General features: G+C 64.0%; 58 protein-coding genes and 1 riboswitch (3 of these 59 only partly in view). Of the genes, 32 read left to right on the forward strand and 26 right to left on the reverse strand.

The annotated features are described in order from the left end of the window. The 4 genes from ASILVAE211_RS18640 to ASILVAE211_RS18655 all read left to right on the forward strand — a co-directional run. Window positions 1–135, forward strand: partial view of a TetR/AcrR family transcriptional regulator gene (locus ASILVAE211_RS18640; RefSeq protein WP_227322868.1) — the final stretch only. 504 nt of this gene lie to the left of the window's left edge; the window shows 135 of its 639 coding nt (coding positions 505–639); its start codon lies beyond the left edge, outside the window; the stop codon is at window positions 133–135. Window positions 136–140: 5 nt separating this feature from the next. Continuing rightward, complete coding sequence (locus ASILVAE211_RS18645; RefSeq protein WP_227322869.1) at window positions 141–1556, forward strand: dipeptidase; 1416 nt, start codon at window positions 141–143, stop codon at window positions 1554–1556. A 111-nt stretch (window positions 1557–1667) separates the two neighbouring features. After that, entirely contained in the window at window positions 1668–2042 is a 375-nt protein-coding gene (locus tag ASILVAE211_RS18650) for an RT0821/Lpp0805 family surface protein (protein WP_227322870.1), read from the forward strand. A 131-nt stretch (window positions 2043–2173) separates the two neighbouring features. Then, window positions 2174–2941 carry an SDR family NAD(P)-dependent oxidoreductase gene (locus tag ASILVAE211_RS18655; protein ID WP_227322871.1) on the forward strand — a complete coding sequence of 256 codons (768 nt, stop codon included), beginning with the start codon at window positions 2174–2176 and terminating at the stop codon, window positions 2939–2941. Window positions 2942–2960: 19 nt separating this feature from the next. Here ASILVAE211_RS18655 and ASILVAE211_RS18660 read toward each other — a convergent pair whose 3' ends face one another. The 6 genes from ASILVAE211_RS18660 to purB all read right to left on the reverse strand — a co-directional run bounded on the left by ASILVAE211_RS18660 (window position 2961) and on the right by purB (window position 8571). After that, window positions 2961–3710, reverse strand: a complete 750-nt coding sequence (locus ASILVAE211_RS18660) for a hypothetical protein (RefSeq protein WP_227322872.1) — start codon at window positions 3708–3710, stop codon at window positions 2961–2963. 189 nt (window positions 3711–3899) lie between these two features. Next, window positions 3900–4586, reverse strand: a complete 687-nt coding sequence (locus tag ASILVAE211_RS18665) for a hypothetical protein (protein WP_227322873.1) — start codon at window positions 4584–4586, stop codon at window positions 3900–3902. A 52-nt stretch (window positions 4587–4638) separates the two neighbouring features. Further along, window positions 4639–4872: a hypothetical protein gene (locus tag ASILVAE211_RS18670; RefSeq protein WP_227322874.1), complete on the reverse strand. Its 234-nt coding sequence runs from the start codon at window positions 4870–4872 to the stop codon at window positions 4639–4641. Between the two features lie 202 nt (window positions 4873–5074). Continuing rightward, complete coding sequence (locus ASILVAE211_RS18675) at window positions 5075–5404, reverse strand: helix-turn-helix domain-containing protein (RefSeq protein WP_264478972.1); 330 nt, start codon at window positions 5402–5404, stop codon at window positions 5075–5077. Between the two features lie 226 nt (window positions 5405–5630). After that, window positions 5631–7115, reverse strand: a complete 1485-nt coding sequence (locus ASILVAE211_RS18680) for an exopolysaccharide biosynthesis polyprenyl glycosylphosphotransferase (protein ID WP_227322876.1) — start codon at window positions 7113–7115, stop codon at window positions 5631–5633. A gap of 106 nt (window positions 7116–7221) precedes the next feature. After that, on the reverse strand, window positions 7222–8571 hold the full coding sequence (gene purB, locus ASILVAE211_RS18685; RefSeq protein WP_227322877.1) for an adenylosuccinate lyase: 1350 nt from the start codon (window positions 8569–8571) through the stop codon (window positions 7222–7224). 89 nt (window positions 8572–8660) lie between these two features. On the opposite strand from purB, the gene ASILVAE211_RS18690 reads away from it, so the two are divergent. From ASILVAE211_RS18690 to ASILVAE211_RS18700, 3 genes are all read left to right on the forward strand, one after another. Next, a complete protein-coding gene (locus ASILVAE211_RS18690; RefSeq protein ID WP_227322878.1) occupies window positions 8661–9293 on the forward strand; it encodes a TerC family protein in 633 nt (210 codons plus the stop codon). Window positions 9294–9356: 63 nt separating this feature from the next. Further along, the gene (locus tag ASILVAE211_RS18695) at window positions 9357–9662 is read left to right on the forward strand and encodes a ribbon-helix-helix domain-containing protein (protein WP_227322879.1); all 306 of its coding nucleotides are present in this window, start codon (window positions 9357–9359) and stop codon (window positions 9660–9662) included. Then, a complete protein-coding gene (locus ASILVAE211_RS18700; protein WP_227322880.1) occupies window positions 9652–9954 on the forward strand; it encodes a type II toxin-antitoxin system RelE/ParE family toxin in 303 nt (100 codons plus the stop codon). Before ASILVAE211_RS18695 ends, ASILVAE211_RS18700 begins: the two co-directional genes overlap by 11 nt. 136 nt (window positions 9955–10090) lie before the next feature. On the opposite strand, the gene ASILVAE211_RS18705 is transcribed toward ASILVAE211_RS18700, so the two are convergent. From ASILVAE211_RS18705 to ASILVAE211_RS18740, 8 genes are all read right to left on the reverse strand, one after another. Further along, a complete protein-coding gene (locus ASILVAE211_RS18705; protein ID WP_227322881.1) occupies window positions 10091–11068 on the reverse strand; it encodes a malate dehydrogenase in 978 nt (325 codons plus the stop codon). A gap of 141 nt (window positions 11069–11209) precedes the next feature. Beyond that, complete coding sequence (arsC, locus tag ASILVAE211_RS18710; RefSeq protein ID WP_227322882.1) at window positions 11210–11566, reverse strand: arsenate reductase (glutaredoxin); 357 nt, start codon at window positions 11564–11566, stop codon at window positions 11210–11212. 18 nt (window positions 11567–11584) lie between these two features. Next, the gene (locus ASILVAE211_RS18715; protein WP_227322883.1) at window positions 11585–12559 is read right to left on the reverse strand and encodes a sensor histidine kinase; all 975 of its coding nucleotides are present in this window, start codon (window positions 12557–12559) and stop codon (window positions 11585–11587) included. Window positions 12560–12657: 98 nt separating this feature from the next. Next, window positions 12658–13437 carry an ABC transporter ATP-binding protein gene (locus ASILVAE211_RS18720; protein WP_227322884.1) on the reverse strand — a complete coding sequence of 260 codons (780 nt, stop codon included), beginning with the start codon at window positions 13435–13437 and terminating at the stop codon, window positions 12658–12660. Beyond that, window positions 13434–14219, reverse strand: coding sequence for an MlaE family ABC transporter permease (locus ASILVAE211_RS18725; RefSeq protein WP_227322885.1), 786 nt, complete (start codon window positions 14217–14219; stop codon window positions 13434–13436). The genes ASILVAE211_RS18720 and ASILVAE211_RS18725 overlap by 4 nt, the downstream gene beginning before the upstream one ends. Window positions 14220–14279: 60 nt before the next feature. After that, a complete protein-coding gene (locus ASILVAE211_RS18730) occupies window positions 14280–15572 on the reverse strand; it encodes a flavin monoamine oxidase family protein (RefSeq protein ID WP_227322886.1) in 1293 nt (430 codons plus the stop codon). Between the two features lie 16 nt (window positions 15573–15588). Continuing rightward, entirely contained in the window at window positions 15589–17085 is a 1497-nt protein-coding gene (locus ASILVAE211_RS18735; RefSeq protein WP_227322887.1) for a replicative DNA helicase, read from the reverse strand. A 246-nt stretch (window positions 17086–17331) separates the two neighbouring features. Further along, window positions 17332–18162, reverse strand: coding sequence for a tyrosine-type recombinase/integrase (locus ASILVAE211_RS18740; protein WP_227322888.1), 831 nt, complete (start codon window positions 18160–18162; stop codon window positions 17332–17334). Between the two features lie 405 nt (window positions 18163–18567). Here ASILVAE211_RS18740 and ASILVAE211_RS18745 point away from each other — a divergent pair, with 405 nt between their 5' ends. Next, the gene (locus tag ASILVAE211_RS18745; protein WP_227322889.1) at window positions 18568–19818 is read left to right on the forward strand and encodes a porin family protein; all 1251 of its coding nucleotides are present in this window, start codon (window positions 18568–18570) and stop codon (window positions 19816–19818) included. 323 nt (window positions 19819–20141) lie between these two features. On the opposite strand, the gene ASILVAE211_RS18750 is transcribed toward ASILVAE211_RS18745, so the two are convergent. Next, window positions 20142–21983 (reverse strand): Hint domain-containing protein, encoded by a 1842-nt coding sequence (locus tag ASILVAE211_RS18750; RefSeq protein WP_227322890.1) that lies wholly within the window; start codon window positions 21981–21983, stop codon window positions 20142–20144. Between the two features lie 790 nt (window positions 21984–22773). Then, a riboswitch (TPP riboswitch) is annotated at window positions 22774–22895 on the forward strand. A gap of 76 nt (window positions 22896–22971) precedes the next feature. On the opposite strand from ASILVAE211_RS18750, the gene ASILVAE211_RS18755 reads away from it, so the two are divergent. The 6 genes from ASILVAE211_RS18755 (at window position 22972) to ASILVAE211_RS18780 (ending at window position 26619) form a co-directional block, all read left to right on the forward strand. Beyond that, the gene (locus ASILVAE211_RS18755; protein ID WP_227322891.1) at window positions 22972–23979 is read left to right on the forward strand and encodes an FAD-dependent oxidoreductase; all 1008 of its coding nucleotides are present in this window, start codon (window positions 22972–22974) and stop codon (window positions 23977–23979) included. Next, window positions 23960–24157 (forward strand): sulfur carrier protein ThiS, encoded by a 198-nt coding sequence (thiS, locus tag ASILVAE211_RS18760; RefSeq protein ID WP_227322892.1) that lies wholly within the window; start codon window positions 23960–23962, stop codon window positions 24155–24157. The genes ASILVAE211_RS18755 and thiS overlap by 20 nt, the downstream gene beginning before the upstream one ends. A 4-nt stretch (window positions 24158–24161) precedes the next feature. Beyond that, window positions 24162–24929, forward strand: a complete 768-nt coding sequence (locus ASILVAE211_RS18765; protein ID WP_227322893.1) for a thiazole synthase — start codon at window positions 24162–24164, stop codon at window positions 24927–24929. Next, complete coding sequence (locus ASILVAE211_RS18770) at window positions 24926–25546, forward strand: thiamine phosphate synthase (protein ID WP_227322894.1); 621 nt, start codon at window positions 24926–24928, stop codon at window positions 25544–25546. Before ASILVAE211_RS18765 ends, ASILVAE211_RS18770 begins: the two co-directional genes overlap by 4 nt. 97 nt (window positions 25547–25643) lie before the next feature. Continuing rightward, a complete protein-coding gene (locus tag ASILVAE211_RS18775) occupies window positions 25644–25901 on the forward strand; it encodes a DUF1127 domain-containing protein (protein WP_227322895.1) in 258 nt (85 codons plus the stop codon). Between the two features lie 127 nt (window positions 25902–26028). Next, window positions 26029–26619: a mismatch-specific DNA-glycosylase gene (locus tag ASILVAE211_RS18780; RefSeq protein ID WP_227322896.1), complete on the forward strand. Its 591-nt coding sequence runs from the start codon at window positions 26029–26031 to the stop codon at window positions 26617–26619. Here ASILVAE211_RS18780 and msrB read toward each other — a convergent pair. Then, a complete protein-coding gene (msrB, locus tag ASILVAE211_RS18785; RefSeq protein ID WP_227322925.1) occupies window positions 26585–26992 on the reverse strand; it encodes a peptide-methionine (R)-S-oxide reductase MsrB in 408 nt (135 codons plus the stop codon). The two genes, ASILVAE211_RS18780 and msrB, sit on opposite strands and share 35 nt — an antisense overlap. A gap of 152 nt (window positions 26993–27144) precedes the next feature. Between msrB and ASILVAE211_RS18790 the strand changes: the two genes are divergently transcribed. The 8 genes from ASILVAE211_RS18790 (at window position 27145) to ASILVAE211_RS18825 (ending at window position 33045) form a co-directional block, all read left to right on the forward strand. Next, window positions 27145–27741: an anthranilate synthase component II gene (locus ASILVAE211_RS18790; protein WP_227322897.1), complete on the forward strand. Its 597-nt coding sequence runs from the start codon at window positions 27145–27147 to the stop codon at window positions 27739–27741. Between the two features lie 36 nt (window positions 27742–27777). After that, window positions 27778–28815 (forward strand): anthranilate phosphoribosyltransferase, encoded by a 1038-nt coding sequence (gene trpD / locus ASILVAE211_RS18795; RefSeq protein WP_227322898.1) that lies wholly within the window; start codon window positions 27778–27780, stop codon window positions 28813–28815. A gap of 7 nt (window positions 28816–28822) precedes the next feature. Next, window positions 28823–29650, forward strand: a complete 828-nt coding sequence (trpC, locus tag ASILVAE211_RS18800) for an indole-3-glycerol phosphate synthase TrpC (protein WP_227322899.1) — start codon at window positions 28823–28825, stop codon at window positions 29648–29650. Window positions 29651–29670: 20 nt separating this feature from the next. Further along, on the forward strand, window positions 29671–30162 hold the full coding sequence (moaC, locus tag ASILVAE211_RS18805; protein WP_227322900.1) for a cyclic pyranopterin monophosphate synthase MoaC: 492 nt from the start codon (window positions 29671–29673) through the stop codon (window positions 30160–30162). Continuing rightward, window positions 30159–31364: a molybdopterin molybdotransferase MoeA gene (locus tag ASILVAE211_RS18810; RefSeq protein WP_227322901.1), complete on the forward strand. Its 1206-nt coding sequence runs from the start codon at window positions 30159–30161 to the stop codon at window positions 31362–31364. The genes moaC and ASILVAE211_RS18810 overlap by 4 nt, the downstream gene beginning before the upstream one ends. A 91-nt stretch (window positions 31365–31455) precedes the next feature. Next, entirely contained in the window at window positions 31456–31647 is a 192-nt protein-coding gene (locus ASILVAE211_RS18815) for a YqaE/Pmp3 family membrane protein (RefSeq protein WP_227322902.1), read from the forward strand. Between the two features lie 224 nt (window positions 31648–31871). Beyond that, window positions 31872–32669, forward strand: a complete 798-nt coding sequence (locus ASILVAE211_RS18820; RefSeq protein ID WP_227322903.1) for a FadR/GntR family transcriptional regulator — start codon at window positions 31872–31874, stop codon at window positions 32667–32669. 79 nt (window positions 32670–32748) lie between these two features. Then, a complete protein-coding gene (locus ASILVAE211_RS18825; protein ID WP_227322904.1) occupies window positions 32749–33045 on the forward strand; it encodes a putative quinol monooxygenase in 297 nt (98 codons plus the stop codon). 150 nt (window positions 33046–33195) lie between these two features. On the opposite strand, the gene ASILVAE211_RS18830 is transcribed toward ASILVAE211_RS18825, so the two are convergent. The 5 genes from ASILVAE211_RS18830 to ASILVAE211_RS18850 form a co-directional block, all read right to left on the reverse strand. After that, window positions 33196–35640, reverse strand: coding sequence for a putative bifunctional diguanylate cyclase/phosphodiesterase (locus tag ASILVAE211_RS18830; RefSeq protein ID WP_227322905.1), 2445 nt, complete (start codon window positions 35638–35640; stop codon window positions 33196–33198). Between the two features lie 289 nt (window positions 35641–35929). Beyond that, entirely contained in the window at window positions 35930–37240 is a 1311-nt protein-coding gene (glcF, locus tag ASILVAE211_RS18835) for a glycolate oxidase subunit GlcF (RefSeq protein WP_227322906.1), read from the reverse strand. A gap of 6 nt (window positions 37241–37246) precedes the next feature. Beyond that, window positions 37247–38464 (reverse strand): FAD-binding protein, encoded by a 1218-nt coding sequence (locus ASILVAE211_RS18840; RefSeq protein WP_227322907.1) that lies wholly within the window; start codon window positions 38462–38464, stop codon window positions 37247–37249. A gap of 2 nt (window positions 38465–38466) precedes the next feature. Continuing rightward, a complete protein-coding gene (locus ASILVAE211_RS18845) occupies window positions 38467–39891 on the reverse strand; it encodes an FAD-linked oxidase C-terminal domain-containing protein (protein ID WP_227322908.1) in 1425 nt (474 codons plus the stop codon). Window positions 39892–40030: 139 nt separating this feature from the next. Continuing rightward, a complete protein-coding gene (locus tag ASILVAE211_RS18850) occupies window positions 40031–40207 on the reverse strand; it encodes a DUF3309 domain-containing protein (RefSeq protein ID WP_227322909.1) in 177 nt (58 codons plus the stop codon). Between the two features lie 354 nt (window positions 40208–40561). Between ASILVAE211_RS18850 and ASILVAE211_RS18855 the strand changes: the two genes are divergently transcribed. After that, a complete protein-coding gene (locus ASILVAE211_RS18855; protein WP_227322910.1) occupies window positions 40562–42358 on the forward strand; it encodes a Hint domain-containing protein in 1797 nt (598 codons plus the stop codon). Between the two features lie 18 nt (window positions 42359–42376). Here ASILVAE211_RS18855 and ASILVAE211_RS18860 read toward each other — a convergent pair whose 3' ends face one another. Next, window positions 42377–43087, reverse strand: a complete 711-nt coding sequence (locus tag ASILVAE211_RS18860; RefSeq protein ID WP_227322911.1) for a class I SAM-dependent methyltransferase — start codon at window positions 43085–43087, stop codon at window positions 42377–42379. A 98-nt stretch (window positions 43088–43185) separates the two neighbouring features. Here ASILVAE211_RS18860 and gloB point away from each other — a divergent pair, with 98 nt between their 5' ends. The 3 genes from gloB to ASILVAE211_RS18875 are packed head-to-tail and all read left to right on the forward strand — an operon-like array spanning window position 43186 to window position 45029. Then, entirely contained in the window at window positions 43186–43917 is a 732-nt protein-coding gene (gene gloB / locus ASILVAE211_RS18865; RefSeq protein ID WP_227322912.1) for a hydroxyacylglutathione hydrolase, read from the forward strand. Window positions 43918–43965: 48 nt separating this feature from the next. Continuing rightward, entirely contained in the window at window positions 43966–44568 is a 603-nt protein-coding gene (locus ASILVAE211_RS18870; RefSeq protein ID WP_227322913.1) for a glutathione S-transferase N-terminal domain-containing protein, read from the forward strand. Window positions 44569–44582: 14 nt separating this feature from the next. Further along, window positions 44583–45029, forward strand: coding sequence for a cupin domain-containing protein (locus ASILVAE211_RS18875; RefSeq protein ID WP_319799599.1), 447 nt, complete (start codon window positions 44583–44585; stop codon window positions 45027–45029). On the opposite strand, the gene ASILVAE211_RS18880 is transcribed toward ASILVAE211_RS18875, so the two are convergent. The 3 genes from ASILVAE211_RS18880 to ASILVAE211_RS18890 all read right to left on the reverse strand — a co-directional run bounded on the left by ASILVAE211_RS18880 (window position 45026) and on the right by ASILVAE211_RS18890 (window position 48145). Further along, window positions 45026–46210 (reverse strand): MFS transporter, encoded by a 1185-nt coding sequence (locus ASILVAE211_RS18880; protein WP_227322914.1) that lies wholly within the window; start codon window positions 46208–46210, stop codon window positions 45026–45028. The genes ASILVAE211_RS18875 and ASILVAE211_RS18880 overlap by 4 nt on opposite strands. A gap of 85 nt (window positions 46211–46295) precedes the next feature. Then, window positions 46296–47030: an SDR family oxidoreductase gene (locus tag ASILVAE211_RS18885; RefSeq protein ID WP_227322915.1), complete on the reverse strand. Its 735-nt coding sequence runs from the start codon at window positions 47028–47030 to the stop codon at window positions 46296–46298. A gap of 197 nt (window positions 47031–47227) precedes the next feature. Next, complete coding sequence (locus tag ASILVAE211_RS18890; protein WP_227322916.1) at window positions 47228–48145, reverse strand: alpha/beta hydrolase fold domain-containing protein; 918 nt, start codon at window positions 48143–48145, stop codon at window positions 47228–47230. A 132-nt stretch (window positions 48146–48277) separates the two neighbouring features. Between ASILVAE211_RS18890 and ASILVAE211_RS18895 the strand changes: the two genes are divergently transcribed. From ASILVAE211_RS18895 to ASILVAE211_RS18920, 6 genes are all read left to right on the forward strand, one after another. Next, window positions 48278–49204, forward strand: a complete 927-nt coding sequence (locus tag ASILVAE211_RS18895) for a LysR family transcriptional regulator (protein ID WP_227322917.1) — start codon at window positions 48278–48280, stop codon at window positions 49202–49204. A 94-nt stretch (window positions 49205–49298) separates the two neighbouring features. Beyond that, the gene (locus ASILVAE211_RS18900) at window positions 49299–50021 is read left to right on the forward strand and encodes a class I SAM-dependent methyltransferase (protein WP_227322918.1); all 723 of its coding nucleotides are present in this window, start codon (window positions 49299–49301) and stop codon (window positions 50019–50021) included. Between the two features lie 120 nt (window positions 50022–50141). Further along, window positions 50142–51287 carry a glycosyltransferase gene (locus ASILVAE211_RS18905; RefSeq protein WP_227322919.1) on the forward strand — a complete coding sequence of 382 codons (1146 nt, stop codon included), beginning with the start codon at window positions 50142–50144 and terminating at the stop codon, window positions 51285–51287. Between the two features lie 3 nt (window positions 51288–51290). Further along, window positions 51291–51983, forward strand: a complete 693-nt coding sequence (locus tag ASILVAE211_RS18910) for a DJ-1/PfpI family protein (RefSeq protein WP_227322920.1) — start codon at window positions 51291–51293, stop codon at window positions 51981–51983. Window positions 51984–52052: 69 nt separating this feature from the next. Next, window positions 52053–53540, forward strand: a complete 1488-nt coding sequence (locus tag ASILVAE211_RS18915) for a glycosyltransferase family 39 protein (protein WP_227322921.1) — start codon at window positions 52053–52055, stop codon at window positions 53538–53540. Beyond that, window positions 53537–54521: the 5' portion of a threonine ammonia-lyase gene (locus tag ASILVAE211_RS18920; protein ID WP_227322922.1), read on the forward strand. Its footprint extends 8 nt past the window's final position; only the first 985 of its 993 coding nucleotides appear in the window; it begins with the start codon at window positions 53537–53539; the stop codon falls past the right edge of the window. Before ASILVAE211_RS18915 ends, ASILVAE211_RS18920 begins: the two co-directional genes overlap by 4 nt. Continuing rightward, window positions 54511–54521, reverse strand: partial view of a putative bifunctional diguanylate cyclase/phosphodiesterase gene (locus tag ASILVAE211_RS18925; protein ID WP_227322923.1) — the end only. The gene runs 1885 nt beyond the window's last position; 11 of the gene's 1896 nt are visible here — the last part of the coding sequence; its start codon lies off the right edge, out of view — the gene reads right to left on this strand; it ends in the stop codon at window positions 54511–54513. The two genes, ASILVAE211_RS18920 and ASILVAE211_RS18925, sit on opposite strands and share 19 nt — an antisense overlap.

Raw genomic sequence — 54521 nt, forward strand, 5'->3', positions numbered from 1 at the left:
TGCCAGACCAAGCTCGTCATGCGCTCGCGCCTGCGGCTGATCGAGACGGCCGACCCGGCCGAGGTGGACCGTGTCGTCGAAGGTGCTATTGGCGTTTTCCTGAAAGCCTATGCGGCGCCCGAACGGAAGGAATGACGGTGATGACAGCGACCTATAACGCGACGTCGGAAGTTCTGGCGGCCATCGACCGCAGCCAGGACGAGGCCCGGCACAAACTGTTCGATTTCCTGTCCATCCCCAGCGTCAGCGCTCAACCCGAGCACGCCGAGGATTGCGCGGCTGCCGCGCGCTGGCTGGCGCATGAATTCGCCTCCGTCGGCTTCACCACCGAATTGCGGCAGACGCCGGGCCACCCGATCGTCATCGGCCATTATGCCGGCCCCGAGGGGGCCGACGCGGCTGCCCTGCCCCATTTCCTGTTCTACGGCCATTACGACGTGCAGCCGGCCGATCCGCTGGAGCTGTGGGACAGCCCGCCTTTCGAGCCGCAGATGAAGCCGGGTCCGCATGGCCCCCGCGTCGTGGCGCGTGGCGCGGTGGACGATAAGGGGCAGGTCGCCTCCTTTCTCTGGGCCTGCCGCGCCTGGCATAAAACTACCGGCAGCCTGCCGATCCGCATCACCCTGCTGCTGGAAGGCGAGGAAGAAGTGGGCTCCGCCAATCTGGAAGCCTTCATCGCGGCCAATAAATCTCTGCTGAAGGCCGATGTGGCGCTGATCAGCGATACCGGCATGTGGGATCGTACGACCCCGGCGCTGACCACGCGGCTGCGCGGCCTCGTCTATACGCAGATCGATCTCGTGGGCCCGGACAAGGATCTGCATTCGGGCATGTATGGCGGGGCGGCGTTGAACCCCATCAATGCGCTGACCCGGATTCTGGGTGCGCTGCATGACGATAAGGGCCGCGTCCAGATTCCGGGATTTTATCAGGGCGTGGACGACCTGCCGCCGGCGCTCGCGAAGCAATGGGGCGGCTTGGGTTTTGACGAAGGCGCGATGCTGTCCTCCATCGGCCTGACGGCAGCCTCCGGCGAGACCGGACGCACGGCGCTGGAACGGATGTGGTCGCGCCCGACCGCCGATCTCAACGGCATCTGGGGCGGCTATACGGGCGTCGGCGCGAAAACCGTCATCGCCTCCCACGCCCATGCCAAGCTCTCCTTCCGCTTGGTGGGCCGCCAGGATCCGGCCGCGATCATGGCCGGGCTGAAGCAGTTTCTGGACGCGCGGACGCCGCCCGGCGCGCAGATCACCGTGCAGGATTTCGGCGGCAATCCGGCGGTTGAAGTTTCCACAGACGGTCCCTTCATCGCGGCGGCGGAAGAGGCGCTGACCGATGAATACGGCAAGGCGCCGGTCCTGATGGGCTGTGGCGGGTCCATTCCCGTGGTCGGCACGCTGAAGACCCAGCTTGGCCTCGACACCATCCTGATGGGCTTCGGCCTGGATGACGATCAGGTGCATAGTCCGAACGAGAAGTTCGAATGGTCCTGCTATCTGGGCGGCGCCCGCAGCCATGCCCGGCTTCTGGCCAAGCTGGCGGAGCTTGGCTGAGACCGCGTAATAAACTTGGCCTAGAAACTTGGGGCGAGCGGTTGCCCAGACCGCCGTGGCACGATAAGCCGGAATGAGTGCGGTTTCATTCCGGCCATCTAGGAGTATGCGATGCTGCGTCACACCTTCCCGATCATGATGGCCTGTCTGGGTCTTGGCGTGGCGCTGGCCCCGGCCCTCGTCCGCCCGGCAATGGCGCAGCAGGCCATGCAAAGCTACCTGCCCCGCCGCCTTGCCGGCAGCGATGTCGATATCCTGCGCCATGAAGCAGCCAAGCTGGGACCGCAGGGACCGAAAAAGGAAAGCTGGAAGAATCCGAAGACCGGCAATTCCGGCACGGTGACTTTCCGCAAGCAGTATGAGCAGGCCGGCATGACCTGCCGCAGCTTCGGCTATACCTTCCACACCGGCACCTCGTCCGATGGCCTGCCCTATAAGCTCAACTGGTGCGAAAAGAGCCCGGGCAACTGGGCTATCGCAAGCTGATATCCCTGCCAGAGCAAAGTTGCCGATGATTTGGCGGCTTTGCTCTGGTCAGATTGCGCTGTCGCGCTATCCTTCCCCATCCGCTGAGCAAGACCAAGAATGCGCGGGAACTTGAGGGAAGGTAAAACGGCATGACCTATACAATCGATCTGACCGGGCGTGTGGCCCTGGTGACCGGCGGCACCCGCGGCATTGGCCTGGCGGCTGCCCAGCGGCTGGGCGAGGCCGGGGCCAGCATCGTCATCACCGGGCGGGATGAGGCGGCAGCCAGTGCCGCTCTGGCCGGTTTTGAGGCATCCGGCATCGCGGCGCGGTTCCAGAAGCTCGATGTGACCTCGGAGGCCGAGATCGTCCAGGTGATCGGCGCCATCGCGGCCGAGACGGGGATCGATATCCTGGTCAATAGCGCGGGCGTTGCTTCCCATTGCAACTTTACGGAAACCGATGCCGCGCATTGGGACTATATCATGAACACCAATCTGCGCGGCACATACCTTTGCTGCCGGGAGGCGCTGCGCGCCATGGCCACGCGCGGCAAAGGCGGCAGCATCGTCAATATCGGCTCTATCTCCGGCATCGTTTCCAACGTGCCGCAGAATCAGGCCGTGTATAATGCGTCCAAGGCCGCCGTGCATATGCTGACCAAGTCGCTCGCCTCCGAATTCGCGGATCGGCATATTCGCGTCAATGCCATCGCCCCCGGCTATGTCCGCACCGACATGACGCAGGGCGGATTGGACAATCCGGAATGGTCGAAAATCTGGCTGGACATGACGCCGATGCGCCGCCCCGGCGAGGCCGATGAAATTGCGCAGGCAACGTTGTTTCTGGCGTCCGACGCTTCCAGCTATATCACCGGCGAAGTGATGACCATCGACGGCGGCTATACGCTGCGGTGATGGCCTGCGGCTGACAGCTTCAGAGCCGCACCCGAATGCGCTTCGGCATATTGAGAGCCTCCCCGGCTCTTGGTATCGCCGCCGCCATAGCCATCTTGACCATAGGTGGCGTAGTACCCGTGACGGAAAATTTCCCTGACGCTCCATAGACGACGTAGAAAGAATCATTGTACGTCGCATTGCAAACGGCCAGACTCGGGAAACTGGCGGGCGTTATGACAACGCCGGTCGCCGCGTTTCCTATGGCGACGTTGAAAATGACGGATGGCGAAATATCGATGTTTGTATTGGGCGAGGCCTCGATGAAGCTCGTCAGGGCAACGCCGCCGGCATAGGTTCTCAGCGCGGTTCCGGCATTAAACCGCATGGCGCTGCTGTCATAATCTGCGGTCGTGATGCGAAATGCGCCTGCCGGAACCGCCAAGCCTGACGAGGGCGGCAAGAGTGCCAATGGTTTGAGTTGCATCACTGTCACATCCGAAGATTTTCCATCGCCAGTCGACAGGTTGATGGCCTGGCTGGATGACATATAGCCGGACTGCTGGCCGGCAACGGGCGGCCGATAGGCCTGCTGAACGCCCGCGCGGTATTCGAAATCGAGTTCGAAAGTCAGGATCGTGCCGGTCTGCTTGTAATTGCCGAGGGACGCGGCGCCCAGGCTGGTGCAATAGATGTCATGCATCCCGACAACGCTGATCGGCGACATAAAATACAAAAACGTCTGCGTTTGGGTGCTGTTGTTTTGAACATTGATCGTGATGATTGCCATGCTTACTTCAGCTTATCTTGGGCAAAAATGACCCGAACTGTCAGAGAGATAGCCAGATAGGCTCGGTTTTCGCCCTGCCGCTCCCAGCCGCTATTTCCATGTCTCGTAAGGTATGTCGGCGTAAGACATGGAAATAGCTTTCGCTCAGGCTGACCCGCTTATTGGCGTTTGGACGTCAGGTGCGGCAGATCAAGAAATCTGCCATTTCCCCGAGGCGTCATAGGTAACGTTAAAGCTGACTTTACCGGATGTCGCGTCGCACAAGGCGGCCGTGACTGAACTCGTGGTGAAGTTCATCACGGTGCCGCTGACGAAGTCGCCAACGGCCACGTAGTATTTCAGAATCGGTTGGGCATCGATATTGGCGGCAGGACTGGCAAGAACGAAGTTCGACAGCACGTAACTGCCGTTGGCGAGCTGGACCGCTGAGCCGGCCAAGTAATTATTAGCGCCGGCATTATAGCTGGGCGTGGTGATACGGAAGGCCCCGGCCTGCACGCCGGGTGTGAATTTCGGCGCGCTCAGCCCCAGGCCGCTGGTATCCGAAATCGCCAGCAGCGTCGAATTGTTGGTCGGCGAGCCATCGGAGGTCGTCAGATCAATCGGACGAGTCGCCGTGCCGTAACCGGATGCCTGGCCCACGGGCGGCACGTTGTTGTCGGACTGCTGCACGCCTGCGACGAATTGCAGATTCGAACGAAAGGTCAAAGAACCGCCGCCGCTTGTCGGATCATCGTAAGGCGAGAGCGGCGCACCGAAAAGACTGTTGGAATAGACCTTGGTGCCGCCGGTATATTTCGCGGGCTCCTGGAAGAAATAGAATCCGTGGCTTTGCGTGCTTTTGTTGACTAGATTGATTGTGATCAGAGTCGGCATGGCATTTTCTCCACATTGATTTGGTATTGAGATCAGTCGGCAGCGAGCGGTGTCAGTCGAGCTTTGTCACCGTAATGGGGGTGCCGGTCTTGGTGCGCGCCGCATGTTCGAGCGTGTTGACATTCATGTCGGGGGCGTCGATTTTGGGAAGGACTTTGACTTTTTTGACTTCATACTGCTCGTAAGTAAACTTTGTCTCGGCATAGTCCGCATCATGCACAATTGTGCTGGCCTTACCTTCCGTCAGCTTGGCCTCATCATTGCGCTCAAAGATGTATTCGGTCATGGGATGTCCTTTGCGATTTAATTTTCGGAAGAAGCAGAAGAAAAGCCGGCCGACTTTGGCGTCTAGCTCCAATACTTTTCTTCAGAAACAATGATAATTTATCGATGTAAGTTCGCAACGTACAATCCCTTGCGCACAACGCAAGTTCGCGGGCCAAAGCGTGCGCGGCTCGAATGCTAATATGCACCGCTATGGCGGAAAACTATTTGGGCGCAGTGGTCGCTAAAACCTCAACGATCGCGCCGATCAGAAATCGCATTGAATTTGCAATGGAAATTGGCAGCAATTCGATGGAAGGGCCGGCGTCATCCGCAATTTTTTCGGAATCCGTGGCGTGATGCTGGTCCATATGACCGCGCCCGAGAATCAGCCAATCGAGCGAGATATCAAGGGCTTCGCAGAGTTTGGTCGCATGGTCCAGCGAAAGCCCCGCCCCTTGCTGCCAGCGGCTGACAGCACTTTCATTGACGCCAAGATGGGATGCGAGGACGATTTGCTTACGGATGCCTCTGGCAATCATGGCGCTTTGCAAGCGCTCCCCCCGTGTTGACATGTCGCGCCTGTTCAGAAGGTGTTAACGTTTCAGAGCCGAGACTCGCTCTGACGTCAACACTCTCCAAACTCATAAATATTTTTATATCAAAACGATTGGCGCCATGCCCCTGGGCCTGTTGGCGCGAGAATTCACCCGCAATAGAATCTGAAACGATGCCTGAGCGGGTTGCAGGAGCGTTCCGTGTTGCTATGCCCGTATTGGCCTAGCAGCCCTCCCCCCTCACCACCGCGCGGATCGTCATTACCAATATCCGCAGGTCGAACCACAGCGACCAATGGGCGATATAGTGCAGGTCGTGCGCCACCCTCTGGCGCAGCTTCTCCACCGTATCCGTCTCGCCGCGCCAGCCGCGCACCTGGGCCCAACCGGTCATCCCCGGCTTGACGCGATGGCGCGCGGCATAGCCGGCGGCGGCCTCACCAAACGGCAGGCCTCCGGCCTCCGTCCCCAGCGCATGCGGTCGGGGGCCGACCAGCGACATGCTGCCTTCCACGACATTGAAGAACTGCGGGAGTTCGTCGAGGCTGGTGCGACGGAGAAATCGCCCCAGCGGCGTGACCCGGCCATCATCCGTCACCGCCTGATGCCGGCCTGTGGCATCCGCGCTTTCGACCCGCATGGTGCGGAATTTCCGCACCGGGACGATGCGCCGATTAAGGCCAAGGCGCGGCTGCACGAAAAAGACCGGCCCCGGCGAGGACAGCCGCAGCGCCAGCGCGATCGCCAGCATGACCGGCAGGGCCAGGATCAAACATGGCAACCCAATGAAAAGATCTTCGGCCCGTTTGATAGCGGCCTGCAAACCTGCCATGGGCCTGTCACGCAATGGCAAAAACGGAAATCCGCCCAGCATCGCAAGCCGCGCACCCGCCATGTAGAAACGCGCGGTATCCGGCGGCGCCAGCCAGATATCGGCGGCGATGCCGGCCATGAAACGGTCGATGGCGGCGATGTGGCGGCCGGCCGCCTGTGGCAGGGCGATCAACAGCAGATCGGCCTCCCCCCGCTCCAGCAGGTCACGCGCATCACGCAGGCGTGCCAAAGCCGGTGCCGCGATTGCGTCAGCGCCCGGGCTGCCATCGCCGCCGCGCGACGGCACGGTCAGGCAGCCGCGCAAGTGCAGCAATCCGCCCGCCGCGATGATGGGCGCCAGGCGGCTTAATCCCGCAGCGTCGGCGACCAGAACCGCGCGCCGCAAGGGCATCGGCGGCGCGCCCTGGCGCAGCATGGCGTCCAGGTGCGGCCGGGTCAGCAGGCTCAAGACCGGCGCCGCGATGCTCCAGCTGAATAGCCAGTTCCAATTGCTGATGAGCAGGCCTTGCGGCGCGGCGAATGCCGGCACCGGCCAAAGTGCCGCGACGCCGTCCCAGACGAGCAGCGCCAACAGCATCAGCGCAAAGGATTGGGCAAGCGTGAACAGCAGCACCATGCGCCGATCCTCGGCACTGGCACGATACAGCCCCTGAACCTGCAACAGCGCGAGCGTCAGCGCGGCCGTACCGAGAATGACCAGCGCCGCGCGCGGCGTCTGTCCGGCATGGGAGTCCGGATTCAGATGACGGCAGGTAAAACCCGTGGCGATGATGCAAACAGCATCCCAGGCTGCCAGAAGACTTCTACGGCGCTGGGCGAAGAGGTGCTGCGGATTGGCCCCGGTGACAGCGAATGTGCGGCCGGATAGCTCCATGTCGCGCGCCTCTGCCTTTAGTCCGGTGCCACACCTCTTCGCTGCATTCCTTCTATATTCGTTTTGTTAACGAATCAAGTTTTGGGCCGATCTTGCCGCCAGGGCTTCAAGCAGCCGGCCCCGTCTCACCAAAGACGCGCATATAGAGCGCATCGAGCGCTTTCAGATGGATGCGGGAATCCATGGCGTTATCCAGCACCTCTGCCGGCACCACGCCCGCGACTTCCGGATCGGCGTCCAGATTCTCGCGGAAGGTTTTACCCTCCGGCGTGCCAAGCTTGGTCCAGGTCTCCATCGCATTGCGCTGCACGATGCGATACGCGTCCTCACGCAGAATGCCGGAACGGGCCAGCGCCAGCAGCACTTCGCCGCTATGCACGACGCCGCCCAGGGATTCGAGATTGGCGGCCATGCGCTCGGGATAGACCAGCAGCTTGTCCATCATCCCGGCCAGGCGCTGCAATGCGAAGTTGAGCGCGATGGAGGCGTCGGGCGCGAACACGCGCTCGACGGCCGAGTGGCTGATGTCGCGCTCATGCCAGAGCGTCACATTTTCCAGGGCCGGCACCACGGCGGCGCGCACGATGCGGGCGAGACCCGACAGGTTTTCGCTCAGCACCGGGTTGCGCTTATGCGGCATGGCGGACGATCCCTTCTGCCCGGCATGGAAGAACTCTTCCGCCTCGCGCACTTCCGACCGCTGGAGATGACGCACTTCGGTGGCCAAGCGTTCGACGCCTGCGGCGACCACGGCCAACGCCGAGAACCAGGCGGCGTGACGGTCACGCGGAATGACCTGGGTGGAAACGGGTTCGGAGGCGAGGCCCAGCTTCTCGGCGACGTAATCCTCAACCCGCGTGTCGAGATGAGCGTAGGTGCCGACGGCGCCCGAAATGGCACAGGTCGCGATTTCGGCGCGGGCGGCCACCAGACGCGCGCGGTTGCGGGCGAATTCCGCGTAATGCCCGGCCATCTTCAGGCCGAAGCTGGTGGGTTCGGCATGGATGCCGTGGCTGCGGCCGATGGTCAGCGTGTATTTATGGGCGAAAGCCTGCTTCTTCAGCGCGGCCAGAACCGCATCGACGTCGGCGATCAAAATATCGGTCGCCTGGGTCAGCTGCACGGCCAGGCAGGTGTCCAGCACGTCCGAGCTGGTCATGCCGAGATGGACGAAGCGGCTGTCCTGTCCGACGCCTTCCGCCAGCCAGGTGAGGAAGGCGATGACATCGTGGCGCGTCACGGCCTCGATCTCGTCGATCTTGGTGACGTCGGCTTCCGTCATGGCCGCCAGCATCGGCGCGCCGCGCTCGCGGATGGTTTTCGCGGCCTCGGCCGGCACGGCGCCGACCATGGCCATGCCTTCGGCGGCCAAAGCCTCGATCTCGAACCAGATGCGGTAGCGGTTGATGGGAGCCCAGATGGCCGCCATTTCAGGGCGGGAATAACGCGGAACCATGTGACGTCTCCAAAAAACTGCGCGGTCGCGCCGCCCTAACCCTCATGCGCCCCGTTGACAAGCAGGCTGCCGTATTCAGATGAAGGGAAATGATCGAAGCAACCCTGCTCTCCCAAATTGCCGCCCTCGCCCAGGTTCTGATGATCGACCTTGTGCTGGCGGGCGACAATGCCGTCGTCATCGGCCTGGCCGTGGCGGGCCTGGCCCCCGCGCAAAAGCGCATGGCCGTGCTGGCGGGTATCGGCTTCGCTGTCGTTATCCGCATCGCCATGGCCATGGTGGCTTTGAAGTTGCTGGCGATTGTGGGCCTGACGCTGGCCGGCGGCATTCTGCTGCTGTGGGTCTGCTGGAAAATGTTCCGCGAACTCCGCCATCGCGCGCATCATGCCGAGGGGGACGCGGCGCCCGTCACCAAGACGCCCTTGCAGGCAGCGCTACAGATCGCGCTGGCCGATATTTCCATGAGCCTGGACAATGTTCTGGCCGTTGCGGGGGCTGCGCATGAGCATCCCTGGATCCTGGCGCTCGGCCTGCTGCTGTCCGTGGTGCTGATGGGCATCGCCGCCAGCCTCATCGCCACACAGCTGGAAAAGCGGCGCTGGATCGCCTGGGTCGGCCTCGCCGTCGTGCTGTTCGTGGCCGTGAAGATGATCTGGGAGGGCACGCATAAGGTGATGGAGCATTTCGGATACGTGCTGCCGTTGCCGGGGCTGGCAGGGTAACGCCAGAGCTTTGTGAACGATTTCGGTATGACTTCGCCTTGCTTCACCTTATAATTTTGACCCATGGACAACCGTTCAGACGCAAAGATCGAGACGAGAACCGTAAGCCTCCCAGCGGAACAGTCCCGCTATATCGATCACACGGTCGCTTCGGGCCGATATGCTTCTGTGAGTGATGTCGTGGAAGCAGGCTTGATTGCGCTTCAGGAGCGAGAGGTGGCCGTCGATCTTTGGCTCAGAGAGGATGTGCTGCCGGTCTACGACGCCATGCAGGCCGATCCAGGGCTTGGCATGACAGCCGACGCGGTCATCAGGCAGTTGCAAGCCCATCATGCTGCACGGATCAATAAAGCAAGCCGTGGCGACTGAGGTCGTCTTCGCCCCCGAGGCTTTGCGCGATCTGATAGGCTTATACGACTATGTCTCCGACAAAGCGGGCGCACAGATCGCACTGAATTTTGCCGACACTATCCGAAGATACTGCCTCACTTTCGGAACATTTCCGCAGCGTGGCATGAGGCGCGACGATCTGCGTCCGGGCTTGCGGGTCGTCGGATTTCGCCGCCGGATCACGATCGCATTTCATGTTGCGCCTGACCGCGTCGTCATCGACCGCATTCTTTACGCCGGGCGTGATACGGACAGACTGGCTGGCCTATAGGGGGTAACGCTCCTGCCCCGCCCAATTTCGTCATCCCGGTCTTGAGCCGGGATCTTCTTTATGGGCTTCTCCAAAAAAGATCCCCGTGACAAGCACGGGGATGACGAAAAAGAGACGGGGCGTTTCGTGGAAAAGACTAGGCCCCCAAAGCGGCCGAAATCTCGTCCTGCAGTTCCTTGACGGTGACGGCGATCTTCTCAGCCGAGAAGGCGTCGATCTCCAGGCCCGTCACCCGCGTGTACTGGCCATTGGCGCAGGTCACCGGCACGCCGCCGATGATGCCTTCGGGAATGCCGTAAGACCCGTCGGACGGGATCGCCATCGAGACCCAGCCGCCATTCGTCCCTTGCACCCAGTCGCGCATATGGTCGATCGCGGCATTGGCGGCGGAGGCGGCCGAAGACGCGCCACGCGCCTCGATGATAGCCGCGCCGCGCTTGCCGACGGTCGGGATATAGGTATCGCGATACCAGTCCTGATCACCCACCATATCGGCGAGAGATTGGCCGTTGGCGGTGGCGAAGCGCCAGTCGGCCAGCATCGTGGGCGAATGATTGCCCCAGATGATCATCTTCTCAATGCTGGACACCGGCACGCCCGCCTTGGCCGCGAGCAGCGACAGGGCGCGGTTATGATCCAGGCGCACCATGGCGGTGACATTGGCCTTGGGGAAGTCGGGCGCGAAAGCCGAGAGAATGCCGGCATTGGTATTGGCCGGGTTGCCGACCACGATCACTTTCGCGTCGCGCTTGGCGTTCTCGTTCAGAGCCTTGCCCTGAACCTTGAAGATCTCGGCATTGGCCGTGAGCAGATCGGCGCGTTCCATGCCCTTCGAGCGCGGGCGCGAGCCGACCAGGAAGGCGGCATCGGCATCACGGAAGGCGACCGCCGGGTCATCGGTGATGACGACGTCTTCCAGCAGTGGGAAAGCGCAATCCTCAAGCTCCATCACCACGCCGCGCACGGCGGCCTGGGCCTGCGGCAGATCGAGAAGCTGAAGGATAATCGGCTGGTCCGGGCCGAAGACATCGCCCTGGGCAAGGCGGAAGAGGAGCGCGTAACAGATCTGACCGGCAGCACCGGTGACGGTAACGCGTTTCGCGGGACGAGACATGTGAGCGTCCTATGTTCTTCACAGAGACAGGCTGTATGCGCTGTCTGCGCCCGCTTTCCAATCCGCCTAACCGGTCAATGGCATCGCGAAATTCGGACCCAGGCTCCCGTAAAAGGGGCAGGCCGACAGGCCAGCGCAGGCCTAAAGCAGGTCTTCCACGGTCTCGGCCGGGCGGCAGAGTTTCGCGCCGCGCGGCGTCACCACGATAGGACGCTCCACCAGCACCGGATGCGCGACCATGGCGTCCAGAATGGCGTCGTCGGTCGTATCTGCCGCCAGAAGACCGAGTTCCTCGGCCGGCGTGCCGCGTTTGCGCAGGATATCCCGCGGGCGCGCCTTCATGCTGGCCAATAGGAATAAGAGCTGCGGCCTGGTCCAGCCGGTCTTGAGATAGAGCACGATTTCGGGCGCCATGCCCGCCGCCTCGATCATCCCCAGCACGCGCCGCGACGTGCCGCAGGCAGGGTTATGAAAGATCGTTACCTTGCTCTTGGTCATCCCTGCGCCTTCATGCTGTCAGGCCGAGAAGCGGACGATACATTGCACGCCCGCGCTGTCGTAGGTGATCTCGGCTTGGCCTTCCTCACGCCGGAACGCCGAGCCGATCAGACGCGTGCCGAAGCCCTGCGCTTTGGGCGGCGCCACAGGCGGCCCGCCGATTTCCCGCCATTCCAGATGCACCATGCGGCCGCGGCGGCGCCAGCCGATCTCCACCCTGCCCTCCGGCACGGACAGCGCACCGTATTTTACGGCATTGGTCGCCAATTCATGGATGACGAGGGCCAGCGGCGTCGCCGTGCGCGGGGTGACAGGCACCGGCGGTCCGCTGATTTGGCAATTATGATGTCCGAAAGGCGTCAGCACGCGCGCCACCAGCATGTCGAGATTGGCGGGCGTCAATGCCTCGTCATTCGACACATCGAGCGCCAAAGCCAGACCCAGCGCTTCCAGCCGGTCGTGGAACTGGTCCTGATAATCAGACAAGCCTTTCGACCGGCGCGCCGTCTGGAGTGAAATCGCCTGTACCAGGCCCATCAGGTTGCGGATGCGATGCCGCATCTCATGCGTCAGCAATCGCGCCTGTTCCTCGGCAGCGCGATGCGCCTCGAGCAATTTCTTGAACAGACTACAGATGACGAGAATGACGAGGCCGGAAATCAGATAGCCGACGAGGACATGCAGGTCCGGCGCGTTGATGACGAAGCCGTCACGCGGAATGAGCCAGAAATAATCGCCGATCAGCGCGCTGAGGATAAGACAGGTCAAACCGGGGGTGATGCCACCCCAGAAACTGGCGACCATCAGCGCGGGAAAGAAGGTGAAGAACGTGCCACGCGTGCCCAGGGTCGCGACAAAGCACAGCCGCAGCAGGACCGCTGCGACCAAACAGCCCCCCGCCAGGGCCTGTCCCTGCCAGAAGGTCAGCCGAGCCTGCGGAGCAAGCTTCAACCACCACCTGCCGGCGGGCTTCTGCCGGGAGCCTGCGCTCATTGTACCCTTTTGCGGACCGATAACCGGTATCGCGATTACGTGAACTCACACCGTCTGTGGCGGTTCGCGGCGCAAAGTTCAACCCGCGACCGGAATTATTATCGTCTCAGTTCCATCTGGATGGGGCCTTCGCGCCGTCCATGGGTGAACTGATCGACAACCGGATTGCCGGAATCGAGGATGGCCGCGGCCGGCCCTTCCCAGATGATCCGCCCCTTGTGCAGCATGGCCGCGCGATCGCCGATGCGCTGCGAACTTGCCATGTCATGGGTGATGGCAATGGCCGTGCTGCCCAGGCGCTTGACGCAATCGACGATCAACCCGTCGATGACGGCCCCCATGATCGGGTCCAGGCCCGTCGTCGGCTCATCGAAGAACATGATCGCCGGTTCGGACGCGATGGCGCGTGCAAGCGCAACGCGCTTCTGCATGCCCCCCGATAGTTCCGAAGGTGACAGGTCGCCCACCGACGGGGCCAGGCCCACCTGCCCCAGCACCGCATCCGCCTTGTGATGCGCCGCACTGCGGCTGGCCTGATGCCGCGCCACAAGTCCGAATGCGACATTGTCGCGCACCGTCATGCTGTCGAACAGCGCGCCGTTCTGGAACAGCATGCCGATCTCGGCGCGTGCCGCCTGCCGCGCGCGACCGCGCAGTTTGAGGATGTCCTGCCCGTCGATTTCGATGCTGCCCGCGTCCGGCTCGACCAGGCCGAGGATGCATTTCAGCAGCACCGATTTGCCGGTGCCGGATCCGCCGATGACGACCATGGAGGTGCCGGCCGCGACATCGAGATCGACACCGTCGAGCACCTGTTTCGAACCGAAAGCCTTGCGCAGCCCGCGAATGCGGATTTTGGGAGTATCGGCCAAGCTCATCGGGTGAAGAAGACCTCGGTCATGCCGTAGTCCAGCGCCAGAACCAGAACGGAGGCCATGACGACGGCGGAAGTGGTGGCCGAGCCCACGCCCTCGGCGCCGCCCCGGCTGCGATAGCCATGGAAACAACCCGACAGCGCGATGACGAAGCCGAAGACGACGGCCTTGGCCAGGCCAAGGGTGACGTCGCCGGTATGAAGGGCCGCGATACTGTCCTGAATATAGGACTGGCCGTTAAAGCCAAGCTTGACGGTACAGACGATGAACCCGCCCAGCACGCCCAGGATATCGGCGATGATGACCAGGATGGGCATGGCGACGATGCCCGCCAGCAGGCGCGGCGCCACCAGATATTTCATCGGCTTGGTGGAGAGGGTCTGCAAGGCGTCGATCTGGTCGGTCACCCGCATGGTGCCGAGTTCGGCCGCCATGGCCGCGCCCGCGCGCCCGGCCATCATCAGCGCGGCCAGAACGGGGCCGAGTTCGCGCGTCACGGACAGTGCCACGATGGTCGCCGTCTGGCTCTGCGCGGCATAGCGCGCGAAGCCGGTATAGGATTGCAGGGCGATCACCATACCGGCGAAAATCGCCGTCAGCGCCACCACCGGCAGCGACAGGAAGCCCATGCCGAAGATCGCCCGCCCGAAAAGGCGGGGATAATAGGGCGGCAGGAAAATATGGATCAGCCCTTCGATAGCGAAGATGGCCAAGGCCCCGGCGGAGCGGCAGCAGGCGATCGCGCCTCGGCCGATCGTCGCCACCACGTTCAGAATCGCATTCATGCTATCCAGATAGACGCGATGGAGGCGTCTGCCCAGGGAGGTCAGGGTAACGCATGCATTTCATTCTGAGGTCATGTCGCCGTCGCGACCGTTTAGGATGATGGACGCCGCACGGCGGCCGTCGAGAATCGCCCCGCCGACCGTGCCGGCCATGCCGTCCGTGCGGCAGGCTTCGCCCGCGAAAATCAGGCGCCCGCCGGCCAAAGGCTCGGCCAAGGCGGCCCGCGCCGTGGTCGCACCAGGCCTCGCATAGGTATAGGCGCCGAGATGATGCGGGTCCGTGCCCCAACCGGTCGCGATGCCGCCCTGGGCGAATATCCGGTCAGCATCGCTGCCCAGCATGTCGCGCCAGACGGCCCTGGCGAAATCCAGCGCCGCCGCCGGGTCATACGCCAAATCCCAGGCGGTCTGGCCACCCATGAAGCCGATGACATGGTCGGTATCGCGCGGCCAGGCGATGAAACTGAGGAAGGGATCGCCGGGTTTTTCGATACAGCGGAACAGCTGCGTCGGCCCGGCCATGCCCAGCCGATCGCCGTCGGTCGCGCGCAGGATGACCTTGCTCAGCAACCCCATGGGCAGATCGGCAATGGCCTGGGCCGTGCGCGGCGGCAAGGCCGGCGCGAAACCGATATGCCCCGCCGCCAGCACGCCGACCGAGACGGTGACGATGACAGCCCCGGCGGTGACGACACCCTGTGGCGTTTCGATCCGCACGCCGGGACCGTCCCAGTCGATACGAGTCGCCGGGCAGTTCAGCCGAATGTCGCCCGCGCTGACCAGCAGCATGTCCAGCAGCAACTGCCCCAGACCGTCCGGCGCCATCAGATTGGTGCCGCTGATCTGGTTAAGGCAGAAATCGGCCAGGCTCAGCGCCGTCGCGTCGGCTGCCTCGATCAGGCTCGCCTCCCAGGTCTCGATGGTCGGCGCAAAGGGATTGTCCCAGCGGAACGGCCCGATCGCCTCGGCCAGGGAGACGTCAGGCGTTTTAGGATGAGCGAAAACACGCGCGAACCAGGCCGATTCGGCAGCCTCGTAAGCCGCATGATCGTCCGGGCTTGCTTCGCGGCCACCAAGGAACATGCGGCTGGGATTGCCGAAGGCCTCGCGCAGCGGCACGCCGCGCGCCTGGGCCAAATGCACCAGCGGGTTTTCTTCGGCCATATGCAGCCAGGCCGCGCCCTCATCCAGCCAGGCGCCGCCCAGAACATCGGGACGCGAGGTCCGCGCCCGCCCGCCTGTCCGGTGCGAGGCTTCCAGCACGAGCGTGGTCTTGCCGGCGGCGCGCAGGCTGGCGGCGGCCGAGAGGCCCGCCGAACCGGCCCCGATGATCAGAACATCTACAAAGGTCATGCCGCCCAGACTGGCATCAACGGCTGTCGTCGTGAACCTGGTCCAGATCGCCGAAGCGCGTGAACTCGCCCTCGAAGAAGAGGTCAACCTTGCCGGTCGGCCCATGGCGCTGCTTGGCGATATAGAGCTCGGCCCGGTTATGGACGCGCTCCATATCCTGCTGCCATTTCTCGAGCGCGGTCTGGAATTTGTCTTCCGAATCGAAGCCCATCTGCTGCGGGGCGCGCTGCGCCAGATAATATTCGTCGCGATAGATGAACATCACCATATCGGCGTCCTGCTCGATGGACCCCGATTCGCGCAGATCGGAGAGCTGCGGCCGCTTGTCTTCGCGGCTTTCGACGGCACGGCTGAGCTGGGACAGCGCGATGACCGGTACCGCCAGTTCCTTCGCCAGCGCCTTCAGCCCCTGGGTGATCATGCTGATTTCCAGCACGCGGCTTTCCGGCCGCGTGCCGGCGGCCGGGCGCATCAGTTGCAGGTAATCGACGATGACCAGCGCCAAGCCCTTGCTGCGCTTGAGGCGTCGGCAGCGCGTGCGCAGCGCGGACAGCGTGATCGCGGGCGTGTCGTCGATTTCCAGCGGCATTTGCGCCATTTCGCGGGAAACTTGAACAAAACGGTCGAAATCCTTCGGGCCGATATCGCCGCGACGGATACGGTCGCCGCTGACCCGCGCCTCCTCCGCCAGCAGACGGGTGGCCAGCTGCTCGGAACTCATTTCCAGCGAAAACACGGCGACGGCGCCTTGCAGGGCTTTATCGCCACCGCCCTCTTTCCGCGACTCGGCCAGCGACGCCTTGGCGGCGCCGGAGGCGACCTTGGTGACGAGCGCGGTTTTGCCCATGCCGGGACGGCCGGCCAGAATGACGAGATCGGACGGGTGCAGACCGCCGGTTTTGGCATCGAGGTCGCGCAAACCGGTGGAGAGGCCGGAAACCGAGCCGGAGCGCTGAAAGGCGCGTTCGGCTGTTTCGATCGACAAGGCGAGCGCCTTCTCGATGGTGATGAAGCCGCCTTCCGAGCCGCCACGGGTGGCGAGGTCGAACAACTGCTGCTCGGCCGCCTCCATCTGCTGGCGGCCATCAAGCTCGGCCTCAGACCCGAAGGCGCGGTTGACCAGCGTTTCGCCGACATCGATGAGCTGACGGCGCAGCCAGGCGTCATGAACCGTCTTGCCGTAATCCCCGGCATTGATGATGCCGATCATGGCCGTCAGCAACTGGGCCAGATAGGGCGTGCCACCGACTTCGTTCAGCACGCCGGAATGCTCGAATTCGGCCTTGAGCGTCACGGCATCGGCGAGTTGCCCCGATTCGATGCGGCGGGACATGGCCTGGAAAATGCGGCCATGGATGGGGTCCGCGAAATGCTCGGGCGCCAGAAACTCGGAAACGCGCTCATAGGCCTTGTTATTGGCCAGAAGCGCGCCGAGCAGCGCTTGCTCGGCCTGAAGGTTGCTGGGCGGCAGGCGAACCGACAGACCGGTCGACGGTTGGGTGATATGATCCATCCCCCCATCCTAACCCGGTCGGGCAGGCCAGCGCATCACCCGCGTCTGTGGAGAATGGGGATAAGGTGAAATATCCGGCGGCAGGCCCCTGCCCCATCTCCCCCGGCAGAGCCAGAGACAAAACCCAAGACAAGCCCCGGCAAGATCTATCGATATATCAGTGACAACCAGGAATGGTGCAGCGAAAGCACAATAAAACCCCGGCTGCGCCAGTGTCGTTCCGCCTTTGACTGGACGGATCGGGGACTAGACGGGCCGGGCGCGAATCTGGAACAGGCCGCCGCCGTCCGGGGCCTTCGCGTCATAGCCGCAAAACCCGGCACGGCCGGCGATGATCAGCGCGATCTCGCTTTCCGCCAGCGGCTGGTCGCTGATCCGCCCGCCGTCGGCCTGCCGGAACAGGCTGCCGTTTGGCGTGGGACATGCGTCCATCCAGCGGCGCAGATGGGACACGGGATTGAGCAGTTGATCATCCATGATGGTGATGGCGGAAGAGCCCCGCGCCGTATGGGACCGGAAGCGGCCGAGGTGAATTTGCGCGCTGGACCGGTCAAAGCGCACCTGGGCGTAGGACAGGCGGGCCAGTTCGATCAGCCGAAAGGCACCGGACACATGGAGTGAAATCAAGGCCCGGTCGCGCAGTTCCAACGGCGTGTCCTCGCCGATCGCCTCCACAATTTCCTGCCAGATCTGGATGCTCGGCCGCTGCACCGTGCGGCGCACCGTGGGGACTTTGGGTCGCGCTATCATGGCGCGGATAACTGAAGCTTCCTCATGCGTCATGGGCGACGGCAGCTGGTTGCTCCGGTGCATATAGCTGATGGCGGCGATCCGCCGATTGAGCGTCGCGATGCCGGCGCCGGTACCCTTTTCGCTTTCCAGGAAGCTGGCGACCGCCTGGGGATGCGCTGGCAACTCGCTGACGTCGTGCTCGGCGCACCATTGCGAAAAGCGCATCCAGTCATGCTGGTAGGCCTGTTCCGTCGCGGCGCCGATCGCCGGAGCGCCCTCCGCGCGGTGCGGCCTGTGCGGCGGTTCGAAGAAGTCATTGCGCGTGAAGCCGTTCAACTCGTCCACCCCAAGCAATCACTGTCAATGCCATCAACGAAATCCACAGATTCACCCTGTGAGAGCCTAAACTGCGGATTTTCGTTGATTATTCATTTCGAATTGGCAATTCGAGACGACCCCGTGCCAATCCGAGCCACTATCGTGGTAAAAAAGGCACGCACTAGATGTGCCTGCGGTATATGCTTCCTGCCTGAGAATGCATGGATGTGTCGAGTAGCCGTTTGCAAATTTGTACCTTTGAAGGTGTGGCGTAATTGTCACGACGGCTGGCGTGTCTTATTGGCAACATCAGCCGTCCACGATATTTCAGTTATACAGTTTCTGTTGAAGCAACTCTGATATGTAATACACATTCCAGTGCGCCGCTAAGCACCTCGCACCTTGGGCGTCTTGCATTGGGATGATGACACTATGAAAAAATTGTTGATGGCGTCGTGCGCCATCGGTATCGGATCGCTGCTCACGGGCGGCGCTGCCTTTGCGCAGACAGCGGCGCCGGGTTCGGTCACCGTTCATCTGAACGGCCGCGTCAACTGGTATGCCGGCGTTGAAAGCTCCTCGCTCGACAACGTCAACGGCACGAAGACGGCGACCGACAGCTTCTACGGCTATCTGCGTCTGTATCCGGGCTTCGATGGCGTCGCCGCCAACGGCCTGCATTATGGTGCGTCCGCCCAGATCCGTACCAGCTTCGCGCAGTCGGCCAGTGCCTCGACCCTGTATGTCTTCCAGGCCTATGGCTATCTCGGCCTGCCGCAGCTTGGTCAGATCAGCTTCGGCCAGCAGAACGGCCCGACCGTCCTGTTCGAGACCGGCGTCTCCGACGCCTTCAACGACGGCGGCTGGTGGGGCGATCTGCCCGTCATCGTTCCGGGCAATGCCGAACCCGTCTATCCCTGGACCGACACCGGGCCGAACCAGACCAGCGACAAGTTCGTCTACCTGTCCCCGACCATTGGCGGCCTCCAGATGGCCTTCGGCTTCACGCCGAACCAGACGGCCTCCAACTATGCCCCGGCCGTTACCTCCAATGCTCCGGGCACTGTCGTGACCGGCGGCACGCCGAAGAACGTGACCGACCTCGGTGGCCAGTACACCAACACCATCGGCCCCGTCGCCCTGCAGGTTGGCGCTGACTGGCAGCATGCCGGCCAGGTCGGCAACACCGCCGTCGCCGGTGACGGCCCGAGCGGCTACAAGGCCATGGACATCTTCTCTGGCGGTGCGCAGGCGACGATCGCCGGCATCACGCTGAGCGGCAACGTCGTCTATGGTAACTTCAACGAAGTCAGCGGCTACACCTTCCAGCTCGAGCCCAATGGCGGCAAGGCTGCGCTGGGCTGGATCACGGGTCTGCAGTACACCCTCGGTTCCTGGACCGTTGGCGGCCAGTATTTCGTGTTCGACACGACCGGTGACATTCCGGGCGGCGGCGACAGCGCCTTCATCAACTCCGATGGCCTGACGCTGGGTCAGCAGCACAATGCCGGTGTCGCCGTCGGCGCCACCTACACCCTGGTTCCGGGCGTCAGCCTGTTCCTGGACTACGACTACGGCGTTCGCCACCAGGGCGGCCTCGACTTCTCGACCGACGAAGCCGGTGCCGACCACAACAACACGCAGGCGCAGCTCTTCGGCGTCGGCACGCAGATCCAGTGGTAATAGCGACCACCTTCCGCGCGGTGTAAAAGCCGCGCGGACCGGATTGCAAAAGAGCGCTGGTGACTTCGGTCACCAGCGCTCTTTCTTTATGGCCAGCCCTCTTTTTTATGGATCGTCTTCAGGGTCTGTCAGCTTTTGATTGAAACAGCGTCATACCCGCGAAAGCGGGCATCTTCTGCGGCGGCCCTGGCGAGGTGGAGATGCCCGCTTTCGCGGGCATGACGGTTCAAGGTGATTCTGACCGAGCGTGACAAACTCCAGCGGTGCAGACGACGGGCGATAGGCCGGATCGCGTCAGCGACCCGGCCTAAGCCGTGACACTCTCAGGCCGTGCGGCGACGGCGCGACGCAGGGCGATGGGTCAGAAGCCGCGCCCGCACGCGGTCAACGGCAGGGCCGCTGACCGTGATCGGCGCATAGGTCAGTGCCTCGCCCATGAAAGCGATGTCGCGCGACGCGGCGCCCCAGCCGGGATGCAGGTCGATCACCGGACCTTCACCAAAGAAGGCATCGTCGCTGCCGCTGAGATAGCTCTCCGCCGGCAGGCCTTCAGCCAGAAGAATGTCGTGGTCGGCGAGCGCGACATGGAAATAGGTGACGGACGCCACCCGCTCCTGCCGGACCGCATCTCCGTTGATAAGGTATTTGACGGGGATCAGCCTGTCCTCGGCATAGACCGCATGATCCGGCGACAGAACCAGGTCGCGCGACGGCAGGCCGCCGCCGAAAGCACCGGCGCGGACCCGCACGGGCAGAACCATCTCCGGCATGGGATGCCGGCCGCAATCGATGCGACGCGAGCCGATCCAGGTGACGGGTCGAGCCTCGCCGTCGAGCGTGAGGACAAGATCGCCGACCGTCAGGCTTTCCACCGCCACGTCGCCCTGCGGGGTCCGCAGACGCGTGCCGCCGGCAAAGCAGGCAACCGAATTGGGATCGACTTCGACGATCAGCGGATGGTCGGTGATGGAAAGATCGACCGAGCTGACATTGGTATATTCCGCAATCGGCGTCGTACCTTCCAGCGGATCATAGACATCGACCGTCTGATAGGTGGCACCCAGATTGACCGTGACGGTCGTTGCCGCGACGGAGAGTTCCGTCTGGGTCGTGTAATCCCAGATGGCAGGCTCGGCCCAGACCACGATATCCGTGTCGCCGTTGGACTTCTGCAATTCCAGCGTATTGCCGTCGGACGGCAGATTGGTCAGCGTGTAGTCCAGCAGCGTCGGCGTGAAGGTGGAGGCGTCGCTGCCCGTATCGGCCAGGATCGTCGTCAGGTTGTGGATGGCGACGGCAGCCTCTTTCGGGGCGCCGGAAGAATCGAACAGCCCATAGCCGTCATTGGACGAACTGGTTGTGGGATAAGCGTCGAGCAGCTGGTACAGATAGGTCTCGCTGATGCCGTCCTTCGACGCATCCATAAGAAGGTCCAGCGTATATTTGGCCTGCACGTCCTCATTGACGCCGTTGACGGTGTTGAGATCGGTGCTGTAGCCGGTCTCCGTAAAAACGGCCGGGCCGACGTCTCCCAATTCGTTCAGGAGAGAGGCCGCAGGCGACAGATACCCAGCGGGCGCGTTACCGTAGGTCGGATAGGGATGCGCGGTGTCGTTATCCGCCAAACCCGACGTGGTAAAGGGGTTCGGGCCGTTCGCTATGCCACCAGCCCCCCAGCCGGTGAAATAATCGACGGCCACATTGGCCAGGGTCGAATCCCCTTTGACATCGGCATAGATGTCTTCTTGCAACGTGATCGCCGCCGTCAGGCCGGTCAGCACGTCACCGCTTGCGGTGATGTAGGTCAGGGGGAAGTTGTTGAGCTCATTGGTGCCTTCGACGGCGACGACACTGCCGGGATAGGCGGATTCCAGCGTATCGATGAGGCTCAGCTCATAGGTCAGGTCAGCCTGCGTCACCGTGCCGCCGGCGAAGGGCTCGATGGTGAACTGGATGCCGGCCGCGGCCAAGGCTTCATAGGCTGTGATAGAGGCAGACCCGCCTATGCCACCGCTGATCGCATCGCGGACATTGCTGATTCCGAGATACTGGAGATCGGACAAAACCTGTTCGTAGTTGTCGTACAATCCATCGGTATATTCGAGGCGTGTATTGACGCCAATGGAACCGATGAAGTCCGCAGCGCGTTCAACGGTCGAGCTCATAATTTCTCCAGACCAATACTCATTTATACGAAAACGTTACCTGGAATAGCTTAGGAATGACCGGCAATACAATCAGAAGATGCGCTGATTTGTTTGGCCCTCATCAAGCCGCATGGCGCCACCCATCAAACGTAGTAGATCCGACGCGTTCGCGTCGGTTTTAAAAAAAGCAATGACGCCATTGTGATAGTCTTTGTCATGCCATTATGGGTGCCGAAGGCTTCCTCGGCTGCGGCTGGAGACGCCAAAGCGCCAGAAACCTCGGCGAAAAATCCATGAATGTGCAAAACTGCACATAAAATCACACGGAATTTGAATTTTGACGACCCGCCCAGGCAAAAGCGACCATCGCCCGGACAACAGCGTTCCATCGCCCGAAATACCATCCGGCGCGACAAGTTTACGCCGCATGCAGTTAAGCCCGATCAGTTTTCGAGCAAAGTTTCCTTATCAACCTTATGTCGCGCCTGACCCGAGATCTGCATAAAACAACCGGTCCGTGACGCTTTCATGACGGTTCAGATGAAGAAAATCCCCTGATCTCAGAACAAAATTTATGGATTATCCTAAATTGTCGCGTTTCTGCCGCGCGATAATTTATTGCCCTTGCAACAACCTTCATCTTCTCCAACAATATTTTGTTGCTAATTAGATACTTTAAATTGATATACCTCTTTAGAGTTACGTTTTCCAATCAATGGCGCCTTGCCCATCTTTTGGCTGATCTGGCGCGCGGTCCGGCACAAAAATCAGCCTCCTTTTGACGAACGCGCCTCGTCGGTTTAAGGATCGGAGCACCAAGGGGAGCCCCAAAGCGAGGGGCTGAGAGGTCATTCCGGTGCGAGCCGGCCATGGCGACCCTTCGAACCTGATCCAGGTCATGCTGGCGAAGGGATGGACCGTTTCCGGCGATTCTGGCCCCCGATGGGGATAAGCGCCGGGCCAAACCCACCCTCCTCCCGTCTGGTCTGATCGATGACGACGGGGGTTGAGCGTGCGAATAACCGTCATAGGCGCCGGCATTGCCGGCCTGACCACGGCCTGGGCCCTGGCGGAAGCGGGCGCCGAGGTCCGTGTTATCGAAGCCAGTGCGATTTTGGCAGCATCCGCCTGCTCGCGCTTCGCCGGCGGCATGCTGGCGCCATGGTGCGAGGCGGAATCGGCTGAGCCGCTGGTCGTCGCCCTCGGTCAGGAGGCCTTGCGCCATTGGCCAAGGGTATTTCCGGACACCCGCCAGCGCGGCAGCCTCGTCCTTGCTTTGGGGCGCGACGCGCCGGACCTCGCCCGCTTTGGCCGCCGCACGGAAGGCCACCAGACGCTGGACAATGACGGCATCGCGGCGCTGGAGCCTGATCTGGACGGGCGTTTTCGCGCAGGCCTCTTCTACCCAGAGGAAGCGCATCTCGATCCCCGCGCGGTGCTGCCGGCCCTGGCCGCTGCGCTGGCGGCGCGGGGCGTGACCTTCGCCTTCGGCCAGACGGCCGATCCCGATGACCCATCCTTGGGCGTGGTCGCCGATTGCCGGGGACTGGCGGCCCAGGACAGGCTGGCCAATCTGCGCGGCGTCAAAGGCGAAATGCTGATCCTGCGCTGCCCCGCCCTGTCTCTCAGCCGTCCCATCAGGCTGCTGCATCCGCGGTTTCCGCTCTATATCGTGCCGCGCGGCGACGGCGTCTTCATGCTGGGCGCGACCATGCTGGAAAGCGGCGAGCGTCATCGCGTGACGGCACGCTCGGTCGTGGAACTGCTCAACGCCGCCTATGCGCTGCATCCCGCCTTTGGCGAGGCCGAGATTCTGGAAATGGGGGCCGATGCCCGGCCGGCTTTCGCGGACAATCTGCCGCGCCTGCGGCCCTTCGGCAAAGGCAGCCTGCGCGTCAACGGACTGTACCGGCACGGCTTTCTGCTGTCGCCCGCGCTTGCCAAACGCGCCGCCGATTATCTGCTGCATGGCGTCAAATCACAGGAGGTGATGGATGAAAATCCTGGTCAATAACGAGGAAAAATCCGTCCTGAGCGGCAATCTTGCCGAGGCGCTGACCGAACTCGGCTATGACGGCGCGCTGATCGCGACCGCCGTCAACGGCGACTTCACGCCGCGCGGCATGCGCGCGCAGCTTATGCTGCGGGAGGGCGACAGTCTGGAACTGCTCGCCCCCATGCGGGGAGGCTGAGGCCATGCAAGTCTATGGCGTTTCTCTGTCATCGCGCTTGCTGCTGGGCACATCGCAATATCCCTCGCCCGCCATCATGACGGCGGCCGTGCAGGCGTCCGGCGCGGAAATCGTCACCGTTTCGCTGCGCCGTGAATCGGGTGCTGAACGCGCAGGCCAAAGCTTCTGGTCCATCATCCGCGCCCTCGGCCTGCGGGTGCTGCCCAATACCGCCGGCTGTCATTCGGTGAAAGAGGCCGTGACGACGGCGCAGATGGCGCGGGAGGTGTTCGAGACCAACTGGATCAAGCTGGAAGTCATCGGCCATCACGACAGTCTGCAACCGGATGTTTTCGGCCTGGTGGAAGCCGCCCGCATCCTCGCGGCCGATGGTTTCGACGTCTTTCCCTATACGACCGAAGACCTGATCGTCGGCGAAAAACTGCTCGATGCCGGCTGCCGGGTTCTGATGCCCTGGGGTGCGCCGATCGGGTCGGGTCGTGGATTGAACAACCTGCACGGGCTGCGCGCCATGCGCGCGCATTTCCCCGATACGCCGCTTGTCATCGATGCCGGCATCGGCCTGCCCTCCCATGCGGCGCAGGCGATGGAACTGGGTTTCGATGCCGTGCTCCTCAATACCGCCGTCGCGAAGGCGGGCGATCCGGCTTTGATGGCAGCCGCCTTCGCTGGCGCCATCACGGCGGGCCGGCAGGCCTATGCGGCGGACCCGATGCCGCCGCGCGACATGGCACAGCCCTCCACCCCCGTTCTGGGATTGGCTTTCCGATGATCCTTGACCCTTTCTATCTCATTGTCGACGACGTTTCCTGGCTGCCGCGCTTTCTGCCGCTCGGTCTGCGCTTCGTCCAGTTGCGTATCAAGGATAAGCCGGAGGCGGCATTGCGTGCGCAAATCGGCACAGCGCGCGATCTTTGCGCGGCAACGGGCGCCGTGCTGGTCGTCAATGACTATTGGCGGATCGCCATCGATGCCAAATGCGACTTCATCCATCTTGGCCAGGAAGACCTGGAAAGGGCGGACCTGGCCGCCATCCGCCGCCATGGGCTGAAGCTCGGGGTCAGCACGCATGATGCGGCGGAGCTCGACCATGCCCTGTCGGTCTCGCCCGACTATGTGGCCCTCGGCCCCGTCTTCCCGACGATCCTGAAGCAGATGCCCTGGGCGCCGCAGGGCCTGCCGCGCGTCACCGACTGGAAGGCCCGCGTGGGCAGCCTGCCCTTGGTCGGCATCGGCGGGCTGACGCCCGAGCGCGGCCGCGCGGTGCTGGAAGCCGGTGCCGATAGCGTCGCCGTGGTGACGGACGTGCTGCGCCACGCCGATCCGCAGACGCGCGCCGCGGAGTGGCTCAGCGCCACCGACCCCTGGCGCCGGACTGTTACCGACTGACATTTGTTGTGTAGGGCGACATATGCAAATTATTCCTAGACACGGAGTGGGAATTGGTGCATATGTCGCCTCACAGAACAAATGAGAGGCCACCCCGATGTCGACCCTGACCCAAACCGCTGACGAGGTTTTTGTCTCCGCAGCTCCCGCTCAGGCGATTGACTTTCTCGGGCTGACGATGATCCCGGCAGCCCTGAAGCGCCTCGTCGCTTTCGTGCAGGCCGAACGGCAGGCCGCCCAGGAGCGCCGCCGCATCACCCGCGAGCTGAACACCTATACGGCCCGCGAATTGGCGGAAATGGGCCTCAGCCGCCTCGACATCCCGGCCGTCGCCGCCGGCACCTACGGCGCCTGAGACTTTTCCCGGCGTCATGCCCGCGAAAGCGGGCATCTACTTATCGCAGCTTCTGGCAAAGAAGATTCCCGCTTTCGCGGGAATGACGCTGCTTCAATCAGAACCTGACGGCGTTTAGACTGAGGGGATGGACGCTCCATCCCCCAACAGTCTGGCCCCCAAGAGTCTGGCCCCCAACAGTTTGGCCCCTGACATTCTGCCCGATCTTCTGGAAACGGGCCTCGACCTCGTCATCTGCGGCACGGCGGCCGGTCGCGCGTCGGCCGCACGGGGCGCCTATTACGCCGGTCCGGGCAATCGCTTCTGGCCCGTTCTGGCCGAAACCGGGCTGACGCCGCACCGCTTCCAGCCCCATGATTTTCCGCATCTTTTGTCGCTGGGTATCGGCCTGACCGATATCTGCAAGACGGTTTCAGGCCAGGATGACAGCCTGCCGCGCCACGGTTTCGACCGTGACCGGCTGCGAGCGGCGATGGCGCTATATCGCCCGCAGCTGCTCGCCTTCAACAGCAAGCGCGCGGCCGCCGAATTTTACGCAGTCCCGACCGGACGGCTGACCTATGGGCCGCAGCCGGCGACGGCAGCCATGCCCGAAATCTGGGTTCTGCCCTCGACCTCGGGCCTCGCCTGCCGCGCCTGGGACGCGACGCCCTGGCAGGCCATGGCGTCGCGCGTTCTGGCAATCAGGCAGGCACGAAATTCAGCACCAGCCCATTGATGCAGTAGCGCAGATGCGTCGGCGGCGGGCCGTCCGGGAAGACATGGCCCAGATGGCCGCCGCAATTGGCGCAATGCACTTCCGTCCGCAGCATGCCATGCGTACGATCTTCGGTCGTCTCCACGGCTCCCGGCAGCGGCGTGTCGAAGCTCGGCCAGCCGGTGCCGCTCTCGAACTTGGTGTCACCCCGGAAAACCGGATTGTCGCAGCCCACGCATTCGAAGGTGCCGGGGCGCTTTTCGCGCAGCAGCGCGCAGGAGCCGGGACGTTCCGTCGCGTGGCCGCGCAGGATGGCGAATTGATCCGGCGTCAGCTTCGCCCGCCATTCGGCCTCGGTCAGCGTGACCGGGAATGTCTGTTCGCCCGTCTGCATGTCCATGATATCTGTCCTTTAAGATCCGCCCGATAAGGTCAGGCCGGCGGGTCGCTTGTCGCTATCGGTAGCGCGGCGCGATACCGGGCCGCAACCCAGCCGTTCCGGGCTTCCGATTGACCCTGGCAGCCCGTCCTGCGCAGAATATTGGCATGATCCTGCTCATAGACAACTACGACAGTTTTACGTTCAATCTCGTGCAGTTCTTCGGCGATCTCGGCGCCGAATGCGAGGTCTGGCGTAACGATGCGCTGTCCGTGGATGACGTGATGCAGAAGCAGCCTGAGGCAATCGTGCTGTCGCCCGGCCCTTGCACCCCGAACGAGGCCGGTATCTGCCTCGATGTCATCCAGGCGGCGGCCGGCAAGATTCCGCTGTTTGGCGTCTGCCTCGGCCATCAGGCCATCGGTCAGTCCTTCGGCGGCCAGGTGCTGCGCGCGCCGACCCCCATGCATGGCAAGATCAGCCCGGTGACGCATGGCAATAGCGACATTTTCGAAGGCCTGCCCTCGCCCTTCAATGCCACCCGCTATCACAGCCTGATCGTCGAGCGTGAAACGCTGCCTGAGGTTCTGGTGCCAACGGCCTTCACGGAAGACGGGCTGATCATGGGTCTGCGCCATCGCAGCCTGCCCATCTTCGGCGTGCAGTTCCACCCTGAGAGCATCGCCAGCGAACACGGCCACAAGATCCTGTCGAACTTCCTGGATATCGCCCGCGGCCGGAATAAACCGGCCCGGGCCGCCTGACCGCGACAGGCCAGCTGCGATGATGAGTGCAAGCGCATGAGCGGCGCGATCCGCCCCCTTTTGGCGCGTCTGGCGCGGGGCGAGACCCTGACGGAAGCCGAGGCCGAGGGCGCGTTTTCGGCCATCATGACCGGTGACGCGACCCACGCGCAAATTGCGGGGCTTCTGATGGCCATGCGCGTGCGTGGCGAGACGGTGGCCGAAATGGTCGGTGCCGTGCGCGCGCTCCGCGCCCGCATGGTGGCGATTGCCTCGCCGCCCGGCGCCATCGATGTCTGCGGCACCGGCGGCGATGAACAGGGCACGCTGAATATCTCGACCGCCGTCACCTTCGTGGTGGCCGGTGCCGGCGTGCCGGTGGCCAAGCACGGCAACCGGGCGCTGTCCTCCAAATCCGGCGCGGCCGATGTGCTGGAGCATCTGGGCATCGGCGTCGCCATGCCGCCCGCCGCCCTGGAAGACCTTCTGGCCCGCACCGGCTGCGTGTTTCTGTTCGCGCCCGCGCATCACCCGGCTTTGCGCCATGCCGCGCCCGTCCGCGCCGAACTCGGCACGCGCACGCTGTTCAACCTGCTCGGCCCCCTCGCCAATCCGGCCCGCGTGCCGCGCCAGTTCACCGGCGTCTATGCCAGCCACTGGACGCGGCCCGTGGCGGAAGCGCTGCTGCATCTGGGCACCGAGGCCGCCTGGATCGTCCATGGCCAGGGCCTGGACGAGCTGACGCTGGCCGGCCCCAATCACGTCTCCATCCTGAAGGACGGCCGGGTTGAGGATGTCATCCTTCATGCTGGCGATGTCGGCCTGCCCCAGGCGCCGCTGTCGGCGCTGCGTGGCGGCGATGCCGCCGCCAATGCCGGCGCCTTGCAGCGCCTGATGGAAGGCGAACCCGGCCCCTATCGCGATACGGTCATTCTCAACGCCGGCGGCGCGCTGGTGGTTGCCGGCCATGCCGGCAGCCTCGCCGAAGGCGTCATGGCTGCCACCGCGTCAATCGATGAGCGCCGCGCGCTCGGCGCGCTTGACACGCTGCGCCGGGAAAGCCAGCTCCATTCCCAAGCCCATTCCAAGCACTGACGGACGCATGACTTCAAACATCCACGACGTTCTGATCCAGATCTGCAATGACACGCGCGCCGAGACCGCCCGCCGCAAGGCGGTGGAGCCGGTGGACGCCCTGAAGCAGCGGATCGCGACCCAGACGCCGCCGCGCGGTTTCGGCCGCCGGCTGATGGATCACGTCAATCTGCATCGCGTGGCGCTGATCGCGGAAGTGAAGAAGGCCTCGCCCTCCGGCGGGCTGATCCGCCCCGATTTCGATCCACCGGCCCTGGCCCGCGCCTATCAGGACGGTGGTGCCACCTGCCTCTCGGTTCTGACCGACGCGAAATATTTCCAGGGTGACGCCGAAGACCTGATGGCCGTGCGCGAGGCCGTGCCGATGCCGGTGCTGCGCAAGGATTTCATCCTCGAGCCCTGGCAGGTCTATGAAAGCCGCGCGATGGGCGCGGACTGCATTCTGCTGATCCTGGCGGCGCTGTCGGACGAGGAAGCGCGTGAGCTGGAAGCGCTGGCCCGTGCGCTCGACATGGACGTGCTGGCGGAAGTGCATGACGAGGCCGAGCTGGTTCGCGCGCTTGGTCTGCAAACGCCGCTGATCGGCATCAATAACCGCAATCTGAAAACCCTGAAGACCGATCTTCAGACGGCCGTCACGCTGGCGCCGCAGGTGCCGCCCGACCGGTTCCTGATTGCCGAGAGCGGCATCCAGACGCCGGCCGACGTCAAACGCCTCGTCGATGCCGGGCTGCAATGCTATCTGGTCGGCGAAAGCCTGATGCGCCAGGACGATGTGGCCCAGGCCGTGCGTGACCTGATCGGCGCGCAGCGCACGGAAGACGCCGCCGCCTGAACCGCGAAGGACGCCGGGCGATGACGCAAAAGACGGGCGACCGGCTGACCCATTTCGATGCCTCCGGCCAGGCCGCGATGGTCGATGTCTCCGCCAAGCCGGAAACGGCGCGGACGGCGACCGCGCGGGCGCGGATCAGCATGCTGCCCGCGACCTTAGCCCTGATCCAGAGCGGCGAGGCCAAAAAGGGCGATGTGCTGGGCGTCGCGCGTCTGGCCGGCATCATGGCCGCGAAACGCACGGCGGACCTCATTCCGCTCTGCCACCCCCTGCCCATCAGCGCCGTCGCCGTTATCTTCGACAGCGACGCCGCTTCCTCCGCCATCGAGATTATCGCCACCGTCCGCACTACGGGCCGCACCGGGGTGGAGATGGAGGCGCTGACGGCGGCCTCCGTGGCCGCGCTGACCATCTATGACATGTGCAAGGCCGTCGATCGCGGCATGGTCGTGGACGGGCTGCGTGTGACCGAGAAATCCGGCGGCGCATCCGGGGATTACGCCGCGCCATGATTTCCGTCACCGAAGCGCGGAGCCGCATTCTGGCCGGGCTTGTGCCGACGCCCGCCGAAACGGTGTCGCTGATGGAGGCGCATGGCCGTATTCTGGCCGCCCCCCTCACCGCCCGCCTGTCCAATCCGCCGGCCGATGTCTCGGCCATGGACGGCTATGCCGTGCGGGCGGCGGATGCCGCTGCCGGCGCGCGCCTGCGTGTCATCGGGGCGGCGCCGGCCGGGCATCCCTTCGCGGATCGACTGGAACTCGGCGAGGCCGTGCGCCTGTTCACCGGCAGTGTGGTGCCGGATGGCGCGGACAGCATCCTGATCCAGGAGAACGCGACCGCCGAAGGCGATTGGGTGACGGTCAATGAGGCAACGGCCAAAGGCCGCCATATCCGCTATCAGGGCGCTGATTTCGCGCAAGGAGAGACGGTTGCTCAGGCCGGCCAGCGCCTGCATCCGCGCCTGATCGGGCTGGCTGCCGGTGCCGGCCACCCTTGGGTCGCGGTGCATCGCCGCCCGCGTGTGGTGATCCTCTGCACCGGTGACGAGATCGCCTTGCCCGGTGAGCCGCTGCCGCCGGGCGGCGTCGTTTCCTCCAACGGTCCCGCCCTCGCCGCCCTCGTGCGCGCGGCGGGCGGCGTGCCTGTGCTGCTGCCGACCGTGCCGGACCAGCTTCCCGCCATTGCTGCCGCCGCCATCGCTGCGCGGGGCGCGGACATGCTGGTCACGACCGGGGGCGCCAGCGTCGGGGCGCATGATCTGGTCCAGGAAGGCTTGGCCACGGCTGGGCTGGTGCTGGATTTCTGGCGTATCGCCATGCGGCCGGGCAAGCCGCTGATGCATGGACGGCTGGGTGATGTGCCGATGCTGGGCCTGCCCGGCAATCCCGTCTCGGCCCTCGTGTGCAGCATCCTGTTCCTGGTGCCCGCGCTGGAAAAGCTTCAGGGTCTGCCCGGAGATGCGCCGCTGGCGGAAAATGTGCGTCTGGGGGCCGATCTGCCGGCCAATGATATTCGCGAAGATTACGTGCGCGCGTCTCTGCTGGTGCGGGAAGACGGCGATTGGGCCGCCTATCCCTACAAGACGCAGGATTCGGGTCAGATCAGCCGGCTGGCGGCGGCCGACGCCCTATTGGTGCGCCCGCCTTTCGCCCCCGCCTTGCCGGCGGGCGCCATGGCGCCCGCCATTCGCCTCGGGCCACTCGGATTCTGATTTCCAGTCTTAGGATGACAGCGGGGATTTTACCCTTATCTTGAGCCACAGAGCGGCGCTGTCGCCGCGCTCTTTTTTGGATGAGGGTTCCATGCGTCTTCTTCTGGCGCTGCTGCTGCCGGCGGTTTCTTTTTTCTTCATCGGTCGTCCCTGGTCGGGACTTCTGTGTCTGCTGTTGCATCTGACGATCATCGGCTGGATTCCTGCCGCAATCTGGGCCGTCTACGCGCTCAATCAGTATGAGACCGATAAGAAGATCCGTGTTGCCGGCTGGGGGCGCTGACACCCGCAATCGGAAAGCGGAAAAATTCGTCGATGCCATTTATGTGATTAATAATTACAGCCACATTATCGTATCGTTTTTCAAATGGATGGACGATTAGAAGCCATCTCTTTGGAAAGGATGAAGGATGGCTGTGCAAGTTACGCACTCGTGCGCGATATTGCCGTTCCGGAATTTATTCCAAATTGCAGCGCACAAAAGTAGTAGCGCCACCGAGCAAGATCATGGCGCGACTCTTTAGTCCGGTTCCGCGTCGCCGCACGGGTGTCGGCCCCCGTATTCGCAAGCGACCCGAAGCCGCGCATGATATGGTCATGCGTGGCATCGGCCTGGATATCGTCTCCGGCCGCTATCCCGCTGGCAGCCTACTGCCGGCCAAAGAAGTCCTTAGTCGCCAGTTCAAGGTTTCCAACAGCACGCTGCGCGAGGCTTTGCAGAAACTGTCGTCCAAAGGCATGATTCATCCCAAAACCCGCGTCGGCACGCGGGTTCTGGGCGAGCGAAACTGGAATATGTTCGACGCCGATATTCTGGACTGGCACTTTGCCGCCGGCGTGGATCGCGCTTTTCTGGCCCATCTCTTCACGTTGCGGCAAGCGTTCGAGCCCATGGCCGCCGCCATCATGGCGACGCGGCAGAATGCCGAAAGCGTCAGGCATCTTTCCGAACTGGCGGCGCGCATGACCGAACCCGGGCAGTCGCGCGATGTCATCGCCAGTACGGATCTCGCCTTTCATCTTTTCATTCTGGAAAATACCGGCAACCCCTTCCTGCAATCCATCGGCGCGCTGATTCGCACGGCTCTGCTGGCAAGTTTCTCCATGAGCACGCCCGACCAGAAAACCGAATCCGAGGCGCTGGGACCGCATGACCATGCGGCCCTCGTCGCCGCGATTGCGGCGGGGGATGCGCAGGCCGCGTCCGACGAAATGATGATCGTGATCCATGCCGGCTGGACCAATCTGGGCGGCAGCGGATTGACCGATCTGTCCAGCCTGCGGCTAACGCATTTCACCCCGTGACGCCTCACGCGCTGCCGCCGCTTGCCTGAACGGCCACCGCGCTGTCTGATGACGACGCCCATAACCACGGAATGCTGCAATGCCGAAAGCTCTTTACGCGACCTTCGAAGTTCTGCCCGGCCATGAGGAGACCTTGCAGCGGATGATGGCGGACCTGACGCGCGACGTGCGGGCGGAACCCGGCTGCCTGCGCTTCGTGGCCTATACGCGCGCCGACAATCCGCGCGCCTATCATGTCGATGAAATCTATGCCGATGACGCTGCTTTTGCGGCCCATATGGCCAGTGCGCATGGCCGTGCCTTCAATGCGGCCATTGTGGACAAGGTGGTGGACGGCGGTTCCACCGTGCATTTCCTGGACGAAACGGCGGACTAAACCCCGGATTTTGCCGGACTTGGTTGGAGCCCCCCAGCGTCATGCCCGTGAAAACGGGCATCTATTCTCGGTCACGGCGCTCGACCCAGACGATACCCGCTGACGCGGGTATGACGGTTTTGCAGTCAAAACCTGACGGCCTCCGGTCCCCTATCGGGCGGGCGGGTCGTAGACGCCTTCAGCCATCTTGCGCTGTATCGTCGCAAAAGACTGCGGTCGGTCGAACAGATAGCCTTGCGCCAGATCGCAGCCGAAACCGCGCAGGATTTCAAGCTGCTCCTGCGTTTCGATCCCTTCCGCTGTCGTCACCATGCCCAGCTTGGCACCGAGATGGAGGATGGATTCGACGATGGCGAGTGAATCCGCGCGGGTGACGATCTGGCTGACGAAGCTGCGGTCGATCTTGATCTTGTCGAAGGGAAACTGCTGCAAATAGCCGAGCGAGGCGTAGCCGGTGCCGAAATCATCCAGCGCCACGGTCACACCCAGCGCACGCAATTCGCGCAGCATGGCGCGCACATCGTCGCCGTCCTGTAGCAGTGCGCTTTCGGTGACTTCCAGTTCCAGCCGTTGCGGCGCGAGGCCGCTACGCGCCAGTGCCTCTTCGATGACGCGGGGCAGCGCGAGGGAGCGGAACTGAACGGGCGACAGATTGACCGCAATCCGCACATCCTCCGGCCAGTTCATGGCCGTGCGGCAGGCTTCGCCGATCACCCATTCGCCCATCGGCAAAATCAGGCGGGTCTCTTCGGCCACGGGAATGAAACGGTCCGGCGTGACATAGCCCAGAGTCGGGTGGCGCCAACGCATCAGCGCTTCGAACTGGCGCAGGCGGCCGGTCGCGAAGGAGAAGATCGGCTGATAGACCAGCTCCAGTTCCTGGCGGTCGAGCGCGTTGCGGATATCGGAGGCGATGGCCGTCCGCACCCGCACGACCTCTTCCATCTCAGGGGCAAAGAAGCGCCAGGTGCTGCGGCCCTCGGCCTTGGCGCGATACAGCGCCATATCGGCGCTGCGCAGCAGGCTTTCCGCATCGGTCATGCCAGTATCGGTGCAGAGCGCGATGCCGATGCTGGCGCCGGCCGCCACGCGCTGGCCTTCGAAGTAAAACGGCTCGGAAATCGTCGCCACGATGCGGCGGGCCAGTTCCTCGGTATCGGCGACGCTGCGCGGTCTGGTCTGGACGATGGCGAATTCATCGCCCCCCAGCCGCGCCACGCTGTCCTCTGCGCCGATGCAGCGGCGCAGGCGCTCGGCAGCCGCGACCAGAAGCGTATCGCCCGCCAGATGCCCCAACGTGTCGTTGACGTCCTTGAAGTCGTCGAGATCGAGCAGCAGCAGCGCAAAAAAGCTGCCGGAGGCCCGGCAGTCGAGCGTGGTTTGCAGCGATTGTCCGAACATCAGGCGGTTCGGCAGATCGGTGAGAATGTCGTGATGGGCCAGATGTTCGGTCTTGGCGTCGGCGCGGCGCTGTTCGGTAATATCCTCGAAGGTCGCGACCCATCCGCCATCCGCCATCGGCTTATGGCCGACCTTGATGGCCTGCTGATCGTTTTCCGCCAGGAAGGCGACCTGATCGCTTTTGCCCGTCAGCGCCAGGACGCGGTCCAGCAACTGGCGACCGACCGCGGGGGGCACCACGCCACGCTCGGCCACCTGGGCGAACAGCGCGCTGATCTCCCGGCCGGGCGGCGCGTCCAACCAGTCCAGTCCGAAAAGCTCCAGAAAGCGGTTGTTGCAGACGATGACCTGCCCTGCCCCGTCCGCCATCAGCAGGCCCTGGGACATATTGTTGAGGGCGGCGTCGAAACGCGCGTTCTGCACGGCCAGGTCTTGATCGCGGCTGCGCAGCACGGCGTTCTGGGCATTCAATTCGTCATTCGCCGCCGCGATCACGCCATGGGCGGTGGAAAGCTGCACGCCGGTGCGTTGCAGCTCATCGGTCAGCCGAATCAGGCGCCGGTAATTCTCCGCCATCAGGCGATTGTCGCGCAGCAGCAGCACGATCAGCAGCACGCCGAGCACGATCAGCATGCCGGTGAACCCGGCCGAAATGGTGTGCAGCCATTGCAGGCGAATCTCGCCGGCCTCGATATTGTCGCCGACCGTATTGGCCGTCAGCGAGGTCAATTCGATCAGACTCGGCTCCAGCGGCTGCAGCGTCAGGATGATCTGCTGCAAAGCGCCCGGCTGCTCCGGGTTCGCGACCAGCGGGGCGATCTGGTTCACCGCCGTCGACAGGCGCGGCAGGATGTCCGACACTTCAGGGTGGCCAGCGATAAAATCGATAAATTCCGCCCGGTTCAAAACCGTGACGCGGTTCTGGAGGATGGCGAAACGAAGACGCAGCACCGCGACCGATGTTTCGGGCAATTTAAGCGCCAGCCGCGCGGCCGTGGTTTCCAGCCGCATGACCTCAGCCGTACCCTGGCTGGCGTCGAAAGCCAGATTATAGCTCGCCAACCGATGAGCGGTGGCCGTCTGCTGTAGCACCAGATAGGAGGTTGCCGCGGCCGCCAGCGCAAAAAACACCAGCACTGCCGACAGAAAGGCTTTTACCAGGCGGCGTCTGCCTGTGTCGCGTTCAAGAGCCATAGGCTAGCGATCAGCCCTCTGCGGCACGACGGCATTTGCCGCACCGAGACAATGGCCGATACGTTTCGCGCGCACGCCCGCAACGCTGCCGTCCGAGCCCTGCCGGATGTATCGATCAGTCATCCTTCGTTCCCCACGGCGCTTACCGCCCAGCCGAACGGCGGAAGGTCCCTTTCCATTACAGATCGCCTGGAAAAGTAAAGCCTCATTTGCGGCCGAATGTTACAGGATCTGGGGATAACCTACGGAAACTGCGTGTCTTATCATTTGGGGTGACTGTATCCGCCGCTCAAGACCCGCCGGCAGCAAGACCCGACGGCTGCGGGCCACCCGCCATCCAATCCAGCAATTCCACCGTATGCATAACCGGCAGATCGCTGCCCGAAAGCTGGGTGATACAACCGATATTGCCGGCGGCAATCACATCGGGCCGGCGCTCCTGCAAATTTGCCAGCTTGCGGCTGCGAAGCTGTCCGGCAATCTCCGGTTGCAGGATGTTGTAAGTCCCGGCAGACCCGCAGCACAGATGTGGGTCACGCGGTTCGACCACCGTGAAACCGGCCGTCTTGAGCAGCGCCTTCGGTGCGCCCGTCACTTTCTGGCCATGCTGCAAGCTGCAGGCCGCGTGATAGGCGACCGTCAGCCCCGGTGCGCCGCGCTGCGGCTGGTAGTCGATCCGCACCAGATATTCCGAGATATCGGCAGCCAGCCCGGAGACGCGCGCCGCTTGTGCGGCTTCCGGCGCGTCCCTGAACATGAAGCCGTAATCCTTCACCGTGGTGCCGCAGCCCGAGGTATTGATGATGATCGCGTCCAGTCCCGCGCCGTCGATCTCCCTTGTCCAGCCGGCGATCGCGGCGCGGGCCGCCGCCATGGCCGGATCGTGCTGGCCCATGTGATGCGTCAGCGCCCCGCAGCAGCCGACCTCCGGCGGGATTACCACCTCGATGCCCAGGCGCGTCAGCAGGCGGATCGTCGCGTCATTGATGCGCGGCGCCAGCACCTTCTGGGCGCAGCCGGTCAACAGCGCCACGCGCCCGCGCTTCACGCCCTGGGCCTGATGGACCTGTGGCCTTTGCGCTGGACTGTCGGACGGGAGTGCTGTGGGCGCCAGAGACAGCATCGCCTGCATCCGCTTACCGGTGACGGTGCCGGTCGGGATCAGCCCTGCCGCAGGCCGCGCCAAGGCCGCCGCCCGCAGCGCCAGCCGAAAGAGGCGCGGATTGGGCAGAACCCGCGCCAGCACGCCGCGCAGCATCCGCTCCGGCCAGGGGCGGGTGTAGGTTTCCTCGATATAGCGGCGGGCATGATCGACCAGATGCATATAGTTCACGCCCGAGGGGCAGGTCGTCATGCAGGACAGGCAGGAAAGGCAGCGGTCGACATGCCGCACCACCGGTTCCGTCGCCGGCTTGCCGGATTCCAGCATCTCCTTGATCAGATAGATGCGTCCGCGCGGACTATCCAATTCGTCGCCCAGCAGAACGAAGGTGGGACAGGTCGCGGTGCAGAAGCCACAATGGACGCAGGTGCGCAGCACGGTGTTGGAGGCAGCGGTATCGGAATCCCGCAACTGTTCGGCGGAGAAATGAGTTTGCATCGCTGTCTATAGCCCCGCGTAGATCCGGCCCGGATTGAAGATGCCGTCAGGGTCCATCGCCGCCTTGATGCGCCGCGTCAGCCCGGCGAGCGGAGGCGCTTCCTGCGGCACCACCGGCACCGATGCGCGCAGGCTGTCCGGCGCGCGCATCAGCGTGAAGGTGCCGCCCAGATCCCAGACCGCATGCGTAATGGCGTCATGCAAAGCGGGCGTCGCCGGTCCTGCCGCCCAGATGCGGCCGCCGCCCCAATCCATGAAGCCGCGCGCCCCGGCCGCTTCGATCAGCGCCAGCAGCGTCGGCCCGCGCGACGGCCGGGTGGACAGATGCCACACCGCCTCGCCAGCGCCCGGCCGTATGGGCGTGACATCGCGAATGGCCGTCCAGACGCGCTTCGCTGTCCGCTCATCCAGAATTTCACTTTTGCCGAACCGCGCCAGCGTGCCGGCCAGTTGCTCTAGCCGATAGGCAACGCTGGCGGGAAATTCCTCGATCCGCAGGACGGTGACGGTTTGCGAGCCCAGGCCCGGAATGCCGTCAGCCGCCCAGGCCGGCAGAAAGGCCGCGCCCGAGACGCCGAAGGGCGACCCGAGGCCAGCCGACAGCGCCGCCACGCCATGCACCGCGTCCAGTCCGCGCAGGATCAGCGCGCCGGTCGCGGCCGGCGCCGGCAGTATCTTCATGGTGATGTCGGTCATGATGCCGAGCGTGCCATGGCTGCCGGCGATGAGCTTGCAGAGGTCCAGCCCGGTGACGTTCTTCAACACCCGCCCACCGGCGCGGATGACCTCTCCACGGCCATTGATGGCGCGGATGCCGATGACATGGTCGCGCGTCGCACCCCAGGCGACGCGGCGCGGCCCGCTGAGGTTGGCGGCGACGATACCGCCCCAGCTTTGCCCGCCTGCGCTGCCCAGAAGCGCCGAGAGGTCCGGCGGCTCGGAGGTCAGCTGCTGGCCGTTCTGGTGCAGCAAAGCTTCGATCTCATCCAGCGGCGTGCCCGCGCGCGCCGCAATCACCAGTTCCCGCGGGGAATAGAGCGTGACGCCGGTGAGATTGCGGGTGGAGAGGGTCGCATCCGCCTGCACCGGCCGCAGCATGGCGGATTTGGACCCGAAGCCTTGCACCAGCAGGGGTCGCCGCGCCGCGCGTGCGTCCGCGACCGCCGCTGCCATTGCCGCCTCATCGGCGGGTGCGATGACGGAAAGATCAGCCGTGGCGCTCATCGTCAGGCGGCCACCAGCGGAAAGACCTTTGCTGGGTTGAGCAGCCAACCCGGATCGAAGGCCGTTTTGATGGCGCGCTGCTGATCCAGTTCCGTCGCGGTGAACTGGTGATGCATCAGGTCACGCTTCTCGACGCCGACGCCATGTTCCCCGGTCAGGCAGCCGCCGACCTCGACACAGAGGCGCAGGATATCGGCCCCGAAGGCTTCCGCGCGATGGAAACTGTCCGGGTCATTGGCATCGAACATGATGAGCGGATGCAGATTGCCGTCACCGGCATGGAAGATATTGGCGACCTTGAGGCGGTACTGTTCGCTCATCTCACCGATCCGGCGCAGCACCAGCGGCAGTTGGCCTGTCGGGATGGTGCCGTCCATACAGAGATAATCGGGGCTGATACGGCCCACGGCGCCAAAAGCGCCTTTGCGGCCTTTCCAGATCGCCGCACTCTCCTCGGCCGTCTGCGACACCCGGCAGCTGATCGGGTCGAAATCGTCGCAGATGGCGCGAATGCGGCCCAGCAGGTCATCCTGCTCGGCGACTGAGCCCTCAACCTCGATGATCAGCAGCGCTTCCGCGTCCAGCGGGTAGCCGGCATGGGCGAAATCCTCGCAGGCATGGATCGCCGGGCGGTCCATGAATTCCAGCGCCACGGGGATGATGCCGGACCCGATGATGCGGTCGACGCAGGCGCCGGCAATTTCATTGGAGCGGAAGGCCGCCAGCATGGCGCGCTGGCCCTCTGCCGCGCGCAGGATGCGGACGGTGACTTCCGACACCATGGCGAGCTGGCCTTCGCTACCCGTCAGCAGGCCCAGCCAGTCATACCCGGCGGCGTCCAGATGCGCGCCGCCGATATCCAGAATATCGCCCTCCATGGTGACGATCTTCAGGCCGAGCAGATTATTGGCGGTGACGCCGTATTTCAGGCAATGCGCGCCGCCGGAATTCATCGCGACATTGCCGCCGATCATGCAAGCCAGCTGACTGGACGGGTCAGGCGCGTAGAAGAACCCATCCGCCTGCATGGCGGCGGTGATACCAAGATTGGTGACGCCCGCCTGCACGACGGCGAAGCGGTCATCGTAGTTGATCTCCAGAATGCGGTTCATCCGCATCATGCCGATGACGACGCCATCCGCCAGCGGCAAGGCACCGCCGGACAGGCTGGTGCCGGCACCGCGCGGAATCACGCGCACATCTTCCTGATGCAGAAAACGGAGGATCGCCGCCAATTGCTCGGTCGTTTCCGGCAGAGCCACGGCCAAGGGCGGGCGCCGATAGGCGGTCAGCCCGTCCATCTCATAGGGTTTCAGCCTTGCCGCGTCGGCGATGACACCGCTGTCGGGCAGAATCCGGCGCAACCCCGCAATGATGGCGTCACGCTTGGCCAGCGTCTCGGCTTTCGGCTCCGGCAGGCTGATCATTCCGGCGGCCCCTCCCTCAGTCTTTTTCTGAGAGGGAGCCTGCGCCGCCCGGGCTGAGCGCGCAAGATGGGCTGACACGAGAAGGGCGCGGCCCTGATCGGTGCCGCGCCCCTTTTCCCTCAGCCGGATGGCCGAGCGCCTAGTAGTGATGGCCGCCGAAGAGCAGCAGCAGGATCAGCACCACGACCAGAAAGAAGCCGAGGCCGCCCATGCCGTAACCGTAATGCGGACGGTCCCGGTAATAGCCGCGGCTATAGCCGTAGCCGCCGCCGCCGAAGACCAGCACGAGCAGAATAATGATAAGGATCAGAAACATCATCGCCCCCCAATGAACAGCGCCGGCCTAAGGCAGGACCGGCATCTCGTCTTGAATGGAGACATGGTCCCGCCTGCAAAAACGGGAGGGGGCGGCACACGGCAACGTGACCGGCGTGGCGGAACCCAGCCCTGCCGCGCAACCGCGATCAAGATCGCGGCCGGACACTGACCGGCCAGCGGCCGTATCGCCCAAAGTTCAAGACCGAATGATCGCTTTGCGTGAGCCCTCGAAGGGTTTGAAACAGCGTCAGCCTCGCCTGAGCGTACGCACAATGTCATCTCGACATCGTACGAATTTTGCACTTAGGGTGCGATCTTAATAGTCCTGACAAGCAAAATTGCGGAGGCCAACATGCCTACAGTGACAGTCGCAGGCTCGGGGGTCTCGGTCACACTGAATTACTCTTCGGATGATTCAGCTCCGTACGCCAATACCTTGGCGATGGCGCTCAGCACCGGCCTTCAGAGCGGCAACCTGACACCGCTTATCTATACAAGCGGCACGGTCGCCCCCAGCGCGCCGAACGGTGTCGTTTTCATAAATACTACGCCCAGCGCGATAGTTTCTATCCCGACGAGCGATGTCGGTATCGTCATCACAGGCGGCACCACCACGATCACCGGCGGTGGCGTGGGCGAAACCGTCGTCGCCGGCAGTTCCGGACTGACCTATACCAATATCACCCCGTCCGGATCCGCCATCGACTATATCGCTGCGGGCGACGGCAACAATCTGATCACCACGTCAACGACCGGCAGCGGCAATTACCAAGTCAATACCGGCGCCGGCAATGACACCATCGCCGTTACCGGAAACGCGGTGGTCAACGCAGGCACGGGGCAGAATACCGTCTCGGTCAGCGGCGGCAGTTCGCTGATCTATTCGGAAGGCCATGACGATATCACGGCGAATGGCGCCGGCACGGATACCATCAATATCGGTACCGGCCAGGCCACGATCAATCCGGGCTCGGCCAACCTCTTTATCTACGAAACCGGCGTTGCCGCAGGTGCGCTGTTTGTCGCGCCAGGTACGGGCACGGACACGGCTGTGGTGGGCGTCGGCGGTGGCACCGTCTATGGCGGATCAGGCGGCAACAATGTCCTGATTGCCGGTGCCGGCAGCACCACCGGTGCCACGACCGTGTTTCATGGTGGCGGGAACGGCGATCAGATCTATGCGACCGGCAGCACGCCGGTGATTTTCTATGCCGGTTCCGGCAGCGAAACCCTGAGCGGTGCCGGTGGTATTGTGCAGGGCGAAACTCTGTCGTCTTCCAGCGCCGCCGACATCTTCGTGGCTGGTTCCGGAACTGGAAGGATTTTTCTGGGAAGTGGCGCCGATACCGTCGGCGCCGTTAACGGTGCGGCCGGGGGCAATTATCAGGTTTCCAACTTCGGCAGCGCGGACCGGCTTGTTTTGGACGGCTACGGTGCGGAATACGCAACGGAATCGACAGTAAATGGCGAAGTTGTCACCCTGTCGGACGGCACGGAGTTTCTTTTGAACGGCGTTACGTCCCTCTCTCCGACGCAAATCGTTTTCGATGCGCCGCTTGTACCATGCTTCCTGCAAGGAACATTGATCCAGACATCACGAGGTGACGTCGCCGTCGAAAGCCTGGCCGTGGGTGACATCGTTGCCACCACATTGCATGGCGACCAGCCTATCCGATGGATCGGCGTCTGCACCGTTTCCACGCGCTTCGCCGATCCCCTCAAAACCATGCCGATCCGGATCAAGGCAGGGGCGCTCCGCGACAACGTTCCTCTGCGCGACCTGCTGGTATCGCCGGATCATGCCATGCTCGTCGACGATATTCTGATTCAGGCCGGCGCGCTCGTGAACTGCTTGTCGATCGTGCAGGAACGCACGATGCCGGAGCGTTTCACCTATTATCATATCGAACTGGCCGAGCACTCGCTGATCCTGGCGGAGGGCGCGCCGGCCGAGACTTTCGTCGATAATGTCGACCGGATGATCTTCGACAATTGGGCGGAGCATCAGACGCTGTATGGTCTGGACATCCCGATCGTCGAGATGGATCGCCCGCGTGCCAATTCCCGACGTCAGATCCCGACCGACATCAGCCACAAACTCATGCGGCGCGCGGTCGCAGGGCTTGAACAAACGGCCGTCGCCGCGTGATGAGTCAGGACTAAATTCCTAGGGCGCCTCAGCCAGCACGAAGCGGCGCGAGCGGGTCATATTGGTCGGCACGGCGGAATAGACATCCTTTACCGCCTCCGCGATCGTGACGCCGGCGAATTGCGGCACCGCCCAATGGCCGACACGCTCGAACAGCCTGTTGCTGCGCAGCAACAGGCGCATTTCCAAAGGCGGCAGGAACAAAGCGGTTTCCCGGTGTTCGACGCGGAACAGGCTTTGCGACAGCAACCGCCCCACCTGGCCTGCGGAATAGGGCGTGCCCTGGCCGAAGGGCGTGTTCTCGAAATAGGCCCACATGCCGCGCCTGTTGGGGGTGACGACCATCAGCCGCCCGTCATCCTTCATCACCCGCCAGATTTCCCGCAACAGGCGGCGCGCATTCTCCGCCCCTTCCAGCCCGTGGATCAGCAGCACGCGGTCGAAGGTCGGCCCGGCGAAGGGCAGCGCGTCCTCCTCCGCCATGCAGGTGAGATTGGCAGCCCCCACCGGCCAGCGAGCCGCGCCATATTGGGCGGGGGTGACGGCGACCGTCAGCCGCGCGTCTTCCCGCCAGCCGCGCAGATAAGGCGGCGCATAGCCCAGGCCCAGCACCGCGCGTCCGGTCATATCCGGCCAAAGCCCCGCGATGCGCTGCCGTATCAGGCGCGCCGCCACGATCCCCTGAGCGGTGGCGTAGAAATCGGCTGCTGCATGAACGTCGAGTGCCATTGCGGTGATCATAGCGTAAAGCACACAGGACGGCGATCTGGTCGAAAGAATAGCCTGGGTGCATTTGCGCACGGAGCCGCCAATGCTAGGTTCGTGCCATGGCACTCATCGTAATTCCCGTTCCCATGCTCTCCGACAACTATGCTTGGCTCCTGCGGGACGAGGCGACCGGCAAGCTTGCCTTCATCGACCCGGCCGAAAGCGAGGCCGCGAGCAATGCGGTGGAAGCCATGGGCGGCGCGCTGGATACCGTGCTGCTGACGCATCACCACAATGACCACATCGGCGGCGCGGAAGCCCTGCGCAGCCGGTTCGGCGCGCAGATCGTGGGCGCGGCGCTCGATTCCCATCGCCTGCCGCCGCTGGACCAGAGCGTGCGCGACGGCGAGGCCTTCGACCTTTTCGGCCATCGGGTGGAGGTAATTGACACGCCGGGCCATACGGTCGGCCATATTTCCTATTTCCTGCCGGACGGCCCGATGCTGTTCTGTGGCGACACCATGTTCAGCCTGGGTTGCGGCCGCATGTTCGAAGGCACGCCGGCGCAGTTCTTCGACAGTTTCCGCAAGATCGCGGCCCTGCCGCCGCGCACGCTCATCTATGCCGGGCATGAATATACGCAGTCCAACGCCCGCTTCGCGCTGTCCATCGACCCCGACAATCTGGCGCTGCGCGACAAGGCGGCCGAGGTCGACCGGCTGCGGGCCTCCGGCCAGCCGACGCTGCCGGTGCGACTGGAAGACGAACTGCCGGTGAACCCCTATCTGCTGGCGCGCGATGCCGTCAGCTTCGGGCGCATCCGCCAGCTCAAAGACGAATTCAAAGCGTGATCGCGGCCTGTCGGCTGTGATTGCGCCCATCCCATAAAGGATCATCCGGTGAAGCTGTTCTATTCGCCCACCAGTCCCTTCGTGCGCAAAGTGGTCATCGCCGCTGAGATCCGGGGGCTGTTGTCCCAGATCGAGCGGCTGTCCAGCAACCCGCACGTCTCTCCGCCGGACCTTCTGTCTGTTAACCCCCTGTCGAAGATCCCTTGTCTGGTGACCGGAGACGGCGTGTCGCTCTTCGACAGTCCTCTCATCTGCGAATATCTGGACAGCCTGGGCGATGCGCCGCCGCTTTTCCCCGACCATGGCGGACCGCGCTGGATTGCCCTCAAACAGCAGGCGCTGGGCGACGGCATGATGGACGCCGCCGTTCTGGCCCGCATGGAAAGCGTGCGCCCGGAGGAAGAGACGCGCGCCCAGGTCATCCTGCGGCAGAAGGCGGTCGTCACGCGCGGTCTCGCCGCGCTGGAGGAAAGCCCGCCTGAGATCGGCCATCCGACGATCGGGACTGTCACCGTCGCCTGCGCGCTCGGCTATCTGGATTTCCGCTTTGCCGCGGATGACTGGCGGGCTGGCCATCCCCGCCTCGCCCATTGGCTGGAAGCCTTCGCGGCCGCCGTGCCGTCCTTCGCCGAAACCGTGCCACCGGCCTGACAGGGGCCGGTTGCGTGATCGATCTTCGCCGCCCGGACCTCTCGGCCGATGATGTGGTAGCCGCCCTCGGCCTGCTGCCGCATCCCGAAGGCGGCTTCTACCGCGAGACCTTCCGCGACGGCGATCAGACGCATCGCGGTGTCGCGACCGCCATCCATTTCCTGCTGCCGCGCGGCGTCGTCAGCCATTGGCACAAAGTCGACGCGGTCGAAATGTGGTTCTGGCATGCCGGCGCGCCGCTGCGGCTGGATGTGGCGGCGGCAGGCGCGCCGCACGCCCCTGTGACGCTCGGCCCCGATCTGGGCGCGGGCCAAAGCCTTCAGGGCTTCGTGCCGCAGGATGCCTGGCAGCGGGCGGAAAGCCTGGGCGACTGGACGCTGGTTTCCTGTACCGTCTCCCCGGCTTTTCTGTTCAGCGGTTTCGAAATGGCCGCGCCCGGCTGGACGCCGCCCTTCGGCTAAGCCTGGGCGGTACGCGCGGCCTGCCGCGCCCAGACCGCCATGCCGAGGCCGATCGTGGCCGCGATACCGCCGATGAGGAAAACCGGCGCATAGCCGTGACGATCGGCCAGAATGCCGACCAGCGGTGCGGTCCCGCCATAGGCCAGATCCTGGAAAGCCGCGAAACCGCCCAGCGCCGTGCCGCGCAGCTGCGGCGGCATCTGCTTGACGATCTCGGACCCCATGGCGGGAAAGACCATCGAGCAGCCAAGACCCGTCAACAGCGCGCCGGCCAGCGCCAGGACCGGTCCGGGCGCAGCCCAGAGCAGATACTGCCCGCAGGCTTCCACGGCGAGCGAAACGATGGCGACCGGCGTGCCGCCGATCCGATCCGGCAAATGGCCGCACAGCACCCGCACCGCCACGAAACCCAGGCCGAAACAGGTCAGGCCAAGACCCGCATAAGGCCAGTGACGGCTGAGGAAATAGAGGGAGAAGAAGGCACCGAGCGCCGCGAAACCCACCCCTTGCAGGCCGACGGCCGCACCCGGCCGCCAGATCCGCCCGATGATCTTCCAGAAGGATTCCCGTCTGCCGCCATGCGGCGCCACGGCCGGAACGGTCTGGATGGCGATAAGCCCCAATAGCGGCACCACCGCGCAGACGATCATCAATCCGCCGAAGCCGAAGCGATGCATCAGCCACAGGCCGAGCGGGCCGCCCACGGCAAAGCCGCCGTACATGCCCATACCGACGAGCGACAGAACTTTGCCAGACCGGGCCTGGCCCATCAGGCCGATGGACCATCCGATCATGCCGACCAAAGCCAAGCTCTCGCCCAAGCCCAGCAGCAGGCGGCCGGCGATCAGCACCGCGTAATCGGCCGAAGCCGTCAGGCCGGACCAGGTCGACAGCAGACAGATCAACCCGGCCGCCGCATAGACGACCAGGCCGCGCTGCATGGACCGCTTGCCGCCATGCCGGTCGGCGGCGGTGCCGGCATAGCCGCGCGACAGGATGGTCGACAGGAAGGCGATGCCGACCGCCACGCCGCCGAATGCGTTGTTGAGATGCAGGCCGATGACGACATGCAGCGGCACCGCCGGCAGCGACATGGCGACGGACAGGTAAGAGACAAAAAGCGCCGCCGTCAGAATGACGACACGGCGATAGGACAAGTCAGGCTGGTCGATAGGGGTCATGTTCGCTCACGCAATCTCGGTTTCTGCGTTGATTGACGTGAACGCTTACGGGCCGTCTCAGCCGATAGACCAAAGCTAGTGCAGGTCAATTGCGGCCGCCATTGGCTTTGATCACCTGGCCGTTGACCCAACCGCTGTCGGGGCCGGCCAGGAACGAGACGATACGGGCAATATCCTCCGGCTGGCCAAGGCGGCCGAGCGGACTGTCCTGCGCCAGACGCTGCAACAGGTCTTCGGACCGGCCGACAAAAAGCAAATCGGTCGCGACCGGGCCCGGCGCCACGGCGTTGACGGTAACCTGACGCGCACCGAGTTCCTTGGCCAAGGTATGGGTCAGCGCCTCCACCGCTGCTTTGGTCGCCGTATAGACGCCCGCGCCCGGCAGATAGGCGCCGATGATGCTGGTTGAGAGGTTGATGATCCGCCCGCCGTCGCGAACCCGCCGGGCGGCCTCACGCATGCCATTGAAGGCGCCGGTCAGATTGACGGCCAGAAGCTGGTGAAAATCCTGGTCCGTCACCGTCGCGAGCGGCGCCATCTTGCTGATGCCGGCATTGTTCACGACGACATCGATTGGCCCGAAGGCATCTTCCGCCGCGTCGAATAAAGCGGTGACGGCGGCGGCATCGGACACATCGGCGCGAATGGCGATGGCGCGGCCACCGGCGCCTTCGATGATGGCCACCGTCTCTTTTGCGGCGTCCTGGCTCGCCGCGTAATTGACCACCGTCTGAAAGCCGTCGGCAGCGAGACGTCTGGCGATAGCCGCGCCAATACCCTTGGACGCGCCGGTCACGATCGCCGTTCTGTTTGCTGTCATCATCATCCTGTTCCTTGTCGCGTCGTTTTCGCGATGCCCAGAAATACGATCAATCCGTCGTATTTCGTAGTCGCATTATCCGGAACGGATGCGGGGAAGCCGAAACCTCAAGTCATGGACTGATAAAATTCAAACGGCGCGCAGTCTTGATCCGGGCTCGGCCGCCCCGGCATTCACATTTTGACGGTGTCGCCGCCTCACCCCCGCCAATGGCGCGCGATGAAGGACGCGGCGTCGTCCAGCGCCCGGCGCGCGGAGGGCAGTTGCGCCACCGAGCGCTGAAAGACGTGGTGCAGCCCTTCGTAGATGTCCAAACGGACCTCCTTGGATTTGCCGGCGGCCGCTTCGGCGTAGCGCTGCGCGTCATCCAGCAGCAATTCGTCGGTGCCGACCTGGATGGCCAGCGGCGGCAGCGCGGCAGGCAAGGCGTAAAGCGGTGACGCCCGGCCGTCGCGCGGATCGGCCCCGGCCAGATAGGTCTCCACCGCCTTGACCAATATCTGCGGCTTGAAGATCGGGTCATAGGTTTCGTCCTTGAAGGACGCGCCGGTCAATGTCAGGTCGATCCAGGGCGAGAAGACAATGACGGAGGCGACCTGCGGTCCCTGCCCGTCCAACATCGCCAGCGCCAGCGCGCCACCAGCGGAATCCCCGACCAGCGCGATCTGCGTGACGCCTTGGCCGGCCAGCCATAGACGGGCCAAGCTGGCCGCGTCGAAAGCGGCCGGAAAGGGATGGTCCGGGGCGCGCGGATAATCCAACACGAAGACGGCCATGCCCGTGCGGGCGGCCATCTGGCTGGCGAAGCCGCGATAGCCGGCCGCCGAACCCAGCATATAGGCGCCGCCATGCAGGAACAGGATGGCGCGATCCGCCGGCGCGCCAGCCGGGCGCACCCACCAGCCCTGTATCGCGCCGTCATCGATCTGTTCCAGTGCCATGCCGTCCGCCATCGGCGTCTGGTCCGTCATGGCGTCATAGGCGTCCCGCATCGTGCCGGGGAAAGTCGCAAAATGCTGCTGGGTTGCGGCCAGCAGGTCACGCTCGATACCGCGCTCGGCCTCGGGCAGCGGATGCCGCGTTTCGATCAGATCAGGAAAAGCAGGTTTGGTCATGATGGCTTGCTCGCTATCAGGGCCGGCCAAGCCCGGCCCCTGTGGCACAGCTTTGATCCATTCCAAAAGACACAGATAGACAGGAGCTAAGACTACCATCTAGTCCGATCAGGACAGAATGAGGGAGCGACCATGGATCGGCTCGACGCCATCCGGCTGTTTGTGCGCGTGGTGGAAAAAGGCAGCTTTTCGGCGGCCGCGCGCGAGGCCGGGATCGGCCAATCCGCTGCCAGCAAGCAGGTCGCGGCACTGGAGGCGCGGTTGGGCGCGCAGCTTTTGCAGCGCACATCGCGCAGCATGGCCGTGACGGAATTGGGACAGACCGTCTATGACGCCGCCTTGCGGCTGGTGGATGATTTTTCCGCAATCGAATCCCTGGTCGGCCAGGGCCAGTCCAAACCCTCCGGGCTGGTGCGCCTGTCCGTCGCCCCGGTGTTTGGACGCCTATATGTCGTGCCGCATCTGCCCGCATTCTTCGCGGCCTATCCTGATATCAGCGTCGAGATGGCGGCCACCGACCGCCACATCAATCTTATTGAAGACGGCTTCGATCTCGCCATCCGGCACGGCAATCTGAGTGATTCATCAATGACCGCACGGCTGCTGGCGAAAAGCTTTTTCGTGACGGTTGCCACACCAGTCTATTTCGCGCGTCACGGCGTGCCGCAGGCGCCGCGTGATTTGATCGATCATGCCTGCATCGGCTTTACCTCCCGCCAGGATATTCGGCCCTGGACCTATGCGCGCGGCGTCACCCATCATCCGCAGGGGCCCTTCCGCACCAGCGACGCCGAGCAGGGCCGGGCCGCTCTCCTCGCCCATCTGGGCATCGCGCATATGCCGGCCTGGATCGTCGCACCCGAGATCGCGTCGGGCGCCTTGCAAATGGTCCTTCAGGACCACGCCGTGGAGACGACGCCCATCAATGCCGTCTATCCCTCGCGGCGGCATCTGCCGATCAAGACCCGGCTGTTGATCGACTTTCTGGCGACCACCCTGGCGCGCGACCTCGCTGTCCCCGGACACGGGATCGCGACGGAGATCGGACCTCTCGGCTGACCGGCGGCATGGCGTTTCTCCGCCTCCGGGCGGCTATCTTGCCAAATCATGCTGGCGCCGCTACCACCACGGTTGAGCAATGAAGGCATGTATCATGTCCAAGCCGGATCATATCGGAACCGACTATAAAACGGTTTTGGGCTGGTTCCATAAGCGCCTTCGACCCAAGACCTATTTGGAGATCGGCACGCAGAATGGGTTTACGCTTTCTTTAGCAACCTGCGCCAGCATCGCCATCGACCCGCAGTTTCAGATCAGCTCCGGCGCAACCGTCAACAACAAGCCTGCCTGCCACCTGTTCCAGATGCCAAGCGATGATTTTTTTGAGAGTCATCAACCGAGCACGATTTTTGGTCGCCTGGTTGATCTGGCATTCCTGGACGGTATGCATCGCTGCGAGTTCCTGCTGCGGGATTTCATGCATACGGAACCCCACTGCAAACAGAACTCCGTCATCCTGCTGCATGACTGCCTGCCGCTTGACGAGGGCATGACGTCACGCGTGCAAGGCACCGGCTCGTCCACCGGAGACCGGCGCTACGGCTGGTGGACGGGTGACGTCTGGCGCACGGCTTTGGCCTTGAAACGGTATCGGCCCGATCTGGAGATTGCGGCCTATGACGCGCAGCCCACGGGTCTGATTGCGATCACCAATCTTGATCCGCAATCGACACTGCTCGCGGACCGATATTCAGATATCGTGCGCGACATGCGGTCCTGGACGCTGGACCTGGATGCCTATTTCCGGGAAGTGCACGTCGAATCCACGGATGCCATCGCCACCGAAGAAAAGATGAACACCCGCTTCTGGCTTTAGGATCGGGCGCGACTCTGCCCTGCCTGCGCCAGAAAACCGCCGCAAATCGGGTGCTTTAAGGAGGCCGGGCAAAGCCTTGGGGGCTTTCGCGCGTCGGAGGCCTCGCCTATGGACTACCACATGACCGAAGAGCCTGTCTGGCCAACCCCGGCCGCCGCTATCGCCGCCCCGCGCCGGACCAGCGCGGAGCTGTCCATCGTCGTGCCCTGCTACAAGGAGCGGCCGAACGTCCGCCCGATGATCGAGCGTATCGGGGCCGCCCTGCCGGGTGTGGACTGGGAGGTCATCTTCGTCGACGACAACAGCCCGGACGGCACGGCCGAGGAGGCGCGGGCCTTCGCGCGGGTCAACCCGCAGGTGCGCTGCATCCGCCGCATCGGCCGGCGCGGCCTGTCCACCGCCGTCATCGAGGGCGCGCTGTCCTCCTCCGCCGATTTCGTGGCGGTGATGGACGGCGATTTGCAGCATGACCAGACGATCCTGCCCAAAATGCTGGCCGAGCTGCGCGCCGGCCGGGCCGATGTCGTCATCGGCAGCCGCCATGTCGATGGCGGGTCTTCGGACGGCCTGTCCTCGGCCACGCGCCATCGCATTTCCAATGCCGGCATTTCCGTCGCCCAGTATTTTCTGCCCATGAAGATCACGGACCCCATGAGCGGCTTCTTCATGATGCCGCGCAGCCGGTTCGAGAGCATCGCGCCCCATTTGTCCGGCCAGGGTTTCAAGATCCTACTGGATCTGATCCTGTCCGCTCCCGAGCGGCTGCGGGTGCTGGAAATGCCCTGCCAGTTCCATAAGCGCGAGGCGGGAGAGAGCAAGCTGGATGCGCTGGTGATGATCCAGTTCGCCTCCCTGCTGCTGGATAAGGGTCTGCGCGGCTATGTGCCGATGCGCTTCATCGCCTTCGCGCTGGTCGGCGCGCTGGGCATGATCGTGAACCTGCTGGCCGTCTGGGCCGGCCAGGGCATCGGGCTGACCTTCGTCGCCGCCGAAATCATCGCGACCGTCATCGCCATGCTGTTCAACTTTCAGCTCAATAACCGCCTCACCTACCGCACGCACCGCCTGCGCGGCCCGAAGCTGATGCGGGGATTGGTCCTTTTCATTTTGGTCTGCGGCCTGGGCGCCATTGCCAATGTCGGCATCGCGACGGCGCTGTTTTCCAGCGCCAGCCATAACGGCCTGGCGGCGGCCGCCATCGGTGCTGCCATCGGCGTGGTGTGGAACTACGCGGTCTCCTCCACCCTGGTCTGGCGGACGGTCTAACCCATGACGGAAAGCCCGATCACCATCGTCTTTCCGCTCTTTCCCGGTGTCACGCAGCTCGACTTCACCGGGCCGTTCCAGCTTTTCGCGCAGACGCCGGGCCTCAGGCCCATCGCTGCCTCGCTGGGCGGCGCGCCGATCGCGGCACAGGGGCTGACCTTCGCCGATCTCACGCCCCTGGAAGAGATTGCCCGCGCCGATGTCATCTGCGTGCCGGGCGGCGGCGGCGTGACCGATGCCATGCAGAACCCGGCCTATATGGAAGAGGTCGCGCGGCTGGCGGCCTCCGCCCGGTACATCACCGCCGTCTGCACCGGTTCACTCATTCTCGCCGCCGCCGGGCTGCTGGTGGGCAAGCGCGCGACCTCGCACTGGGCCTGGCGCGACAGTCTGGCCCTGTTCGGTGCCATTCCGGAAAACGCGCGTGTGGTGCGGGACGGCCATATCCTCACCGGTGGCGGTGTCACCGCCGGCATCGATTTCGCGCTGACCGTCATCGCGGAGCTGACCGACGCCGAGACCGCACAGGTGGTGCAGCTTGGCCTGGAATATGCGCCCGCGCCCCCATTTGCGGCCGGCAGTCCTGAAACCGCCGCGCCCGCGATCCTGGCGCGGGTTCAGGATCAAAGCCGGCGCGCGCGGCCGGACCGGGCGGCGACCATTGCCGCCATCGCGGCACAGCGCGGGCAGGCCTGAAGACTGGGGTTAGGGCTCCGATTTCGTCACTGGTGCGCGCGGCCCGGCTTGGGCGATAGGCTGACACCGATGACCGACCGTTCCCCCCTCCGTTCCGACGCCTTTCTGTTCGCGCTGGCTTTGGGCCTGCTGACAGTGCTGCGTCTTGCCGTCGCCGCCGCCATCCCGGTCTCCCCGGACGAAGCCTATTACTGGCTTTGGGCGCAGGCGCCGGCCGCTGGCTATTACGACCATCCCTTCATGGTCGCGGCCTGGGTGCATATCGGCACGGCGCTGTTCGGCAATACTGGTCTCGGCATCCGACTGCTGGGGCCGATCAGCACGGCCCTCGGCTCTTGGGCTGTGCTCGATGCCGCCCGCTCCTTAGGCGTCGGGCGCGGCTATGGCGCGGCCATCCTGCTGAACGCGACACTGCTGTTTGGCGCCGGCAGCGTGCTGATGACGCCCGACACGCCGCTGTTGTTCTTCTGGATCCTGACGCTCTGGGCGGCGGCCCGCATCGCCGCCGGCGGGTCAGGCTGGTGGTGGATCGTGACAGGCCTTGCCGCCGGCCTTGCCTTCGACAGCAAATATACGGCGGCGCTGCTGCTGGCGGGTATCGGGCTATGGGCGCTGCTGACGCCGCTCGGACGCCGCTGGCTATTTCACGACATTCGCCCCTGGCTCGGCCTGATCACCGCACTTATCCTGTTCCTGCCGGTGATTTTGTGGAATGCCGATCATCACTGGGTCAGCTTCGCCAAACAGGGCGGCCGCACGGCCGATTTCCATCCGGCCCGCGCCGTCCAGTTTCTGGGCGAGCTGATCGGCGGCCAGCTGGGCCTCGCCACCCCCATCATCTTCGTCCTCTGTGCCATCGGCCTTTGGCGCGCGACGCTGACCGCCGTGAAGACGCGCGACGCCGCCGCCGGCCTGCTGGTGGCGACGGGTGTGCTTCCGGCGCTGGTCTTCATCCAGCATGCGCTGGGCGACCGCGTGCAAGGCAATTGGCCGGAAATCATCTACCCCGCTGCCGTCATCGCCGCCGCCGCCCTGCCTGCGGCGGCGCGCTGGCTGAAGCCGGGCGCGATTCTGGGTTTCGCGCTGACGCTCATCGTCTATGTCCAGGCCATCGCCAGCCCGCTGCCCTTGGGTGGCACCGAGCCGACGATCCGCGTGCTCGGCGGCTGGCCGGCCTTGACCCGGAGCGCCGAGGCCCAAGCCCAGACGGTCGGCGCGCAGTTCATCGCGGTCGACGAATATGGGCTGGGGTCCGAACTGGCGTTGCGCCTGCCGAGAGCCCTGCCCGTTCTGGCCGACGATCCCCGCTGGCAGTATTTCAACCTGCCCGGCCCGGCGACCGCCGGCCTGCCGGCCGGGACAACCGGCCTGCTGATCCGCACCATGCGCCGCCGCGATGCGCCGGACACCGCGCCCTGGACCAGCATGCGTCTGCTCGGCACCATCGCCCGTGGCCGCCATGGGCGAATCGGCGAAAGCTACAGGCTTTACGCCGTCACCCTTGGGCCGAACGCGCCCGCTCTTCTCGCCCGCCTTCCTTCCGGAGCATCACCGTGACCGACCGTCTGCCCAGCATCGAGGATATCGAAACCGCGCGCGCCCGTTGCGCCGCGCGTCTGCGCCATACGCCGCTGCTGCGCAGTGCCGCGCTCGAGCGCCGCATCGGCGGCGCCGTGCTGCTGAAGGCCGAAAATCTCCAGCATACCGGTAGTTTCAAGCTGCGTGGCGCAATGAACGCGGTGCTGGCTTTGGTCGAGCAAGGCCATACGGGCGGCATCGTCGCCTTCTCCTCCGGCAATCACGCCCAGGCCGTGGCCTATGCCGCCGCCGCTGCCGGTCTGAAGGCCACCATCTTCATGCCGGCCGATGCGCCGGCCATCAAAACCCGCCTGACCAAATCCTGGGGGGCGACCGTCGTGCCCTTCAATCGCCTGACCGATGACCGCGAGGCTCTGGCGCGGGCGGAATGCGAGCGCATCGGCGGCGCGCTGATCCCGCCCTATGACCATGTTCAGGTCATGGCCGGCCAGGGCACGGCGGGGCTGGAAATCGCCGAGGACGCGCGGGCCTCCGGCCTGACGGTCGACGCCATCCTGGCGCCGGTCAGCGGCGGCGGTCTGCTGGCCGGGGCGACGCTTGCCGTGCAGTCCCGCTTCCCGGCCGCCAAATCCTATGCCGTGGAGCCCGAAGGCCGCGACGACATGCGCCGGTCGCTGCTCTCCGGCCAGCGCGAGACGAACGGCCCCGGCGGGTCCACCCTTTGCGACGGCCTGCTGTCGCCCAACCAGGGCCACCTCACCTTCGCCGTCAACAAGGACCATGTCGCGGGCGGCGTGGTGGTGACGGATGAAGCGGTGCTGGAGGCGATGGCCTTCGCCTTCCTGCATCTGAAACTGGTGCTGGAACCCTCGGGCGCGATCACCCTGGGCGCGCTTCTGTCCGGTGCCTTCGACGGGCGGGACAAGACAACTGCCCTTCTGCTGTCGGGCGGCAATGTCGACCCCGCGACCTTCGAACGCGCGCTGGCTTACGCCGACA

The sequence above is a fragment of the Acidisoma silvae genome (assembly GCF_020618775.1).
Lineage (GTDB): Bacteria > Pseudomonadota > Alphaproteobacteria > Acetobacterales > Acetobacteraceae > Acidisoma > Acidisoma silvae.

Coding starts and splice junctions, on each gene's coding strand:
- ASILVAE211_RS18770 (WP_227322894.1), top strand. CDS start 24,926: ATGATCCTTGACCCTTTCTATCTCATTGTCGACGACGTTTCCTGGCTG.
- thiS (WP_227322892.1), top strand. CDS start 23,960: ATGAAAATCCTGGTCAATAACGAGGAAAAATCCGTCCTGAGCGGCAAT.
- moaC (WP_227322900.1), top strand. CDS start 29,671: ATGACGCAAAAGACGGGCGACCGGCTGACCCATTTCGATGCCTCCGGC.
- ASILVAE211_RS18830 (WP_227322905.1), bottom strand. CDS start 35,640: ATGGCTCTTGAACGCGACACAGGCAGACGCCGCCTGGTAAAAGCCTTT.
- ASILVAE211_RS18900 (WP_227322918.1), top strand. CDS start 49,299: ATGTCCAAGCCGGATCATATCGGAACCGACTATAAAACGGTTTTGGGC.
- ASILVAE211_RS18860 (WP_227322911.1), bottom strand. CDS start 43,087: ATGGCACTCGACGTTCATGCAGCAGCCGATTTCTACGCCACCGCTCAG.
- ASILVAE211_RS18810 (WP_227322901.1), top strand. CDS start 30,159: ATGATTTCCGTCACCGAAGCGCGGAGCCGCATTCTGGCCGGGCTTGTG.
- ASILVAE211_RS18665 (WP_227322873.1), bottom strand. CDS start 4,586: ATGCCGACTCTGATCACAATCAATCTAGTCAACAAAAGCACGCAAAGC.
- ASILVAE211_RS18730 (WP_227322886.1), bottom strand. CDS start 15,572: ATGACCTTTGTAGATGTTCTGATCATCGGGGCCGGTTCGGCGGGCCTC.
- ASILVAE211_RS18765 (WP_227322893.1), top strand. CDS start 24,162: ATGCAAGTCTATGGCGTTTCTCTGTCATCGCGCTTGCTGCTGGGCACA.
- ASILVAE211_RS18815 (WP_227322902.1), top strand. CDS start 31,456: ATGCGTCTTCTTCTGGCGCTGCTGCTGCCGGCGGTTTCTTTTTTCTTC.
- ASILVAE211_RS18775 (WP_227322895.1), top strand. CDS start 25,644: ATGTCGACCCTGACCCAAACCGCTGACGAGGTTTTTGTCTCCGCAGCT.
- ASILVAE211_RS18750 (WP_227322890.1), bottom strand. CDS start 21,983: ATGAGCTCGACCGTTGAACGCGCTGCGGACTTCATCGGTTCCATTGGC.
- ASILVAE211_RS18825 (WP_227322904.1), top strand. CDS start 32,749: ATGCCGAAAGCTCTTTACGCGACCTTCGAAGTTCTGCCCGGCCATGAG.
- ASILVAE211_RS18855 (WP_227322910.1), top strand. CDS start 40,562: ATGCCTACAGTGACAGTCGCAGGCTCGGGGGTCTCGGTCACACTGAAT.
- purB (WP_227322877.1), bottom strand. CDS start 8,571: ATGGTTCCGCGTTATTCCCGCCCTGAAATGGCGGCCATCTGGGCTCCC.
- ASILVAE211_RS18895 (WP_227322917.1), top strand. CDS start 48,278: ATGGATCGGCTCGACGCCATCCGGCTGTTTGTGCGCGTGGTGGAAAAA.
- ASILVAE211_RS18670 (WP_227322874.1), bottom strand. CDS start 4,872: ATGACCGAATACATCTTTGAGCGCAATGATGAGGCCAAGCTGACGGAA.
- ASILVAE211_RS18695 (WP_227322879.1), top strand. CDS start 9,357: ATGGACAACCGTTCAGACGCAAAGATCGAGACGAGAACCGTAAGCCTC.
- ASILVAE211_RS18840 (WP_227322907.1), bottom strand. CDS start 38,464: ATGAGCGCCACGGCTGATCTTTCCGTCATCGCACCCGCCGATGAGGCG.
- ASILVAE211_RS18905 (WP_227322919.1), top strand. CDS start 50,142: ATGACCGAAGAGCCTGTCTGGCCAACCCCGGCCGCCGCTATCGCCGCC.
- ASILVAE211_RS18645 (WP_227322869.1), top strand. CDS start 141: ATGACAGCGACCTATAACGCGACGTCGGAAGTTCTGGCGGCCATCGAC.
- ASILVAE211_RS18680 (WP_227322876.1), bottom strand. CDS start 7,115: ATGGAGCTATCCGGCCGCACATTCGCTGTCACCGGGGCCAATCCGCAG.
- ASILVAE211_RS18660 (WP_227322872.1), bottom strand. CDS start 3,710: ATGGCAATCATCACGATCAATGTTCAAAACAACAGCACCCAAACGCAG.
- ASILVAE211_RS18820 (WP_227322903.1), top strand. CDS start 31,872: ATGGCGCGACTCTTTAGTCCGGTTCCGCGTCGCCGCACGGGTGTCGGC.
- ASILVAE211_RS18885 (WP_227322915.1), bottom strand. CDS start 47,030: ATGACAGCAAACAGAACGGCGATCGTGACCGGCGCGTCCAAGGGTATT.
- ASILVAE211_RS18735 (WP_227322887.1), bottom strand. CDS start 17,085: ATGGATCATATCACCCAACCGTCGACCGGTCTGTCGGTTCGCCTGCCG.
- ASILVAE211_RS18715 (WP_227322883.1), bottom strand. CDS start 12,559: ATGAGCGCAGGCTCCCGGCAGAAGCCCGCCGGCAGGTGGTGGTTGAAG.
- ASILVAE211_RS18845 (WP_227322908.1), bottom strand. CDS start 39,891: ATGATCAGCCTGCCGGAGCCGAAAGCCGAGACGCTGGCCAAGCGTGAC.
- ASILVAE211_RS18790 (WP_227322897.1), top strand. CDS start 27,145: ATGATCCTGCTCATAGACAACTACGACAGTTTTACGTTCAATCTCGTG.
- ASILVAE211_RS18650 (WP_227322870.1), top strand. CDS start 1,668: ATGCTGCGTCACACCTTCCCGATCATGATGGCCTGTCTGGGTCTTGGC.
- msrB (WP_227322925.1), bottom strand. CDS start 26,992: ATGCAGACGGGCGAACAGACATTCCCGGTCACGCTGACCGAGGCCGAA.
- ASILVAE211_RS18780 (WP_227322896.1), top strand. CDS start 26,029: ATGGACGCTCCATCCCCCAACAGTCTGGCCCCCAAGAGTCTGGCCCCC.
- ASILVAE211_RS18720 (WP_227322884.1), bottom strand. CDS start 13,437: ATGAGCTTGGCCGATACTCCCAAAATCCGCATTCGCGGGCTGCGCAAG.
- ASILVAE211_RS18655 (WP_227322871.1), top strand. CDS start 2,174: ATGACCTATACAATCGATCTGACCGGGCGTGTGGCCCTGGTGACCGGC.
- ASILVAE211_RS18850 (WP_227322909.1), bottom strand. CDS start 40,207: ATGTTTCTGATCCTTATCATTATTCTGCTCGTGCTGGTCTTCGGCGGC.
- ASILVAE211_RS18880 (WP_227322914.1), bottom strand. CDS start 46,210: ATGACCCCTATCGACCAGCCTGACTTGTCCTATCGCCGTGTCGTCATT.
- arsC (WP_227322882.1), bottom strand. CDS start 11,566: ATGACCAAGAGCAAGGTAACGATCTTTCATAACCCTGCCTGCGGCACG.
- ASILVAE211_RS18910 (WP_227322920.1), top strand. CDS start 51,291: ATGACGGAAAGCCCGATCACCATCGTCTTTCCGCTCTTTCCCGGTGTC.
- trpC (WP_227322899.1), top strand. CDS start 28,823: ATGACTTCAAACATCCACGACGTTCTGATCCAGATCTGCAATGACACG.
- glcF (WP_227322906.1), bottom strand. CDS start 37,240: ATGCAAACTCATTTCTCCGCCGAACAGTTGCGGGATTCCGATACCGCT.
- ASILVAE211_RS18705 (WP_227322881.1), bottom strand. CDS start 11,068: ATGTCTCGTCCCGCGAAACGCGTTACCGTCACCGGTGCTGCCGGTCAG.
- ASILVAE211_RS18745 (WP_227322889.1), top strand. CDS start 18,568: ATGAAAAAATTGTTGATGGCGTCGTGCGCCATCGGTATCGGATCGCTG.
- ASILVAE211_RS18890 (WP_227322916.1), bottom strand. CDS start 48,145: ATGACCAAACCTGCTTTTCCTGATCTGATCGAAACGCGGCATCCGCTG.
- ASILVAE211_RS18690 (WP_227322878.1), top strand. CDS start 8,661: ATGATCGAAGCAACCCTGCTCTCCCAAATTGCCGCCCTCGCCCAGGTT.
- gloB (WP_227322912.1), top strand. CDS start 43,186: ATGGCACTCATCGTAATTCCCGTTCCCATGCTCTCCGACAACTATGCT.
- trpD (WP_227322898.1), top strand. CDS start 27,778: ATGAGCGGCGCGATCCGCCCCCTTTTGGCGCGTCTGGCGCGGGGCGAG.
- ASILVAE211_RS18915 (WP_227322921.1), top strand. CDS start 52,053: ATGACCGACCGTTCCCCCCTCCGTTCCGACGCCTTTCTGTTCGCGCTG.
- ASILVAE211_RS18725 (WP_227322885.1), bottom strand. CDS start 14,219: ATGAATGCGATTCTGAACGTGGTGGCGACGATCGGCCGAGGCGCGATC.